The organism is Paractinoplanes hotanensis (assembly GCF_023717965.1).
Classification (GTDB): Bacteria; Actinomycetota; Actinomycetes; order Mycobacteriales; family Micromonosporaceae; genus Actinoplanes; species Actinoplanes polyasparticus.
Map to the genome: position 1 here is coordinate 1 of NZ_JAMQOL010000055.1, position 55,459 is coordinate 55,459.

Here is a 55,459-nt window from a genome sequence, read left to right on the forward strand (position 1 = left end):
GCCCAGGCCCACGTTGACCCGGCCGTCACCCAGGCCGAAGATCCAGCCGTAGCCGGGGAGCAGGCGGTCGCGGTCGGGGGGGGGGGGGGGCGCCCCCCCCGCCCCCCCCCACTTCCGCTCAGCCCAGAATCGAGACCGGGCGCGGCGAGACCACCGGCGGTCTCTGCTTACCCGCCACGGTCGCCGACATGGTCGACGGCAACGGCGTGGTGAACGGCTGCGCCGCATCGGTGCAGACCTTGCCGTCCTTCGGCGCCTTACCGGTCAGCAGATAGGTGTCGATCGCCGTGGTGGCGCAGACCCCGGAGCCGTACGCCGTGTGGCCCCAGTTGTTGCTGGAGAGCAGGCTGGCGTTCGGGGCCAGCCGCCGCGACGACACGGCGCCCTGATAGTTGGTCGCCGGATCCCAGTAGTTGCCGACGATCAGGAACTTGTTCGTCGTGCGCTTGGTGAACGGCCCGGTGTACGCGTTCGGGTCGCGCACCGTCCAGGTCTGGCCGGCGCACTGACTGTCGACCCAGCCCCACGAGCGGCCGAAGTACGGCGCTTGGTGTTCGCGGCGGTCGACGGCGGCCGGCCACGACTCGGCGCGGGCCGGGTGCCTGCCGTCGGTGCAGATCACCGTGCTGCCGGCCTCGAAGCCGTTGTCGTACGGGAAGTCGTAGGCCCGAGCCGCCTTCGTCGCGTTGACCCGCTTGAGCAGAGCAGCCGGCGAGCCGCCCGCCTGCACCGCGGCCACCTCGGCGGCGAGCTGCGTGACCCCGGCGCCCGCATCGGTGCTGTAGAGCGTGCCGAGCACGGCGCCGATGAAGATCGCGTACGTGACCTTGATCGTGCCGCCCGCGCCGTCCGGGAACTCGACCGGCTTGGTCTTGAGCCGGTCGGCCACCTGGGCGAAACGCTTGACCGGGTCGCCCGCCGCGAAGACGCACTTCTTCTCGCCGGCCTTGTCGCAGCGCTTCAAAATCTCGATCAACGCCTTGTACGCGCCATCGCCCGACCGCAGCCGCTGGTCGAGGATCTGCCCCGGGTTGCCGACCCACGCGTCGGGATTGAGGACGCCGTCGACCACCAGCGCCCGGAAACGGTCGGGGAACATGTTCGCGTAGTACTGGCCCAGCGCGCTGCCGTAGCTGAAGCCGAGGTAGGTGAGCTTCTTGTCCCCCACGGCGCGGCGCACGACCTCCATGTCGCGGGCCACCTCAGCGGTGGACGAGAACGCGGTGAGCGGCTTGCCGGTGGTCGAGCAGGCCCGGCCCAGCATCTTCGACCCGGCGACGTAGTTCCGCTCCTCGGCCGCGGTGACCGGGAACGGAACGTTCATCAGACCGAGCACCTCGGTCTGGGCGCGCACGGAGGGGAAGCACTTGACCTGCTCGCTGGCGCCGATGCCGCGAGGGTCGACACCCACGACGTCGAAGCGCTCGAGCAGGGAGTCGCTGAGGAACTCGGGGGCGGCCAGCGCGAACGAGGTCGACGACCCGCCCGGGCCGCCGGGGTTCACGAACAGGCTGCCGACGCGCTTGGCCTGGTTCCTGGCCTTGACCCGCAACACGGCGATCTCGGTCGTCGGGCCCTTGGGCTTGCGATAGTCGAGCGGCAGCCGGACGGTGGCGCACTCGGCGATCTCGTAACACTTGTACCAGCCGAGCTTCGGCGTGGGCACCGCGTCGGTGAGAACGCGCAACCCGCCGGCGGTGGCGGGGGCAACGGCCACGCCGGTCAGGACGATTCCGGCCAGCGCCGCGGTCAGTAGTCGGTGCTTCTTCAACGGCATACGGGCGACCCTTCTGCAGTTGGGATCGCGGCCTCGTCGCCGCGACCCCAGGCATTCTAGGAAGTCGATGCACGAAGGAAGGTCTGTCAGACGCCGGCCATCGCCGGGGTGCGAGTGGTGACGGAGTCGCGCCAGACCGGACGGATGATCCGGGTGACCGGCACGACCGTGCGCTCGCGGCGCCGGTGGAGCACGGTGCAGACGATGGCGGCGCTGATCAGGCCCACGCCCGACGAGGCGAAGAGCGCCGGCTGGGCGGTCACGATCCCGTACGTCATCCAGGACGCGCACGCCCCGGCCGCCATCCGCCAGCGCAGCGGCGAGAGGCCCGACAGATCGAGGTGGCGGTCGCGCAGCAGGGCGAGCGGCTGCGGAATCGCCGAGACGAAGGAGATACCGGCCAGCAGCGTGCCCAGCACGGAGGCCGCCCCGTGCCCGCTCACGCCGGGCAGAGCGGCCGCACCGAGGCTGATCAGCGCGGCTGCCAGCACCGCGCCGGCGCTGGTGGCGGCGACCCGCAACGCTGCCCGGGAACGCAGCCGGGGCTGCGTGATCAGCAGGGCGGCCATGATCGCCAGCCCGGTCAGGCCGGTCGCCGCGTTCGTCATCACCTGGAGCCACTGACCGGCCAGCAGGCCGTAGCTGATCCACCCGATCGGCATCGCCACCCCGAGCGCGCAGGCCGTGGCGGACAGGCCGCTCGTGCGCCGCTGAACGCACGACCTGTAGACCTGGGGCCAGGAGAGAGACACGGACAGCACGGCGGCGACGAGGCCGAGGGCGTAGGTAAGCATGATCCATTTCTCGGGTCGGGAGCTGGGCAACAGGTGTCACTTCGCCGGGAAACCGGAGCTCCTGACCGGCTGCCACCGGCCCGCAACCAGGTGCTCCCCGACGGCAACCGCCCGGTCCGGGAGTTTTCGCGGAGGTAAGGCGCAAAAGCCGCCAGGGGGGTGACACCCGGCGGTGGCCGTTTGGCACAGTGGACGGATGCTCACCGACGTTGATCTGCCGGCGCCCGGACTGCTCTGGACGCGCTGGGCGACGCTCTCCGCGGCGCTGACCGGCATCGGCTACGCCGACGTGTGGTTCGTCGACGAGCGCGGCGCGCACCACGACGACCACGGCGGCAGCTGGGCCCGGCTGGCGCTGGTCGACGGCGCGCGGGCGGTGCTGTTCGGCTACGACCGCGACCACAGCGCCACGGTCGACGCCGACCCGCCGATCGACGTGCTCACCGGCGCGCCCGAATGGCTGCCCTGGGACGACCTGACCGCGCTGGCCGAGGCCGACCGCCTCGGCTTCGTCGTGTGGCACGCCGAGGGCCGCTGGTCACGCACCCGCTACCGGGACGGTTTGAGCGACGGGCTGACCCACACCGTGGCGCCGGTGCTCAGCACCGAGGCCACCCTGCAGGAGCTGGCCGAGGTCGTCCACGAGTGGGGCCGGCACGAGCTGCGCACCCCGGCCGCCCGCGACGAGGTGCGCAGCGCCGGCGAGGACCTGCTGACCGCCGCCGTGCGCGGCGAGATCACCGGGTCGTCCTTCGAGCGGTTGCTCGGCCGGCTCACCGATCCCGCGCTCGACCTGCGGGCCGCGCTGTTCGCCGCCGGCCGGGGTGGCCTCACGGCCGGCACCCGGCCGCCACGCATCCCGCCGGGCGAGCGCCCGCCGATGCGCCGGGTGCGGCGACTCAGCCAGGGCGAGCACGACCGCCTGGTCTGGGCGGCCATGCAGGACGCAGCCGAGCTGAACCGCCCCGAGCCGCCCGGCACGGCCGAGCTCGAGGCGCTGGCCGCGTGGATGCGCGAGCGCTCACCCCAGCAGGACGGCCGGTGCACGGTGCTCGCCTACGCCGACGCGACCAGCCTGAGCGTGCAGGGCGGCAAGCACCCGCCCGCCGACTCCCCCGGCGGGCCCCGCTTCGGCACCTTCCAGCAGATCAGCGGGCTGGTACGCAATCTGCGCCGGGCCGAGTCCGACCCCCGGTACGGGCGGTGGTTGTTCCTGCGCGTGCAGACCACCCCGACCGCGATCCTGGTCGAGCGCCGCTACGACTCGTGGCCCAAGTGGTGGGCCGACGACGGCGTCTCCGGCCCGTGGCGCACCAACCTGTACGAGGAGATGACGGGCCGGGCCCCCCAGTGGCGCCCGGCCTGGATCCGCCTGCTCGACCCGGAGGTCGCCTACCGCCCGGCGGGTTAGCGGCGCCACAGCGCGTGCCGCACATCTACTCCGGAAACCGTCCGCGATCCGAGCAGCGGCGTCGTCGGGGGTAGCCCAGAAGCCGTTCGGCCAGTAGCTGGACGCTTCGCTGGGGGGGTTTGGCGTACTTGATGAACTGCACGTCCACGGTCCGCAGTGGCGCCGATGACGCATGCTTGGCGGCGTGGGAACGATTCAGGACCCGGATCCCGACCGCGACTGGTTGAAACGCAGCTACGACAACACCGGTGGCAGCCCGTTCACCTTCGAGGCGCAGCAGGAAATGATGGGGCGGCTGGCCGAAGGCACCGGGAACAGCAAGATGGCCCGGATCGGCCGGGTCGTCATCAGGGTCACCGTCTGGATCGCACTGGTCTCGATCTTTCTAGTTGTCCTGGCGAACATCCTGAACCAGCCGGGGTGAGTCGGCATCGAGCTCATGTACCCCATCAGCGCAGTGAGCGCGCGAAGGAGCGAGGCTGTGACCTCATGAGGCCGATCGACGAGGCCTATGAGCGCGGCAAGATCGGCCGCGAACGCTGACGGCTCGCAACCGTCGAAACAGACCCTAGCGAACCTTGCCCGCGCTGAGCAGCGCGATCGACTTGGCCAGGCGCCGGGCCCGGGTCTCAGCCGTCTTCGCCCCGGTGAGCTGGTCGACGTGATAGCGCTGGTTCGAGAACGAGAGCGTCGCCCAGAAGTCGCGCGCGGCCGGTTCGGCCGCCAGCGCGGCGCGCAGATCGTCGGGCGCCTCGATCTCGCGCGGGGCCGCGTCGAGCTCGACCTCGACGTCGTACGTCTCGCCGCCGCTCACCCCGGCCGCCTCGCGACGCTCGGCGCTCACGCCGAGCCAGTAGCTGCCGCCCATCTTGGCGATCGACGAGCGGAAGGTGAAGCCGTTCAGCACGACCACGACCCGGGGGCGGCCACCGCCGCCGAGCTTGCCGACGAACTCGTCGGGCACTGGAAAACCGGTGGTCGTGGCGCCCGTGCGCTGCAGCTCCGCACGAAGTCTCATGGCCTCAGCCTAATGGCTCCTCGATCAACGCGGACCAGTCCGTGACGAGCGGAATCAGCTCGCCGGCGGCCCACAGTGGCAGCTGGTCGAGGAAGTGTGGCGAGTCCGGGTCGCCCGCGGCGCCGAACGGCACGACCCAGCGGCTGCGCTGCCGATCGGCGATGTCCCAGACGTAGCGGGCGACGGGGCCACGCGAGCACAGGTCGGTCATACCCGGGATGCTGCTGAGGCAGAGCACCGAGTCGCGTTCCCCCGAGAGTTCGGTGCGCGGAATGACGGTCCGCGACCCCGGCAGCCGGACGGGATCAAGCAGGTGCCGTTCGCCCCAGGGCCCCGATTCGACGGTCGCCGGATCGACCACCTCGGCCGCCGTGAGCCCCAGCCCGGCCAGCACGCCGTCGAGCACCGAGCCGATGCGGACGCGCGGGTTCGTCCAGCTGTCGAAGAGCGGGTCGAAGCCGGGCGGCTCCATCAGGGGCTTCAGGGCCGGATGCTCGTACAGGCGTCGCGCGACCGCGGAGCGCCAGGCCGCCCGCCGGCCGGCCTCGACGCTCTCCGCGCGCATCGGAGTGTCCATGTGGATGCGCTGCGAAGGCACGCCCTCATCGATCAGCTCACGGATCCGGTCGGCGCGCGCCTTCGAGGAGAAGGCGTTCCCGTACGCCTCGGTGTCCGGCCGCCGGTCGTTGGCGTTCACGGCGATGCCCGTGACCTCGACCCGGGTCATCGGCACGTAGCCCGGTTGCCACGCGTAGGTCTGGTCCCAGGCCGGCACCGGGACACGACCGTTACGGTCGTCGCGCACCGGAACGCGCCCCACCGTGAGCTGCAGGACCCGCCCGGTGGTGTCGGCCGTGAGGATGCTGTTGACCGGCTCGACCCAGCGTTCGAGGGCGGCCGCGACATCGTCCACCGTGGACGCGTGCAGCAGCGGCAGCAGCGCGCCGAAGCCGAGGTCGAACCCGGCCCGGGTGGGCGTGCGCAGGCTCAGGCTGCCGTCGACGATCGGCCCCCGGGCGGTTTCGACGACCTCGACCAGCTCGCTGCCCCCACCGCGTACGGGAATGGTCTCGGTATGCGCCTCAGCCGGCTCCCAACCCTGGGGACCGCGGGCCTCGACCCCCGAGGCCGTGCGCCGGAGCTCCTCGACGAACAGGTCCTGATAGTCGGCCATCGCGTTGGTGACCGCCCACGCCACCCCGCCGGCGTGCCCGAAATGCTGCACGCCCGGCACCCCCGCGAAGGTCAGCCCGGCCACGTCGAACTCCGGGCACGACAGCCGGATCTGCTGATAGACGCCGGGCAGTTCGATCAGCCGGTGCGGATCGCCGGCGACGATGCCCGGCACGGCCCAGGCGTTGCTGCCCGAACTGGCCGCCGCCTCGGCCGAGAACCACGCGACGGCCTCCGGCCCGAGGGTGCGCTCGACGTGCGAGTTCCACATCTTGCTGGGAAAGCTGGCGAACATGATGTGCCGCGCGAGGAACACCCCGAGCGACGACCACGGATGCCAGACCAGCCCCTCGGCCCGCACCCCTTCGGCGTACGCCCGGAGCCACTGCCGTGTACGCGGATCGAGGTTGGCGAAGCACCGTCGCGCCGTATCGTCGATCCGGGCCCGCCGGGCGAACCTGTCCCACCCCAGCCCGTCCGGCCCGATCAACTCGGAGAGCAGTCCCTCGGACCTCCGCCGCTCGACATCGATCTGCTCGCGCCGGTCGCGCGCCGTCACCCGCCCCTGCAGGAACGCCAGCTCGTCAACCGTGTCCGCCCGAAGATGGGGAACGCCGTACCCGTCCCGGAAAACCCGCATCCCCCATCCTTACCCTGCCCTCGCCGACCGGGCGACCCCGTTCCCTCAACCCAGCTCGGCGATCGCCGCCCGGACCATGCGACGGCCGTGCTCGGCCATCCGCGGAAACGTGTGCCGGTAGTAGTCGATGCCGTTCAGCGACGCCAGAGCCCAGCCGCAGGCCCGCCGCCAGGTCGCGTCGTCGCAGCCGGCGGCCTGCCGAAATTCCTGCCGGGCGCCCCCGGTGAACGTCCACAGCGCCGCGGCCACATCCACCGCCGGATCACCCACACCGAGCGTGCCGAAGTCGACCACCGCGGTCAGCCGCCCGTCCTCGGTGATCAGGTTGCCGGGCTGCAGATCGCCGTGGACCCACACCGGATCCCCATGCCACTCGGGCGCCGCCAGCGCCTTCTCCCACGCGGCCTCAACCGCCGGCCGGTCGAGTCCGTCCTCTTCGGACAACAGGCTCATCCCCCGCCGCACGCTCGCGTCGATGTCGCGCAGCGGAGCCCCACGCCCCCCGGCCTTGGCGACCGGCCCACCGACCGGATCCACGGCGTGCAGCGCGTGGACAAAACTCGCGAGGTCGCGCGCCAGCACGGCGTCGTCGCTACCGAGTCGCGGCGGCGTGCTCCCCGGCAGCCAGGGCACGACGCTCCAACGCCACGGATAACCAAAGCCGGGCTCACCGACAAAGACCGGAACGGGTATCCGTACGGGAAGAAGGGGCGCAAGCAGAGGCAGCCACCGCGCGTCCGACTCGGCCTGGCCCACCGCCCACCCGATCTTCGGCATCCGCGCGACCAGCTCGTCACCCAGGCGGAACAACACGTGATCGGTGCCCTCGACCTCACCCGGCAGCTCGGCGACGGGCAGCCCGGCCCACTGCGGGCATTGGGCCGCCACCAGCCGCCGCACCAGCTCACGGCTGGCCCGAACCTCATCCGCATGCATCGCCACGGCGCACGCTAACCCGTCCCAGCCGAGCCGCACCAACGGTTTAGCGCGAACGCCGTGGCCCGCAGCTGCATGGGCGTCTATCGCCTCGGCTCCGGGCACAAGAAAGGGCGTCCACTTGGAAGTGGGACGCCCTTTCCGCATTGCCTGCCAAGTAACGCTAGAACCAGACTTTTCGGCCACCGACCGGACGCCCGACGGCGCCGAGGATCCAAAGCACAGCACCGATCACCAGGAGAATGATTCCGATCGTGTAGAGAATCGACACCTTCAGGAAGATGCCCAACAGCAGGAGGATGAGCCCTACGATCAACATGACTTGTGCTCCGTTTCGCCGGCGGGCATCTCCCGCCGAGGATCCTGTACCCCACACGTCACGAAGCTAATCTCATCGATGGGCACCGTACGGCTGGCAGTGCCCGCACACGCTGTCGACAGAGGCGGACAGCTGTACGTCAGTTGTCGAGCAGGGCTCGTAGTCGGAGGGTGTCGCCGACTGTCCAGCCGGGTGGGGGTGCCAGGGCGGCCCAGCCGTCGACGGCTCCGGACTTGTAGACGTGGCCGTGGCCGATGGGGGCCTTGTTGGCGAAGAGCAGGTCGACGGTGGTCTGCCAGAACGTGATGACCGGGTACCAGTGCATGTCGGGGGTGACGTCGGGGCCGCGCTGGTTGTGCAGCCACTCGGGCTTGTGCCAGAGGAGGCTGGGGCTCCACCAGACGACCGGGTCCGAGGAGTTCTGCATGTAGACGACCTTGCGGGGCAGGCCGGCCAGGTATCGGAGCTCGTGGGACTCGGAGGAGAACTCGACCGGCAGCTGGGGGTAGGTGGGATCCCAGACCGGGGAACCGGGGGCGCGGGCGGCGGTCAGCTCGCGGTGGATGGGGTTGGCGAACATGGGGCCCTCGAGCAGGATGCCGTCGGCTCCGTTGACCATGGCGTCGGCGGTGCCGAAGGTCTTCTCGGTGCCGTACGTGCCCAGGCTCTCGCCGAAGATGAGGAGCTTGGGGCGGTCGGTGGCCGGCATCGCGGCCCAGCGCTGGCGGACGGCGCCGATCAGGGCCGAGGCCGCGTCGACGACCTTGGTGCGGTCGACCGCGAACGAGATCCAGCTCGGCAGGTAGCTGTACTGCATCGACACCAGGGCCGTGTTGCCGCCGTACATGTATTCGAGGGAGCTCGGCACGTCGTTGTCCACCCAGCCGGTGCCGGTGGGGGTGAAGACGGCGACGACCGCGCGGTCCCAGGCGTGGGCGCGGTCCATTTCCCGGACGACGAGGGCCGCTCTTTCCTCGACCGTGTCGGCCGAGGAGAGGCCGGCGTAGATGCGCACCGGGTCGAGCGCGGTGCGGCCGCTGAACGCGCTGAGCTGGTCGATCGCGGGCGCCTTGGTCACGAAGTTGCGGCCCTGGCGGCCCAGCGAGTCCCAGCTGATCAGCGAGCTCCGGCTGCCCGAGCGCAGGGCGGAGGCCGGTTGCACGACCCCGTTCCCGGTGCCGCTGTCGGTGAGCGCGGCCGAGCGGTCGGCGCTGGTGAACAGGTTGCTGACCAGGATGCCGTCGAACGCGGTGTAGCTGAGCAGGGTCACCACCACGAAGCCGGCGCAGTACGCCGCTGATTCGGGGACGAGGCGGCCGAAGAGCCGGGCGAAACCGTGCGCGGCCAGCCGCAGGCAGCGGGCCAGCAACAGCAGCGCGCCGAAGGTGATCAGGCTGATTCCCACCGTACGGATGAGGTCGTACTCCTGCTGCGGCGGCATGCCGAGGCGGATGCGCAGGTCGCGCTGCCACCGCACGCCGAGCCACAAGAACAGCAGGATCAGGGGCGGGACCAGCACGAACAGCACCCGCCAGGCGATCCGCTCGACCCGGCGCGACGGCCACCAGCGCAGGCGGACCATCGCCCCGACGGCCGTTCCCCCGGCGTACCCGAAGGAAGCAGTGAGCCCGGCCACGACCCCTTGCAGGAACCAGGGCCTGGGCAGCAGGGACGGCGTGTAGGTGAGGCAGTAGAAGATCGCGCAGAGGCCCATGCCGGTGATGCTCAGCCCGCAGCGGACGAGCCGGCGGCGGGGAACGACGGTCGGCGCCGTCGCCGACGAGATGACCCTGCGCGGCACGGGAATGAGGGGCGCCGGTATCACCATTTTGCGCATCGGCTCCCCCGCCCCTTGCCCCCGCCGTCGATATGCGTGACCCGCGCGCCACCGAAGGTTACGTTGACCCGATGGCAGGATCTTCCGTTCGCACCCGGGCCGCAAGCGCGTTCGAGGCCCTGCTTCCATCTTTGACCCCCGGCGCCACCGATCGGCTGGGCCGCTCGGAGGCGCTTGCGTTCCTTGCCCGATTGGCCACCTCGCTCCTCGACATCTACGAGCCGCTGGAGGTTGTCTACGGCAAGGTCGAGCTGAACGACCTGGTTGAGGTGCTCTTGGACGCGGCGGGCGATCGTCCGGTCGCTCTGCGTGAGCTCGATCGGCGGCGGGAGATCGACCCGCGCTGGTATCAACGGGCGCGGCAGGTCGGGTACGTCTGTTACGCCGACCGGTTCGCCGGGTCGCTTCGTGCGGTGGCCGACAACTTGGACTATCTGGACGAGTTGGGTGTTACCTATCTGCACCTGATGCCGCTGCTGGAACCCCGGCCCGGCGAGAACGACGGCGGCTACGCGGTGCGCGACTACCGGGCGGTCGATCCGCGGCTGGGCACGATGGACGACCTGAGCGAACTGGCCGGCCGGTTGCGCGAGCGCAGCATGAGCCTCTGCGTCGATCTGGTACTCAACCACACGGCCAAGGAGCACCCGTGGGCCGAGTCCTGGCGGGCGGGCGACCCGGCGTACGCGGACTTCTACATGTCCTTTCCCGACCGCGAGATGCCCGACGCGTACGAGCGCACGATCGTCCCGGTCTTCCCGGACCGCGCTCCCGGCTCGTTCACGGAATTCGACGGCAAGTGGGTCTGGACCACGTTCTGGAGCTACCAGTGGGACCTCAACTGGGCCAGTCCGAACGTGTTCCGGGCGATGCTCGAGACGATCCTGTGGCTGGCCAACCGGGGCGTCGACGTCTTCCGCCTCGACGCCGTGCCGTTCCTCTGGAAGCGGCTCGGCACGACGTGCCTCAACGAGCCCGAGGTGCACCGGATCGTGCAGGCGCTGCACGCGCTGGTCCGGGTGGCCGCCCCCGGCGTGATCTTCAAGGCTGAGGCGATTGTGGCGCCCGACGACCTGGTGCCCTATCTCGGCGGGCACGACCGCTACCGGCCGGAGTGCGAGCTGGCCTACCACAACCAGCTCATGGTCATGCTCTGGAGCAGCCTGGCCACCAGGGACGCGCGCCTGATGGCCCAGTCGCTGGCCCGGATGAAGCCGATCCCGGCCGAGGCGAGCTGGGTGAGCTACGTGCGCGGGCACGACGACATCGGCTGGGCGGTCAGCGCGGAGGATGCGGCGGCGGTCGGCTGGGACTGGTGGAACCACCGCAATTTTCTCAACGCGTTCTTCTCGGGCCGCTTCGACGGCTCGTACGCCCAAGGGGGCCTTTTTCAGGAAAATCCGGTCACCGGGGACGCGCGGATCTCGGGCTCGGCCGCCTCGCTGTGCGGGATCACGGCCGACCCGGCGAGCTGGCCCGACGGCGTGCGGCGTCTGCTCCTGCTGCATGCCGTCGCTTTCGCGTACGGCGGGATCCCGCTGATCTACATGGGCGACGAACTCGCGATGCGCAACGACCTGTCGTACCGCGACGACCCCGCGCTCGCCGGCGACAACCGCTGGATGCACCGGCCTTACATGGACTGGGCGGTCGCCGGTCGCCGGCACGATCCGGCGACGCTGGAGGGCCGGGTCTTCGCCGGGCTGCGGGAACTGGTCGCCGCCCGCAAGGATCTGCTGGCCCTGCGCGGCGGCGGCGAGACGGCCGTCGTCGGCGTCGACAACGGGCACGTCTTCGCCTGGCGCCGGCGGCACCCGCGGAGTGGGACGTTCATCGGGCTGGCCAACTTCAGCGAACAGGAGCAGACGGTCGAGGCGGCCGCGATCGGGCACTACGGCTGGCTGGAGACCGCCCTGAGCAGCGACGGTCCTCTCGTCGTACGCGAAGGACGGGCCCACCTGCCCGGGCTCGGGTTCGTCTGGCTGATCGAGCGGTGATTTCCGTTCAGTAGCGTGCCGCGCTGCCGATCAAGAGGTCATGCGGCTGCGCAACTGGATCGCCGTAGTGGTCGGCGTGGTGCTGCTGGCTGCTGCGGGCACCATCGGCTTCCTGGTCAACCGGTCGGCCCTCAAGGCGGCCGACGACGTTCACCTGGCCGACTCCCGGGCTCTGGCCGTGAACAACAGCACCCTCGTGGGCCGGTTGCAGCTGCTGTCGGCCGGCGAGATCGGCGACTTCCTCGGCGACAACTCCCTGCACCTCGGCCGGGGCAACGCCCTCGACCGCGAGCTGCTGCGTGCCTTCGCCGCCAAGAGCAACACCTTCAAGTACGGGGCCCTGCTGGTCGACCTGGACGGCAACGTCCTCAACAGCTCGCGGGCCACGGGCGTGCCCGCAGCCGGCCACACCGGCTGGAAACCGCTGTTCGCGATGCTCAGAAGCGGCGCCAAGGCCGGCTTCTCGTCCATCATGGGGGTCGACGGCACGTACCTCGAGGCGGTCGGCGTCCCGGTGGTGGTCGGCGGCGCCCCGGCGGCCGTGCTGGTCGGCCTCAACAACGTGGCCACGACCGACCTCCAGCAGTACACCGTGACGCTCAGCTCGGACGTGCACCAGACCGCGGTCGTCGACAGCACCGGCACCATCGCCGCCACCAACCGGGCGAAGCAGCTGGGCGCCCAGATCGACCCGGCCATCCGCAACGCCCTGGCCGCCCGGCCCGAGGGCGGGTTCGTCGAGTACACCACCGTCGCCGGCACCGAGATGATCGCCATCACGGTCGGCGGACTGCCCGGTGGCTGGTCCTACGTCCGCGCCCAGACCAAGAAGTCGTTCGACGGCGCCGTGCACGCCAAGAGCCAGACGCTCAACATGACCTTGGGCGCGATGCTGCTGATCGGCGTGCTCGCCATGTTCCTGCTCGGTTACCGCACCCAGACCCAGCGCCGCCGGGCCGACGAGCGTTTCCAGGCCCTGTTCCAGCACGCCCCCGACCTGGTGTCGGTGCTCAGCGCCAACGGCACCATCGCGTACTCGAGCCCCAGCGCCGCTGCCGTCCTCGGCTACGGCGAGGGCGTGCTGGTCGGCACCAGCGTCTTCGACCTCGTGCACCCGGAGGACCAGCCGTACATGCGCGACCAGTTCGGCCGGCTGCTGGCCAACCGGGACGAGGTGCTGCGGCTGCAGTGCCGGGTGCGCTCGGCGGCCGGCGACTTCCGCTGGTTCGAGTTCACCGCGTCCAACCAGATGCACAACCCGTCGCTGCACGGCATCGTCATCAACGCCCGCGACATCTCCGAGAACCGAGCCTTCCAGGAGCGGCTGGCCCACGAGGCGCAGCACGACGCGCTCACCGGCCTGCCCAACCGCCGCCGCATGCAGGACGCGCTCGGCGCCTCCCTGCGGGAGCAGCCGGTGGCCGTCCTCTTCGTCGACCTCGACGGGTTCAAGCCGGTCAACGACGCGCACGGGCACGAGGCCGGCGACGACCTGCTGCGGCAGGTCGCGGCGCGGCTGACGGCCTGCGTCCGCGAGCAGGACGTGCTGGCCCGGGTGGGTGGCGACGAGTTCGTCATCCTCATGCCGGGAGTGATCGGGCCGTCCGACAGCGAGGCGATGAGCGCCCGCATCCGGGAGGCCGTCTCGGCGCCGTTCGTCGTGGGCGGGACCGAGGTGCGGATCGGGGCCAGCGTCGGCGCGCACCTGGCGGCCGGCTCCACCGATCCGGACGAGGCGTTGCGGGCCGCGGACCACGCGATGTACGCGGTCAAGCACTCGCGAGGTTATCCACAGGCACGAGCGGGAAGGCACCGTGCGGCAGACTGAAGACCCCTCGCCCGATGAGAAGAACGGCGGTGCCGGCGGTGTCCTCCAAGATCCTTTCGCGACGTGATCTCGACTTCCTGCTGTACGAGTGGCTCGACGTCGAGGCGCTCACGGCCCGGGAGAGGTTCGCCGAGCACTCCCGCGAGACGTTCGACGCCTTCCTCGACGTCTCGGCCCAGATCGCCGAGCGTGACTTCGCACCCCACAACCGTCGCTCCGACCTCGAGGAGCCGACCTTCGACGGCGTACGGGTCTCGCTGATCCCCGAGGTGGCGGCGGCGCTCAAGGTCTTCAACGAGACCGGGCTGCTCAGCGCCACGATGGACTCGTCCGTGGGCGGGCTGCAGATGCCCCACGTGGTCGCGCGTGCCTGCTTCGCCTGGTTCCAGGCGGCGAACATCGCGACCTCGTCCTACTCCCTGCTCACGGCCGGCAACGCGAACCTCCTGCTGACGCACGGGACGGCCGACCAGATCGACCGCTTCGTGCGGCCGATGCTCGACGGCCGCTTCACCGGCACGATGTGCCTGTCCGAGCCTCAGGCCGGCTCCTCGCTGAGCGATGTCACGACGCGCGCTGTCGTCTCTCCTGATGGGACATATCGGCTGACCGGCTCCAAGATGTGGATTTCGGGCGGCGACCACGAGCTCGGCGAGACGATCGTGCACCTTGTGCTCGCTCGGGCCGCCGGCGCGCCGGCCGGGGTCAAGGGGCTGTCGCTGTTCATCGTGCCCAAGCACCACGTCGAGGCCGACGGCACGGTCGGCGAACGCAACGGGGTGTCGCTGTCCGGGCTCAACCACAAAATGGGCTACCGCGGCACGACCAACGCCGTGCTCTCGTTCGACGACGCCACCGCCTACCTGGTCGGCGAGGAGGGCAAGGGCCTGGCCTACATGTTCCAGATGATGAACGAGGCCCGGATCGGGGTCGGCGCGGGCGCGGTGGCTCTGGGCTACACCGGGTATCTGCACGCGCTCGACTACGCGCGCGAGCGCACCCAAGGCCGCCCGGTGGCCGACAAAGATCCGCTGGCCCCGCCCGTGCCGATCGTGCGGCACCCCGACGTGCGGCGCATGCTGCTCGCCTCCAAGTCGTACGTCGAGGGCGGCCTGGCGCTGATCCTGTTCGCGGCCAAGCTGCTCGACGAGCCCTCCGACGAGAACGACCTGCTGCTCGACGTGCTGACGCCGATCGTCAAGGCGTGGCCGTCCCAGTGGTGCCGCCTGGCCAACGACCACGCCATCCAGGTGCACGGCGGCTACGGCTACACGCGCGAATACCCGGTCGAGCAGTTCTACCGCGACAACCGGCTCAACTCGATCCACGAGGGCACCGACGGCATCCAGGGCCTCGACCTGCTGGGCCGCAAGGTGGTCATGCGCGGCGGGGCCGGGCTCCAGCTGCTGATCGGGCGCATCGTGACCACGGCCGTGGCGGCGCCGGCCGAGCTGGGCCGGCCGGTCGTCGCGCTGTGCGACCGGCTGGCCGCGACCACCCGCAAACTGTGGGCCGGCGGCGACCCGACCGCCGCCCTGGCCAACTCCACGGCGTACCTGGAAGCGACCGGCCACCTGGTGATCGCCTGGCTCTGGTTGTCGCAGCTGGCGGCGGCCGAGGGCAAGGAAGGCCCCTTCTACGACGGCAAGCGCCTGGCCGCCCGCTACTTCCTCACCCACGAGCTGCCCCGCATCGTCCCGCTGCTCGACCTGCTCGACTCGGGCGACACCCTGCTGGCCGACATGGACGACACCTGCCTGGGCTGACGCCGGGTTCGTGGCCGGGGACCGCCCCGGCCACGAATCAGCGGCTATGTTGATCGCATGGCCTCTTCGAGCAAGAGCCCCGCGATCGAGGTGGAGGTCGGCGACCTCACCGTGCGTGTGTCGAACCCCGACCGCGTCTACTTCCCGGACCTCGGCCTGACCAAGCTCGACCTGGTCCACTACTACCTGTCGGTCGGTGACGGCATCGTGCGCGCGCTGCGTGAGCGCCCGTGCATGCTGCACCGCTTCCCCGACGGCCTGGCCGGCGAAAAGGTGCACCAGAAGCGGGTTCCGCACGGCGCCCCGCCCTGGCTCGAGACAGTGCGGGTGACGTTCCCGCGCTACAACCGCCACGCCGACGAACTGTGCGTGACCAAGGCGGCCGACGTCATCTGGGCCGTCCAGATGTCGACCGTCGAATTCCACCCGTGGAACTCCCGCCGCGCCGACACCGAGAAACCCGACGAGTGGCGCATCGACCTCGACCCGATGCCCGACTGCCCCTACGACCGGGTCCGCCGGGTGGCCGCGGCCGCCCACGAGGTGCTCGAGGACCTGGGCATCACCGGCTACCCCAAGACCTCGGGCGGCCGCGGCCTGCACATCTACGTGCGCATCGAGCCGTCCTGGGGCTTCTCCGACGTACGCCGGGCCGCGCTGGCCTTCGCCCGCGAGGTCGAGCGCCGGGCCCCCGAGGACGTGACCACCACGTGGTGGCGCAAGGACCGCGACCCCGAAAAGCTGTTCGTCGACTACAACCAGAACGCCCGGGACCACACGATCGCCAGCGCCTACTCGGTACGAGGCGTCCCCACCGCGACCGTCTCCACCCCCGTCACGTGGGCCGAGATCCCCGACGCCGACCCCCGCGACTTCACCATCCGGACGGTCCCGGCCCGCTTCGCCGAGCTGGGCGACCTGCACGCCACCATCGACAACCATCACCACTCCCTCGCCACCCTGCTCGAGTGGGCCGACCGAGACGAGAAATCCGGCCTCGAGGGCCCCGCCGACGCCTGACCTCACCCTTGCCGGGGTCAGTCACGATCGGCGCCGTGTCGTCCTGCACCGGATAGCACCGTTCCTCTGGTTCGTCGTGGCCATCTGCGTAATCGGGCCGGCCGCCGAAGTGGTGCGATCCGACCCTGACCGTCACGCCGAGAGACAGAAATGGTCTCCCGGTCTATCGTGTAACTAGTTACATCCCCCCAGGGAGGCGGAGCAGCATGATGGATCGGATAGTGGTCATCGGTGCCGGCGTCTACGGCGCGGCGGTAACGGCCTCGCTGGCCCGACGCGGCGCTCGCGTCACCGTGGTGGACGCCGGGATGCCGGCCGCCGGCACCTCCGGCGCGACGTTCTCGTGGACCAACTCGTGCGGCAAGCAGCCACGCGCCTACCACGACCTGAACGTCGCCGGCATGCGGGCACACCGGGAGCTGGCGGCCGCAGTGACCGGCAGCGACTGGTATCACGAGAGCGGCAACCTGGAATGGGCGGCCGACGACGCCGGCCACGCCAAGCTGCGCAAGAAGGTCGCCGGGGTGCTCGACTACGGATACGAAGCGCGGTGGCTCAGCCGGGCCGAGGCGGCGCGCCTCGAGCCGGACCTCGATCCCGCCCAGTTGCCGCCGCACGAGATCGCCTTCTTCCCGCGCGAGGGCTGGGTCGAGCCGACCCGGCTGATCGGCCACCTGCTCAGCACCGCGGTCGCCCGGGGCGCTGAGGTGGTGCACGCCGACGCCGTCATCGCGATCGAGTTGCGCGGCGGCCTGGTTCGCGCGGTGTGGCTCGCCTCGGGGCGCCGAATCCCCGCGGGTGCCGTGGTGAATTGCGCGGGGCCGCGCGCCGCCGAGGTGGCCGAGCTCGCCGGGCTGATCCTGCCGATGCGCAACACCCGTGGCGTGCTGGTCTACAGCACGCCGGTCCCGGTCTCGATCTCTCGGGTGATCCACGCTCCCGAGGTCCATCTGCGTCCGGACGGCGCCGGGCGGATCCTGGTGCACTCCCAGGAGAGCGACAGTGCGGCACACGTGTCCGAAAGCGGGGAGATCAGCGTCGACCGGTCGGCGGTCGAGAAGGTGGTCCGGGCGGCCTGCACGCTCTACCCGGGGCTGCGGGGAGCGATGGTGGAGAGCGTACGGGTGGGTGAGCGGCCCATCCCCGTCGACGGGCTGCCGGTCCTGGGCCGGGTGGCCACGCTGCCCAACTTCCACTTCGCCGTGTCGCACAGCGGGGCGACCCTGAGCCTGCACGCCGGCGACCTGGTCGCGGCCGAAGCGCTCGGCGAGGACCGCAACGACGCGCTGGCCGCGTTCCGGTGGGAACGGCTGGCCGGCGAACGGCCGCGGGACGGCCAACGGTGAGGACGACCGTCCTGCACGGTGGCGCCCTGATCGACGGCCAGGGCACCGATCCGCGGCACGGCGTCGACATCGTCATCGAGGGAGACTCCGTCCGCGAGATCGTCCCCTCGCGGCCCGCCGAAACCTACGGCGCGGTCGACGAGATCGTCGACGCGGCCGGCACCCTGGTGATGCCCGGCCTGATCAACAACCACACCCACGGCACCGCGTACGGGCCGCTGTTTCCGAGCGGCCATGCGGGACTGTCACACCGGCAGGTGCTGGCCAACCTCGACCGGCACCTGCTGGAGGGTACGACGACGGTGCTCTGCGTGGATGGCTTCGTCACCGCCGAGGCACTGGCCGACACGGACGGCGCGCACCCGGTCAACGTCAAGCTTGCCTCGTGCAACACCCCGGCCTGCCTCCGGGCGGCGACCATCGCCGACGGCGGCGGCCTCGCCCCGGCCAACCGGGCCTTCACCGCCCGGCACGCGGTCGCATCCGGCGCGGTCGCGCTCGGCGAGATCGGTGCGGGGCACACCCTCGGCGGTGGCGGTGCGAGCTACATGTACATCCCGGCCGAGGTCCAGCGGCGTACGGGCCGGACCATCACACCCCGGCAGGCGAACGCGCTGAAGGTCGCGGTGCTGGGCCGGCACATCGCGGTGCCGGCGTTCGATCCGGCCGCGGTCGAGGTGGCGTTGGCGGACGCGGGGCTGCTCGGCAGGCTGACGGTCGAGGATGCTCGGGCGGTCGTCTCGGACATCGTGCTGCCCGCCTTCGACATCGCCCTGCGCGGCCTCGCTGAGGCGGCCGATCAGGCCCGTGCGGCGGGTGTCCCGGTGCTGGTGCACAACGCCGCGGCGTCGATGACCCAGGTCGCCGCCATCGCGAAGACCGGCGTGACACTGATCGCCGGGCACTCCAACCATTCGAGCTTCGAGCTGCGCGAGGCCGTCGAGCACGCCGAACGGCTCAAGGAGCTGGGTGCGGTCGTGGACGTGTCGACTCTGGACACCTTCGGCGCGCAGCGGCTCACCACGGGTCCCGAGTTGCTCTACGCGATGTTCGCCGCGGGGGTGGTCGACACGATCTCGACCGACTATGCGGGCGGCCACCACGACCCGATCCTGCTGGCGATCGACCGGTCCACCAAGGCCGGCGTGGTGCGCCTCCCGGCGGCGATCGCCATGGCGACCGCCAACGTCGCCGACGCCATCCCGGGAGTGGCGCCCCGGCGCGGCCGCGTGGTCCCGGGCGCAATCGCAGACCTGGTGCTGACGGACCCCGCGCAGCTCCACCGGGTCGGGACCGTCATGATCGGTGGTGACATCGTGGTCCGGGACGGGAGGCGCGTCGGTGAAGAGAGCCACTATCGGTGACGTCGCCGCGCACGCCGGTGTGTCAACGGCGACTGTCTCCCGGGTGCTCAACGGCGGCGCCGTCACCGCGACGACCGCCGCCAAGGTGTGGTCGGCGGTTGCCGCGCTGGAATATTCCCCCAACGCGCTCACCAAGAGCATCTTCGCCGGGCGCTCCCGCACGATCGGCGTCGTCATCCGGGACCTGAGCAGCCCCTTCTATCTCGATCTGATCCGCGGCATCGACGAGGTGGCCACCGCCGACGACAGTCTGGTCATGTTCGCCAACACCTTCCGGGACGCCGACCGCGAGGTCGCGCACGTGCGGACGATGGACGAGCACCGGGTACGCGGGCTGATCATGACGACCGGCGAGTCGGCCGACGGCCGTACCCGCCGGATGGCCGAGAGCGGCGTGCCGTGCGTGATCGTCGCGCGCACCGTGCCGGACGCGCCGCCCGGCCTGCACTCGATCAGCCTGAACAACATCGAGGCCGGCCGCCTGATGGCCGCGCACCTGGCGGCGTGCGGGCGATCGGCGGTCGGCGTCGTCACCTCGGGGCGCCGGCCCTCGCAGGTCGAGCGGACGCTGGGGTTGCGGCTGGCGCTCGCCGAGCGGGGCCTGCCGCTGCCACCGGAAGCGGTGGCCGTCGCGGAAAGCGAGACGGGGGTGGGTGCCGCAATCGACGCGCTGTTCGCCCGCGCCCACGAGCGGCAGGCGCCGGTGGACGCGATCGTCTGTGCCACCGGCCGGCTGACCGTCGCCGTCCATTCCGCGTTGACCGCCCGCGGTCTGACCGTCCCCGACGACATCGCCTTCCTCACGATGGACGACTTTCCGTGGGCGACCGCGCTCGGCATCACCGTCGTCGCCCAGCCCTCGTACGAGATGGGGCGGGAGGCGGCGAAACTCGTCGTCGAACAGCCGGACGAGTCGGTCGCGCTCGTCTTCGAACCCACGCTGGTCCCCCGCACCTCGTGCGGCGAGCGGTAGGGCTCCAGCGCCAGGCGATGCACATCGGCGGGCGACGACTGCTGAAGATCTCGACGTGCTGGCCGGCCCCGCCGACCGGGTGCGGCGCCAGGCCCATCAGGTGGTGGCCGACGGGCCGGCGCCGGCGGGCAGGACGAGGTGACGAGGCGCACCGACCCTGCCCTGCCAGATCTGTCAGAGCTGGGACTTGCGGCCGACGGCACAGTATTGGGCGATCTCCGGAGCTGCGGCCGCCTCCGCGTCAGGCTTCCATCGGGTCACTGACACAACGCCCGGCTCGATCAGCTCCAGCCCCTTGAACAGGCCGGCGATCCGCTCGGGGCTGCGCAGGTGGTATCGGGGGTTGGCCGAGAGGTTCCAGATCCGGGTGGCCTCGACCACGTCGGGGTTGGTGTCGGCGCCGTCGTACATCGCCAGGTAGCTGCCCGGGGCGAGGGCCACCATGATCTGATCGATGATCGATTTTGCCTCGTCGTCGCTCTCGATGTGCCCGAGGGTGCCCATCAGCATGAGAGCGACCGGCCGGTCGAGGTCGAGCGTATTGGCTGCCGCGGCCAGGATCGGGGCGGGGTCGCGCAGGTCGGCGTCGATGTAGTCGGTGGCCCCTTCCGGGCTGCTGGTGAGCAGTGCCCGGGCGTAGGTGAGGACCAGGGGGTCGTTGTCGACGTAGACGACGCGCGACTGCGGGGCAACCGCTTGGGCCACTTCGTGGGTGTTGTCGGCAGTGGGCAGGCCGGTGCCAATGTCCAGGAACTGCCGGATCCCGCCGTCGGCCGCGAGGTAGCGCACGGCCCGGGCCAGGTACTTGCGGGAGAGCCGGGCATGCTCGGCCAGATGCGGGAGGGTAGCGATGATCTGATCGCCCACGGCCCGGTCGGCGGCGAAGTTGTCCTTGCCGCCGAGCAGGTAGTTCCAAATTCGGGCCGTCTGGGGAACGTTGGTGTCCAACACGTGTCCGCCGTTTTCGACGACCGGCTCCTCAGCCACGCGACCACCCTTCACAGACACGAAGTCCGCAATGGACTCCGGGATCAACGACGCCAGCATACCTATCACCGTTCCGGATACCACCGGCCGCAGGTTCCGTATCTCATCGACGGTTGAGGGACGGCGGTGGAAGGGTGGATTTTTCACTCGACACCGTGGCCCGGGACCCCTCCGATTCGGCCGCGCCCTGCCGATAGGCCAGTTATGGCTGAACAGGAAAAGGCGCCACCGGCGGAGCGGGATGCGGCGTTGGCCACTGCGCTGGCCGAGCATCGCAGCGGTTTCGTGGCCGCCGCGGCCTCGAACGGCTTGTTCGTGCCGCTGCCCGAAGAGCTGATCGCAACCGGGCTACGCCCGGTTCACCGTGCGAGTTCGGCGCTCGTCCTGGTCGTCCCCGAGGACCACGCGGTGGTGGCGGACGCCTGGGTCGAGTGCCGGACCGCCGGCTGGTCCAGTTGCCGGGTGCGCCCGGTCGCCGCGCCGGAGCATCACGTCGAACTGCGGTTCATCGACACCACTCACCGCTGGGACGTGACCACGGTGCTGTTCAGCGGCATCGCTGAAATGAGCGGTTCCGGCCCGGAGCATGAGCAGCCACGGCCGCGGCACATCACGATGGTCAAGGACGACGTCGCGAAGGTGCTGGAGGCCGACCCGGCGGTCAGGCTGCTGCTGGGGTGGGACGCCGAGGAACTGATCGGGCGCACCACGCTGGAGCTGGTGCATCCGGACGACCGCGGGCGGGCGGTCACCAGCTACATGGACGTGATCGGCTCGCCGGTGGGCTCGGCCCGGCGGGTACGGCTACGCCACCTGCACCGCGACGGCGAGGTCATCTGGTTCGAGATCACCAACCACAACCGGCTCGAGGGTGAGCGGCCGCACGTGCTCGCCGAGATGCTCGACATCTCCGACGAGATGGCCGCCCAGGAAGCGCTGCACGCGAGCGAGCAACTGCTGCGACGGCTCGCCGAGACGCTGCCGATGGGCGTGGCGCAGATCGATCCCGAGGGCCGGATCGTCTACCGGAACACGGGCTACGCCCTGGCAGTCGGGTCGGCCGACGGTGATCACCTCACCGCCATGCTGAGCGGCGTGGTGCCCGGCGACCGCCCGCTGATCGAGAAGTCGCTGGCGACGGTCCTGACCACCGGCGCGGATGCCGACGTCGAATACGGCTACCGCGACGAGGCGCGCGGCTTGCGCAGAATCAGCGCCAACCTGCGGGCGCTGACCGACGAGGCAGGGGGCGTGACCGGCGCCATCCTCTGCTTCACCGACGTGACCGATGAGGTGCGGCTGCGCGAGCAGCTGCGGCAGCAGGCCACGTACGACACACTGACCGGCTGCCACAACCGCGCGGCGACCCTCGAGGCGCTGGCGGAGAGCCGGCCGGCGGGCCGCGGGGTCGCGGTCATCTACCTCGACCTCAACGATTTCAAGCAGGTCAACGACCGCTTCGGGCACTCGGCGGGCGACCGGATGCTGGTCTACGTAGCCGACCGGCTGCGCATGGCGGTGCGCCATGGCGACGTGGTCGGCCGGCTCGGCGGCGACGAGTTCGTGGTGATCTGCCGGGACGTCGCGGACGCCGCGCACGCCCGCAGGATCGGCGAGTCGCTGGTCGACGCCCTGGACTCCGGAGGTGTGGAGGTGGCCGGCGAGTGGCTGCGGCCCGCAGCGAGCATCGGCGTGGCCTGGTCGCGCGTTCTTCCGGACGCCGAAGCCTTGGTCGCCCGAGCGGACGCCGCGATGTATGCGGCGAAGAAGGGCCGCACCGGCCGGCTGGCCCTGGTCATGGCCGACTCGCACGAACGGCCCGAACCGTCGCAAACCTAGGTCACGCAGGTAACGCGTCCCCGGTCTGCGGCCGCCCGCCGCTCAGCGGCGCAGCCAGGGCTGGAGCATCCGCGTGACCTGGGGCAGCACCAGGTAGGTCATGATCGGGGTCAGGCAGAGGGTGCTGACCAGGGTGCGCAGCACCGCGTCGAGGTCGGCGATCAGATGGTTGAGGGTGAACGCGGCCAGCAGGCTGACCGGGAAGAAGCCGAGCCAGATGGTCACGGCCTGCTTCCAGCGCGGTGGGGCCTTCGGAGCGGCGGCCTCGCTGACCTCGTGCGCCCGCGGCGGGTCGAACCAGCCCTCGATCCCGGTGCGTTTTTCCGTACGGGTGTGCTCGACGAAGCCCTCGGCCGACGAGAGCCACCACCGGCGCTGGGGTGATTCCTCCCAGTTGCGCAGGGCGTGCTCGTCGGCGAAGCGGTAAAGCATGTGCCACTCGTGCGAGCCCTTGTCCGGCCGCACCCAGCCGGTGCCCAGGAAGCCCGGGAAGTCCTCGGCCAGCGTCGTGCCGGCGTTCACCCAGGCGGTCATCTCGGCCTGCCGGGACGGGTCGGCTCGCCGGGTGATGGCGACGGTGACAGCGGGAGACTCCATGTCTCACATTGTGGTATGTCGAGGTTTCCGGCGCTGCTCGGTGAAGGTTTCGGTGCCGTAGCCCACACGGTATGTTCCGCCTCATGACCTTGCAGCGAAAGTTGTCGATGGCCGCGGCGGGTGTCGTCGCGGCCCTGCTCCTGCCCGCAGTCCCGGCTCAGGCCGGCGGCGGCTCCCTGGCCTGGCAGCTCACCCCGACCGGCGCCGAGGCCCGGTTCCGCGGCCTGGCGCCGGTCAGCGCGAAGGTGGCCTGGGTGGCCGGTTCGGCCGGCACGATCCTGCGGACGGTCGACGGCGGCCGCCACTGGTCGCCGGTCGGTCCGCCCGCCGCGGCCGGGCTCGAGTTCCGCGACATCGAGGCGTTCGACGCCCGCAACGCCGTCGCCCTGACGATCGGCACCGGCGCCGACTCCCGGGTGTACACCACCTCGGACGGCGGCCGCACCTGGAGCGAGTCGTTCCGCAACGAGGATCCCGTCGCCTTCTACGACTGTCTGACGTTTCTCGACCGCCGGCACGGCCTGGCCCTCTCCGACCCGGTCGACGGCAAGTTCCGCATCCTCGCCACCCGCGACGGCGGCCGCTCCTGGCAGGTTCAGCCCACCGCCGGCATGCCCGCCGCGCTGACCGGCGAGTTCGCCTTCGCGGCCAGCGGCACCTGCCTCGTCTCGGCCGGCGGCAAGGCGATGTTCGCAGCCGGCGGCGGCGCCGAGTCCCGCGTCTTCACCTCCCACGACGGCGGCCATTCCTGGTCGGTGACGGCCACCCCGGTCCCGAGCGGTCCGAGCGCCGGCATCTACAGCCTGGCCGTACGCCGTGACGGCGCATCCATCGCCGTCGGTGGCGACTACGCGGCCCCGACCGCCGCCCCCGACGGCGCGGCCTACCTGCGCGGCCGCACCTGGACCGTCGCCCGCACCGTCCCCGGCGAATACCGCTCCGGCTCAGCCTGGCTCGGTCACGGCAACACGGCCCTGGCCGTCGGCCCCACCGGCAGCAACATCTCGTACGACGCCGGCCGCACCTGGAAGCGTTTCGACACCGGCAGCTTCGACGCCGTCGAATGCGTCCCCGGCGCCTGCTGGTCCTCCGGCGAAAAGGGCCGCGTGGCCAAGCTGACCCACAAACACTGAGTAACCCGCGCGTTCGGGGCTGACCGGCCCGTGTTCCAGATCGGTGCCGGTGAAGAGCGGTGCCGCCGCTGGTCAGGCGGTGGTGCCGCGCACCCACGGGAGGGCGAGGCGTTCGATCAGCACCAGGACGTAGTACAGGATGATGCTGACGATGGCCATCAGGGTGAGGGCTGCGAAGGCCGTTGCGGTGTCGCCCTGGCCGGCGGTCTGGACGATGATCGTGCCCAGGCCCTCGTCGACGCCGCCGGACTGCATCTCGCCGACGGCCACGCCGATCACGGCCAGCGGCATGGCCAGTTTGAGCCCCACGAAGATCTGGGGCAACGCGGCCGGCACGCGGACGCGCAGGAACGTCTGGGTGCGGGTGGCGGAAAGCGATCGGGCCAGTTCGGCCAGGTCGGCCGGGGTGCTGGCCAGGCCGGTCGCGGTGGAGAGCACGATCGGGAAGAAGCAGAGCAGGAACGCCATGGCCAGGACGGGCTTGGTGCCGAAGCCGAACCACGCGATCATCAGCGGTGCGATGGCTACCTTGGGTACGGCGTTGAGCGCCACCAGCAGGGGGCCGAAGGCACGCTCGAACGGCTTCCAGGCGGCGATGGCCGTGCCCAGCGCGACGCCGATGATCACCGACAGGCCGAAGCCGATCAGGGTCACCCGGACCGTGTCCCACGTCGTCTGCAGCAGCAGTTCGGGGTACGTACGGAAGCCCTCGTAGACGTCGACCGGGGACGGCAGGATGATCGGCTGGATGTCGAAGATCTCGACGACCGCCCACCACACCACGACGGTGAGGACGATGCCGAGCACCGGCCAGGCCACCACGGCGGGTGACCATCGCCGCTCGGGGCGGGTGGGACGGGCCACGGCAGCCTCCGTCGGGGACGTCAGCGTGTCTTGCACCGGGGGTGCTCCTCAAGCATGTGGGGTGCGCCGGAAGCCCGGCACACCCCGTGCAGACAAAGGTCAGGCCTTGGGCGTCAGGTCGAAGTTGATGACCTGCTCCGGCTTGAGGCCGGGCTCGATCTGACCGGAACCCTGCAGGATCGCGATGCTCCGCGCGACGCGCTCGGCGTCGAGGGCGCCGACCGGGATGCCGGCGGCGGCCGACTTGACGTACGGGCCCATCAGCGTGAGCTCGGCCGCGACGCCCTCGGGCTTGGCCGTCTTGACGTACTTCAGCGTGATCTGGCCGGCCTCCTCCGGGTTCGCGATGGAGTCGGCGAGACCCTTGAGCAGCGCCTCGGAGAACTTCTTGACCTTCTCGGGGTTGTCCGTCGCGTACTTGGTCGACGTGATCAGCACGTTGCCGTAGAGGTCCTGCAGGTAGTCGCTGTAGGGCAGCACGACGGCCTTCTTGCCCTTGGCCACCGTCTCGACGGTGGGCTTGCCGACCACGAACTGGCCGATGCCCTGCGTGCGGCCGGAGGCGAGCAGACCGATCAGCTCCTGCGCCTGGCCGTTCTGGAACTTGACCTTGTTGGGGTCGATGTTGGCCAGCTTGGCGTAGGTCGGGAACAGCGTGCGCACGACCGAGCCGGGGGCGTCGGTCAGCGTCTTGTTCTCGAGGTCCTTGGGCGAGTTGATGCCGTTGCCCTCGAGCGCGATGATCGCGGCCATGGTGCGCTGCTGGATGGCCGCCACGGCGGTGAAGCCGGTCGTCTTGTCCTTGCCGCCGGCGGCGAGGAGGCCACCGGTGAGGTCGATCGGCGTGAACTGGGCCTGACCGGACACGATGGACTTGATGTTCTCGCCCGAGCCCTTGCCCGGGTTGATCGTGACGTCGAAGCCCGCGTCCTTGAAGTAACCCTTGTCGAGGGCGACGTACGCGTACGAGTCGCGGCCGAAGGTGCCGAACGAGGTCAGGTAAGTGATCTTTTCGAGCGAGGCGCCGCTGCCACCGTCGCCGTCAGCCGAGTCGTCGCTGCACCCGGCGGCTGCGCTCATGGAGAGGGCGAGCACGCCGGCGACAACGGAACGTACGAGGGTCCTTCTGTGCACCGTAGATCCTTCCCGACCTGGTGCGGTCGAATGGGGAACCGGCAACCCGGCAATTGGCCCACCGGGGCCGTGAGTGGTCGAACGTGGGGCAGTGGTGTCCCGACGGGGATCGTAGGGCAAACTGGCACATGCATCGATGACAGGTTCGTCTCAAAAACCGAAGTAGACGGATCACACACGATCGATCAGGATGAGCCGGGTATGCGCCCAGGCTCGGCTTATGAGGGACGATGATGCGCGTTTGTCTGTTCGTCGAACCGCACCGGGGTGCGACGTACGACACTCAATTGAACTTCGCCCGTCACACTGAGAACGCCGGTTTCGAGGGTCTGCTCCGAGCCGACCACTACCGTGCGTTGACTCCCGAGCCGGGGCTGCCCGGGCCCACCGACGCGTGGATCACGCTGGCCGGACTAGCCCGCGAGACCCGTACTCTGCGGATCGGCACCCTGGTCAATTCGGCTACGTTCCGTATGCCCGGGCCACTGTCGATCATGGTTGCGCAGGTCGACCAGATGAGCGGTGGCCGGGTCGAGCTGGGCATGGGCGCCGGCTGGGTCGAGCGCGAGCACACGGCGTACGGCATCCCCTTCCCCGCGGTCGGCGAGCGCTTCGACCGTCTCGAGGAACAGCTCGAGATCCTGACGGGACTTTGGGGCACGCCCGAGGGCCAGAGTTACTCGTTCGACGGCAAGCACTACCACCTGGTGGACGCTCCGGCGCTGCCCCGCCCGGTGCAGCGTCCGCATCCGCCGATCATCGTCGGGGGCAAGGGCCCGCGGCGTACGCCGGATCTGGCGGCCCGCTACGCCGACGAATACAACATGCCGTTCAAGACCGTGGCCGAGACCGCCGCCGCCTTCGATCGCGTCCGGGCCGCCGCCGCGGCGATCGGCCGGTCGAAGCCGCTCACCCTGTCGGCCGGCATCGTGGTCGCGATCGGCCGTACCGGCGCCGAGGCCGCGCGCCGCGCCGCTCCCCTGCACGTCAAGAGCGTGCTGCCGCCGGAGGACCCGGTGGAGGGCTCCCCCGCCCAACTGGTGCAGCGCATCGGCGAGATGCAGGCGATCGGCGCGACCCGCGTGCACCTGCGCCTGATCGACATGGACGACGTCGACCACCTCGAGCTGATCGCGAGCGAAGTGCTGCCTCAGCTGTCCAGGTAGGCCAGCACCGCGAGCACGCGGCGGTTGTCGTCCTCGGACACCGGCAGGCCGAGCTTGGTGAAGATGTTGTTGATGTGCTTGCTGACGGCCTTCTCGGTGATGAAGAGCTTGGCCGCGATGGCCGCGTTGGAACGGCCCGCGGCCATCTCGCCGAGCACCTCGCGCTCGCGGGGCGTGAGCACGTCGAGCGGCCGGCTGCGGTCGAGCAGCCGGGCCACCACCTCGGGGTCCATCATCGTGCCGCCGCCGGCCACCTGCCGCACCGCGTCGACGAACTGCGCGACGTCGCTGACCCTGTCCTTCAGCAGGTAGCCGACCCCGCCGCGGCGGTCGGAGAGCAGCTCGCGGGCGTACAGCGGCTCGACGTGCTGGCTGAGCACCAGAATCGGCAGGCCCGGCATCTGCCGGCGGGCCGCGATGGCCGCCTGCAGACCCTCGTCGGTGAAGGTGGGTGGCAGGCGCACGTCGAGGACGGCCACGTCGGGCTTGCAGTCGAGCAGGGTCGGCAGCACGTCGGGCCCGCGGCCGACGACCGCCACCACCTCGAACTCGAACGCCTCGAGGATCCGGGTCAGTCCGTCCCGGAGGAGAGCATGGTCCTCGGCGATGACGACGCGCACGGCAGCTCCATGGTCACGATGGTCGGCCCGGCCGGTGGGCTGGACACGGACATCGTGCCATCGAAGGCGGCGAGGCGGCGTTCCATTCCCGCCAGGCCGGTGCCGCGCATCGGATCGGCCCCGCCGTGGCCGTCGTCCCCGACCTCCAGGCGCAACAGGTCACCGGTGCGGCGCATGCTGACGTAAGCAACGTTGGCGCCGCTGTGCCGCTGGACATTCGTCAGAGCTTCGGCGACCGCGAAATAGGCGGCCGACTCGACCGGGGTCTCGAGGCGGCCGGTCACGTCGGAATCCACAGTGGTGGGAATGACCATGGTCAGCGCGAGCGCCCGCACGGCGCCGTCGAGGCCGCGCTCGGCCAGCACGGGCGGGTGGATCCCGCGTACGAGATGACGCAGTTCGACGAGGGCGGTCGAACTGTTCTCGCGCGCCTCGGCGAGCAGTTTGCGGGCGGTCTCGGGGTCACGCTCGACCAGTTCCTCGGCCAGGCCGATGGCCATGCCGAGCGACACCAGCCGGGCCTGGGCCCCGTCGTGCAGGTCGCGTTCGATGCGGCGCAGCTCGGCGGCCTGGGCGTCGACCGCGTCGGACCGGGTGACGGTGAGCTGAGTGACCCGCAGCCGCAGCTCGGCCGCCCGGGTGGGCGCCAGGAAGAGCCGGGCGAACAGCGCGTCGAAACGGCGCAGGTGCGGCGCGACGACGAGGCCGAGGAGCAGGAACACCGCGCCCTGAGGCAGCGAGAGGAAGCCCTCGCTGACGCTCTCGATCGGCCAGTTGACCCCGTAGCCGGACCACTCGCCGCCCAGATATATCCAGAGCGGCAGGAGCACGATGCCCTCGACCCCGTACGCCGGCAGCCCCAGCGTGAGGATGCCGAGCACCAGGCCGCCGACCGCTCCCGGCAGCAGCCATGCGAAGTCCCGCCAGGTCGCCGGGTCGCTGACGATCCACTTGTAGCGGGCCCAGCCGATCGGGGCCACGCCGGGCGGTTTCGGGCGGTAGGGACGCACGATGCGCACGCCGTGCCAGCCGGCCACCCGGCGAGCCAGATCGGCCCGCAGCCGGATCAGCGCGGTCACCGCGGGCAACAGGAACAGGCCGATCCCGAGCACCGGGGTGAGCACCAGCGACACCACGAACAGCACGAAGAGCGGGAAGTTCAGCACGGCCAGGACGATCCCGAGCAATCCGGCCGCCACCGCCCGGAGCCCGTCACGCAGCCAGTCTCTTGTCTCCACGCTTCTCATCGTGGCCCACCGGAGCCGGCAACTCAGTAGTGCTAGCCCTACCAAAGGCTGGGGGCCCTGCACTCCTGACCTTGAGGGTTCCCGCAGTGTCTGCTGGAGGGCATGACGACAATGGCAGAGCGGCCGCGGGCGACGGCCGGAAGCGACTTCGCGGAACTGGGCCGGCGGATCAACGCGGCCGGGCTGCTACGCCGCCGGCCGGCGTACTACGTGGCCCGATTGAGTCTGGTGGGCGGGGCGCTGATCCTGGGCTGGGCCGCGTTCTTCGCCATCGGCGCCTCCTGGTGGACGCTGGCCGTGGCCGCCTTTTTGGCGGTGGTGTTCGCGCAGACCGCGCTGGTAGCCCACGACCTCGCGCACCGGCAGGTGTTCCGCACCAACAAGCCGAGCGCGCGGGCCGGGTTGATCGCGGGCAACCTGGCCATCGGCATGTCCTACGGCTACTGGATGGACAAGCACACCAAGCACCACGCCAACCCCAACCACGACGACCTCGACCCGGACGTCGGGCCCGGGATGCTGGTGTGGTCGCGCGAGGCGGCAGCCGGCAAGGGTTTCCTCACGCGTCATCAGGCGTACTTCTTCTTCCCGCTGCTCACTCTGCTCGGGCTCTCGCTCAAGCGCGACAGCATCCGGTGGATCTCGCAGAAGCAGAAGCCGCTGGAGGCCGCGCTGCTCGGGCTGCACCTCATCGCGTACCTCGCGGCCCTGGTCACGGTGCTGAGCCCGCTGCAGGCGATCGCCTTCCTCGTCGTCCACCAGGCGATCTTCGGGGTGTACCTGGGCCTGACGTTCGCACCCAACCACAAGGGCATGCCGCACCCCACCGGCGACGAGGACTTCCTGCGCAAGCAGGTGCTGACCTCGCGCAACGTCCGGGGCGGCCGCTTCGTCGACGCGGCCCTGGGCGGCCTCAACTACCAGATCGAGCACCACCTGTTCCCGGCCATGCCGACGCCCAACCTGCGCAAGGCGCAGCCGATCGTGCAGCGGTACTGCGCGGAGATCGGCGTCTCGTACGAGATGACCAGCCTGACCGATTCGTACCGTCAGGCCCTGAGCCACCTGCACGACGTGGGCGCCGAGCTCCGCAAGACCGCCTAGCGGGGCAGGTTACGCAGGTTCGTGCGGGCCAGGTGCAACATCTGGCCGACGCCGCCGGAGAGCACCGACTTTCCGGCGGCGAGCGCGAATCCGGCCGCCTCCTCCTTGGTGATGTGGGGCGGGATCTCCAGGGCGTCCGGGTCGGTCACCACGTCGAGCAGGGCCGGACCGTCGTGGTCGAGCACCGACCGGAGCGCGCCGCGGACCTCGTCCGGCTTCTCCACCCGTACCGAGAAAAGCCCGGCCGCCCGGGCGATGGCCGCGAAATCGACGTGGTCGTGGTCGGTCTCGTACGGCGGGTCGCCGGCCACCAGCATCTCGAGGCGCACCATGCCGAGGCTGGAGTTGTTGAAGACCACCACCTTCACCGGCAGGTTGTGCAGCTTGGCGGTGAGCAACTCGCCCAGCAGCATGGCCAGCCCGCCGTCGCCCGACATCGAGATCGCCTGCCGGCCCGGGTCCAGCTTCGCGGCGCCGAGCGCGTGCGGCAGGGCGTTGGCCATCGTGCCGTGGACGAACGAGCCGAGCAGCCGGCGCCGCCCGTTGGGTGTGATGTAGCGGGCCGCCCAGCTGGTGCACATGCCGGTGTCGGCGGTGAAGACGGCGTCGTCCGCCGCCTCCTCGTCGAGGATCGAGGCCACGTACTCCGGGTGGATCGGCACCAGGTGCTCGACGTCCCGGGTGTACGCGTCGACGACCCGGTCCAGCTCGCGGACGTGCTTGGTGAGCATGCGGTCGAGGAACTTGTGGTCCTTGCGCTCGAGCTTCGGCATCAGCCTGGTGATGGTGGCGCCGACGTCGCCGGCCACACCCAGGTCGAGCGCCGTGCGGCGGCCCAGGCGCGACGGGTCGATGTCGATCTGGATCGTGTTCTTCTGGGGCAGGAACTGCCGGTACGGGAAGTCGGTGCCGAGCAGCAGAAGCAGGTCGGCCTCGTGGGTCGCCTCGTAACAGGCGCCGTAGCCGAGCAGGCCCGACATGCCCACGTCGTACGGGTTGTCGTACTGCAGCACGTCCTTGCCCCGCAGCGTGTGCCCGACCGGCGCGCCCAGCCACTCGGCCAGTTGCAGCACCTGCTCGCGGGCGTCGGCGCAGCCGATCCCACCGAAGATCGCCACGGTCTTCGCCGCGTTGATCCGTTCGGCCAGGTCCTCGAGCACGTAGTCGGACGGCGCGCCCAGCACCGGCCCGGCCACCGCGTGCCCGGCGCCGGTCTCGTTGGTGGCCTCGGCCGCGAGCACGTCGCCCGGCATCACCAGCACGGCCGCGCCCCGCTTGCCGACCGCCTGCTGAATGCCCATCCGCGCCATCCGCGGCATCTGCTCGGCCGACGAGACCATCTCGGTCCAGTGGCTGGCCTGCCCGAACAACTGCTTGGGATCGGTCTCCTGGAAGAAGCCGGAGCCGATCTCGGTCGAGACGATGTGCGAGGCGATCGCCAGCACCGGCGCGGCCGACCGGTGCGCGTCGAACACGCCCTGGATCAGGTGGGTGTTGCCCGGCCCGCAACTGCCCGCGCAGACCGCCAGCTTGCCGGTGAGCTGGGCTTCCGCGGCGGCCGCGAACGCCGCGGCCTCCTCGTTGTGCACGTGGACCCATTCGATGGCGTCGTTGCGCCGGATCGCGTCGGTCAGCGCGTTGAGGCTGTCCCCGACCAGGCCGTAGATCCTCTCCACGCCGGCCTGAATCAGCACTTCGACCAACTGGTCAGCGACTGTCTTTCCCTTACCGAACACCCCGGCCTCCCGCCTTCGTGCGAATGTGCGTGCAGTACCCGAGCTCGAGAGCGCGCGAACGGAGAAAAAATGGATCTGCGTCTCACTGACAGGGTGGCAGTGGTCACAGGTGGTAACGCCGGAATCGGTGAGGCGATCGCCCGCGGGCTGGCCGCCGAGGGCGTCCACCTGGCCCTCGTGGCCCGTTCGGCCGACCGGTTGCGGGCCGTGGCGGAGTCGATTTCCGGCGTACGGGTTCTCACCGTTCCCGCCGACCTCGCGCAGCCCGAGGGTGCGGCCGTCGTGGCGGCCGCCGTTCACCAGGAGTTCGGCGGTGCCGACATTCTCGTCAACAACGCCGGCACCGGCAGCGACGAGAAGATCCTGACCGCCCCTGATGCCCGGTGGCAGTTCTACTGGGAGTTGCACGTCATGGCGGCCGTGCGCCTCGCGCGCGAGATCGCGCCGCAGATGAAGGCCCGCGGCGGCGGCGTGATCCTGCACAACGCCTCGATCTGCGCCACCCAGCCGCTGGGCTACGAGCCGATCTACAACACCACCAAGGCGGCGCTCGTCATGTTCTCCAAGTGCCTGGCCAACGAGTTGATCGGGGACAACATCCGGGTCAACGCGGTGAACCCCGGCCTGGTCATGACCGGGGACTGGATCAAAACCGCGAAGGCGCTGACCGCGGGCACCGAACAGACGTGGGAGCAGTACCTGGCCAGGATCGCCGAGGACAACGCGCCGATCGGACGGTTCGCCACCCCGGCCGAGGTGGCCGATTTCTTCGTCTTCCTCTGTTCCGAGCGCGCCGCCTACTCGGTGGGATCGACCTATTACGTGGACGGGGGCTGGCTCAAAGTGACGACCTGAGCCAGGGGATCAGGATGGGCAGGACGGTGGCGGCCTGCATGGCGACCATGTGGTCGGCCTTCGGGATCGTTCGCACCTCCCAACCCTCCTTCCGCAGGGCTTCGCGGTTCTCGAGCAGCGGCTCGGCCAGGGCGACATACGCGTTGTCCCAGGCCGGGCCGTACTGGATGTTGTCCTCCGCGCCGGCGAAGGCGAGCCGGGGGATGTCGAGGTCGACCGCCCGCTCGTCGAAGTCCTGGAGCGACTCGTAGAGCGTCACGAACTGCCGGGTCTGGTCGGGCGTCTGGGTGAAGGCCACCGAGTCCCAATCGCCGGCCACGGGCTCGCCGGTGGGCGGGGGCGGCGGGTCGAGCGCCATGCGATGGGCCGAGCGGGTGACGGCGAGCATCGCCTCGTAGGGGCCACCGAGCGGCGGGTAGCCGCCCATGGCCAGGGCGGTGAGGCGGTCGGTGCGGATGGCCAGCTGCAGCCCGGCTAGGGCGAGCCAGGAATAGCCGTAGTAGGCGAAACGGTCGGCGCCGGCCAGAGCCTGCAGGTCGGCGGCGACCACGTCGGCGGTCAGGGTCAGCGGCGCCGGGTGCTGGTTGCGGTGGCCCTCGTAGTCGGCGGTGATCACTCGGAAGCCGGCGTCGGCCAGGCCGGTGGCCAGGGCGTGGCCGTTGTCGGGGTCGGCGCCCCAGGCCCGCATCGCGTCGGCCTGTTCGCCCTCGATGATCGCCGTGCTGACGGGGAGGAAGATGGCGGGACCACTGCCCTCGACCCGGACGTCGAGGGTGGATCCGTCGTGCAAAGTCACGGTCGGCATGCAAAACACTATACACTGTCAGGAGTTATGGACGACCACCTGAAGCGGCTCTGGCGGCACCGCGGGGCAACCCTGCCCACGCCCCGCCGCGGCCCGAAACAGCAACTGGACCTCGACGAGATCCTCGCCGCGGCGATCACCCTGGCCGACGCGTCCGGACTCGAGGCGGTGTCGACGCGGGCCGTGGCCGGGCGCTTCGGCAGGACGGCGATGGCTCTCTATCCGTACGTGGGAACCAAGGAGAACCTGCTCGCGCTGATGCAGGACCAGGCCTCGGCCATGCCCGCTCTGCCCGCACCGCGGGATCATCTGGCGGGCGCGCTGACGGGCTGGGCGACGGCGCTGTACGAGGTTTACCTGGCCCATCCGTGGCTGACCGAGCGGCCGTGGTCCCAGGCCAGTCAGGGCCCGAACGAGCAGGACTGGATGGAAGCGCTGCTGGCGATCTTCGAGCGCTTCACGGTGCCGCCCGGCTCCCGCCCGCCGGCCGTGACGATGCTGTACGCGACGGTCCGCGCGACCGCCCAGACGGCGGCCGCCTACTCCCGCCTGACCGCGGCCGACCTCGAAACCTGGCGCGCCCAGGCGGCGGCGATGCCCGATGCGTATCCGCTGTCGGCCGCCCTCATGCCGATCACGCCGCACTGGCGGGATGCTCCGCGCGCGGGACTGCTCGCCGCCGTCGCCCTGCTCACCGCCGGCCTGGAGGCCGCCCCCGGTTAGCGGGCGCTCTTCGCCTCGGCAACGTCAGAGACCGGCGGTGTCCAGGTCGAGCAGCTCGTGCAGCGCCCTCCCACCGTCCGGTGTGAGCCGCACGGCCCGGCCGGAACCGATGCGGGTGACCCACCGCCGGGCCAGAAACGTCTCACACAGCCGCGCGCCGGCCACCCCGGCCAGATGCTGCCGCCGCTCGGTCCAGTCGAGGCAGCCCCGGGCCAGCGGACGCCGCCCCGGCGCCGGCTGAGCACCGGTCGTCGAGGTCAAGAACGTTTTCCCGTACGGGGTGAGAGCGAACCCACCACCCACGTCGAGCATCCCCGCCCCGGCCATCGCCTCTGTGACCGCGACGCCGAGCCGGCCCGCCAAATGGTCGTAACAGGTGCGCCCCCGGCGCAGCGCCGCACTGGCCGCAGCCGTCCGCAGCCCGGTGACCGGCGCCGGCGACGGTTCGAGCCGGGCGGCCAGATCCTCGACGAGCTGCGCCGCCGACTCGTCGGCCAGCTGCACATACCGATGATCGCCGGTCGGCTACGCATTCGGGTTCTCGCGCCTGAGGAAGGCCTCGATGCGGGCGAAGGCGCCCTGCCAGACCTCGTTGACGAAGAAGTCGCGGACCTCCGGCACCGGGAAGCCGCTCTGCACGACGGTCACGAGGGTGCCGTCGCCATTCTCCTCGAAGGTGATCTCGACGCGCGTGGTCATCTCGAGGCCGTCGGGGCCCGAGCCGGTCGACTCGGTGACCAGGCGGCGCGGCCGGTCGATCTCGAGGAACGTCTGCGTCTCGTGGAACAGCGTGTCGCGATTCGGGCCCCAGACTGCGGTCTGCTTGCCGCCCACCCGCAGGTCGACCTCGATCTCGACGATGCCGGGCTCCTCGTCGAGGATGCTGAACCAGATCTTCTGTTTCTCGGCGTCGGTGTAGGCGTCGAACACCTCCTCCGGCGTGGCCGGCAGTTCCCGCGTGATCCGCATGTCGAGCGTCATGGCCCCTGCTCTTTCTCTCGTCGATCGGTGGGGGCTGCGCCGCGGCGCAGAGTGAAGTAGGCGTCGAGGCCGTCGAGGCGGCGGGCCCAGAGCCGTTGGTAGAAGCTGATCCACGCCATGGCGTCGTCGAGCGGCGCCGGCGCGAGGCGGCACTGCCGGCTGCGGCCGACCTTCTCGGTGACCACCAGGCCGGCGTCCTCGAGAACTTGGACGTGTTTCTTCATCCCGGTCAGGGTCATGCCGGTCGGCTCGGCGAGCTCGCCGATGGTCGCCGGCCCCTCGCCCAGCCGCACCAGGACGCCGCGCCTGGTCGCGTCCGACAGTGATGCGAACACCCGATCCAATTCCTGTTGCTGAACCACGTGGCTCACTGTACGAAACTGAACCGGAAAGTTCAACGTCGGTGCCCCCGGGGAGAGTCGAACTCCCGGCCTCCGGATTCGTAATCCGGCGCGCTGTCCAGCTGCGCCACGGGGGCGTCGTGTCGTCGAGTGGTCTCGAACCACCGGCCTCCGCCTTATGAGGGCGGCGCTCTACCGCTGAGCTACGACGACGGGATCAGGAAAGTTCTACAGTGCTCGAATGCAGACGCGGACCAGCAACATGTGGTGGGGCATGGCCGTCGAGGCGCCGGACCCGGCGAAGCTGGCCCGGTTCTACTCCGACCTGATCGGCTGGCCCGTGGTGCACGAGGAACCGGGCACCACCGTCCTCGCCACCACCCCCGACGGGTCGAACTACGTCGTGTTCCAGCAGGCAACCGACTATGTGCGGCCGGTCTGGCCGCCGGCCGAGGGCAGTCAGCGCCCGATGATGCATTTCGACTTCCAGGTCGGTGATCTGGATTCCGCCGTGGCCGAGGCGAAGGGGCTGGGCGCCGAACTGGCCGCCGACCAACCACAGGCCCACGTCCGGGTCCTGCTCGACCCGGCCGGTCACCCTTTCTGCCTCGTACGCGATGACGGCTGACCGGTCAGGCCGAGGAGCACGACGACGGATCGACCGGAGCGGCGGCCACGCGTTGTCGGGGTAGCGCAAATATGCCCCGGCAGCCAGCCCGGCGGTCGCCTCACCCGCCGCGGCCGGCCCGCGACGCGCCGCCGCTCCGGTCTCGGAAATGACAATTGACAAGCACACGGGCGGCAGGATTCGAACCCGCACCTGACGGCTTTGGAGGCCGGCGCTCTCCCGGTTTGAGCTACGCCCATACGTTGATGCTCACGCCCCGGCGAGCAGGCGTTCACAGAGCTACCGGCGGCCGGATCGGCGCATTCGCCGGCGCGTTTCCGCGGCGCTCACACAGAGGTCGGCGCACATGGCTTCGGGCCATCGCATCTTCGATCTCCTTTCGTGTGGCGCTCTCGCGGACACCCCGAACATTAGGGCGCGCCATTGCTTGCAGCAATCCATTTAACGGCGCGCTGATCTTCCTGCTCGCCCCGCCTGAGCCGGCCCGGCCACGAGGGCCGGGCCGGCAAACGGCGCTACGCCGGTGTCACCGACCAGCCGTCGGCGTATTCGATGTGGACGGGGCGGATCTCCTCGTGCCAGGCGTGGGGCACCGGTTCGGTCCGCAGGATCACCGGGCGGTCGACGAGCACACATCGGTGTTCGCCGGGCCACCACCAACCGGCCGACCGCGTGAGCGCCGACCACTCGGCGAACTCGCGCTCGTGTCGCAGGTGAGGCTGGACCGTCCGCCGGATGGCGTCGACGTGGGCGACCCACGAAGCGTCCTGCTGGCCGTACCAGCCGACCGGCACCGCTCCGACCGACTGACCCAGAGCGGCCCGTACGGGAAGGTAGATCCCGGCCAGGCTTCGGAACAGCGCATTCCGTACGCCCTGGGTGAGCATCTCGTGGAACGGCAACCCGGAGTCGAGGGCCTGGCCGGGCGGCAGTACGGGCCACGCCTCACCCTTGCGGCGCTTCATCGGCGTACGGTCCGGGGGTGGCTCGGTGAAGTCGGCCTCCAGGGCCGACCGCAGGCGGGAGAGCCCGGCCGCGACATCTCCGGCCAGCGGAAATCTTCCGGGTGGCCGCCGATCGCCCAGCCACGATCGCAGAGCGTCGTGGGTGGGCAGGCCTTCGAGGTACGGGATGGCCGCGCGTGGCGACGCGACCCGGACGAACTGCGGCCGCGGACGGCCATGCCGGGCGTACAGCGAGGCGATTATTTCTTCCGAGGTGGTGTGGTCGGCGGGCTTGGTGGAGATCCCCACGTCAAGCCATTCGCGGCGAGTCTCCGCCGCCCGATCCCACAGCTCTTGACGGAGCGCGGCCTGTCGCCGCGCGGGCGCGATCAAAGCGCGAGGGCGCACGCGCCCTTCCGAGAGAAGGTCATCATGAGATCAGCTTCTCTCGGAAGCAACGACATGTCCAGCGGTTATTTCGGTGCGCCGAGGTCGTCGAGAGCCTTGGCCGAGCCGCGGTGCAGCGGCACCGGGTCGGTCTTGCGGGCCTGGTCGAGCGAGATCTCCTTGGCCGCGGCGTTGGCCTGTTCGAGCTGCGGCTTGCGGTCGAACAGCGTCTTGGTCAGCACGCAGGCGACGTTGGCGTCCAGGTCGTCCTTCACCAGCAGCAGATTCGGCACGACGATGGTCGGGATGTCGCCGGCCAGCTCGTAGGCCGCGGCCGGGATGGTGCCGGCCTCGTAGACCGGGTTGATCTTCTGGAGTTCCGGCAGCAGCGGCGTGATGTCGAGGAACTCGACCTGGCCCCCCGAGGTGGTCAGCAGGTCGGTGACGCCCGGCGTGGGCAGGCCGCCGGACCAGAAGAAGGCGTCGATCGAGCCCTCCTTCATACCGTCGACGGTCTTGGTGAGGTCGAGCTTCTGGGCGCTGATGTCCTTCGCGGGGTCGAGGCCGGCCGCCGTGAGCAGGCGGTTGGCGATGACCTCGGTGCCGGACCGGGGGGAACCGGTCGAGACGCGCTTGCCCTTCATGCCCGCGACGCCCTTGATGCCGGCGTCCTTGCGCACGATGACCTGGGTGTAGTTCGTGTGGATGCGGGACACCGCGGCGATCGGCTGCTTGCTGTCGAAGCTGCCGGTGCCGTTGATCGCGTCGGCCGCGGTGTCGGCCAGCGAGAACGCGACGCCGTAGCTGCCGGCCACCAGCTGCTGGATGTTCTGCACGGAGGCGCCGGTCTCGGAGGCGGTCGCCTTGACGTTGCCCCCGGCGGCGCCGATCTGTTCGGCGTACGCGTTGCCGAGCGCGAAGTAGACGCCCGTGGCGTTGCCGGTGGCGATGCCGATCCGGGTCTCGTTGGCGACGGTGCAGGTCACCTCCCCGCCGGCGTCGGTCGAGGCGGCGTCCTGCCGTCCGCCGCAGGCCGTCAGCGCCCCGGTGAGGGCGAGAGCGAGTCCGGCGGCCATTGCCATGCGTCTCATATCAACCCCGTTCTTCGGTGTGCGTGGTGTCGCTGCCGGTCTCGCTCCGGACTGAAGCAGACGGCGTCTTTGCGGTAGACGTGCTGTCATGGTCAGCTGGACTCCCATGTGGAGAGCCCGGCGACTGGATGCCGACGCTGGTCTTGCCTCGCTCATCCGACGGCGCGGGGCGGACGACGCCGGAGCAGGGGAGGCCGGCAGCGGCGGTGCGGGCGGCTGGTCCGCGGGGGCGGGTCGATGGCGGCGGGCGTCGACGGCCGTCCAGCCGATGGCCACGGTGAGCAGGGCGAGGCCGATGCCGATGGTCAGCGGTTCCAGGTAGAGCAGGAGCAGGCCGGCCACCCCGGCCAGCACGCGGCTCGGGGTGCCGGCGCGGCCGATGCCGAGAACCCAGCCGCCGGTGGCGACGGCCAGTGCGGCCACCCCGACGATCGCGGCCGCGGTGGCCCAGACGATGTCGAGGAACGGGCCGCGAGCCAGCAGGTAGGAACCGGCCGGGGTGAGCACGAACGCGATGGGGGCCAGGAACGCCGGCAGCGCGTACTTGAGGGCCTGCCACATCGTCGGGATCGTGCGCCCGCCGGTGATCGCGCTCGCTCCGACGGCGGCCAGGGCCGTGGGCGGGGTGACCTCGGAGAGCACCGAGTAGTAGAAGACGAACATGGCTGCGGCGGGCGCCGGGACGCCGAGGGTCAGCAGCGCCGGGCCGATGATGACCCAGCCGATGATGAAGCTGGCCGTGACCGGCACCGCGAGCCCGAGGATGGCCAGTGCCACCGCGGCCAGAACGACGGTCAGCGCCAGCACCGCGGTCGGGTTCGAGGTGACGGCCTCGGCGCGGCGCACCAGCTCCGACGCCAGCTGGGCGCCCAGCCCGGTCTTGGTGGTGGTGGCCGTGATGATGCCGGCGGCGGCGCAGACCGCGACCACCGGCAGCACGCTGCGGACGCCGGCGCTGAGCGCGCTGAACACGCGTTGCGGGGTGAGCCACGAGCGCCGGTCGAGGAACGAGAGCGCGAAGGCCAGCAGCGTGGCGTAGACGACGGCCCGGGTGGCGCTCTGGCCCAGCGCCAGCAGCACGACGATCAGGATCAGCGACGAGAAGTGGTAGCCGAACCGGCCCAGCAGCCGCAGCGTGCTCACCGGCGGCGCGTCGAGCCACGGGCAGTACTAGGTCGCGTCGCGCTTCGTAACCGCACGACTCTGTAACGAGCCGGACGCCTCCGCAACCGGCCCGCACCAGCCGGATCACCCGGTCCGCACCCGACGGGCGGCGTAATGGACCCCTGACCGTCGTCGGAGGGGGCCGTATGACCGTGCAGGTGGAAGTGCCGCAGCAGCAGCGCGTCGAGGGGCTCGCCCGCGACTTCGCGCTGATGCGCCGGCGGCGCATGATGAGCCTCGACCACGGGGTCACCGTGGCCGCCCTGGCCGAGGGGCAGAAAGACGCGCTCTCCCGCTCGGGAATCGTGCGCCGGGACCTGCGCCGCAGCTTCGGCAAGGCCACCGGGGTGGCCCGCGGCGTCCCGCTGACCGTGCGCCTGCGCCTGGTCAGCGTGAACTCCGGCCGCCCGCTGGCCGGGCGCGCGCTCTACCTCTGGCACGCCGACCGTGACGGCGCGTACTCGCTGCACTCCCCCGGCCTGGCCGAGCGGAATTACCTGCGCGGCATCCAGGTCACCGACGAGGGCGGCTGGGTCACCTTCTCGACGATCTTCCCCGGCGCGCACGACGGCCGGTGGCCTCACCTGCACGTCGAGGACCTCGCCGGGCCGGCCGTCCAGGTGGCGCTGCCGGGCGACGCCTGCGCGACGGCATACGGCGCGCCCGGATACGAGCAGAGCGCGACCCACCTCGCGCTGGCCACGCCGGTGACCGAGGACGGCGGCGAGCTGACCATGGCCACCGTCACGGGCGATCTTTCCCGCGGCCTCGTGGCGACCAGGACCATTAGCATCTGAGCCAGGAGGCTCAGATGACCGAGGGCACAGAGGCATTCCGGGCGGCGCGCGACTTCCTGCTGGCGCACAGCGACGATTACGACGAAGCCGTCCGCCAGTTCCGATGGCCCGCGCTGACGGAGTTCAACTGGGCCCTCGACTGGTTCGACGTGATCGCCGCGGACAACGACGCGCCCGCGCTCTGGATCGTCGAGGAGGACGGTTCCGAGCACCGGTTCTCGTTCGCCGAGATGTCCCGGCGGTCCGGCCAGGTCGCGACCTGGTTGCGCGCCCGCGGCGTACGCCGGGGTGACCGCGTCGTGGTCATGCTGGGCAACCAGGCGGAGCTGTGGGACACGATCCTCGCCGCCATGAAGCTCGGTGCCGTGCTGATCCCGGCGACACCGCTGCTCGGCCCGGCTGACTCCGCCGAGCGGGTCGCCCGCGGTGGCGCCCGGCACGTGATCGCCACGTCCGACGCCGCCGGCAAGTTCGCCTCGGTCGCCGCGGAGGTCACCCGGATCACGGTCGGCGACCCCGTCGCCGGTTGGCATTCCCTGTCGGACGCCTATTCCGAGGATGCCGGGTTCGAGCCGGACGAGCCGACGCGGGCCGACGACACGCTGCTGCTCTACTTCACCTCGGGCACCACAGCGCGCCCGAAGCTGGTCGAGCACACCCACACCTCGTACCCGGTCGGGCATCTCTCGACCATGTACTGGATCGGGCTGCGACCCGGGGACGTGCACCTCAACATCTCGTCGCCGGGGTGGGCCAAGCACGCCTGGAGCAACGTCTTCGCCCCCTGGAACGCGCAGGCCTGCGTGTTCATCTACAACTACACGCGCTTCGACCCGGCCCGTCTGATGGCCGAGATGCAGCGCTGCGGGGTGACCAGCTTCTGCGCGCCGCCGACCGTATGGCGGATGCTCATCCAGTCCGACCTCTCCGCCCTGGCCACGCCGCCGCGGATCGTGGTGGGCGCCGGCGAGCCGCTCAACCCCGAGGTCATCGATCGGGTGAACAAGGCCTGGGGCGTGACGATCCGCGACGGTTTCGGCCAGACCGAGACGACCGTGCAGATCGCCAACACGCCGGGTCAGCCGGTCAAACCGGGTTCGATGGGCCGGCCGGTGCCGGGCTACCGGATCGCGCTGATCGACCCGAACACCGGCGACCAGGCCGCGGAGGGCGAGATCTGCGTGGCGCTCGATCCGCGGCCGACCGGCCTGATGGCCGGCTACCACGGCGACGACGAGCTGACCGCCGAGCGGATGGCCGGTGGTTACTACCACACCGGTGACGTCGCTTCCCGCGACGAGGACGGCTACATCACGTACGTGGGCCGCACCGACGACGTGTTCAAGGCCTCCGACTACCGGATCTCCCCGTTCGAGCTCGAGAGCGTGCTGATCGAGCACGAGGCGGTGGTCGAGGCCGCGGTGGTGCCCTCCCCCGACCCGCTGCGCCTGGCGGTGCCGAAGGCCTACGTCGTGCTCGCCGAGGGTTGGCCGGCCGACGCCGCCACCGCCGGAACCCTCTTCGCGTACGCCCGGGAACACATGCCGCCGTACGCGAGGATCCGCCGCCTCGAGTTCGCCGAGCTGCCCAAGACGATCTCCGGCAAGATCCGCCGGGTCGAGCTGCGCGCGGCCGAGGTCGAGAAGCACGGGGACCCGTCCGCCGCGCCGCCGGGAGAATTCGCCGGATAGATTGGCGCGATGCTCCGACGGCGTCTGCTCTACCCGCTCGCTGTGGTGCTGCTGCTGGGACAGATGGCGTTCGCCATGGTCACCACGGCCGTGCAGCAGTCGCCGACCATCGACGAGCCGGTCTACGTAGCGACCGCCGAGGTCTACCGCCAGCAGCACAGCCTGGTCTACAACCCGGAGCACCCGCCGCTGGCCAAGTTGGCGATGGCGGCCGGGCTGGCCTTCGTCGACCCGAAGCTGGACGCCCCCTTCCGGGTGAATCAGAGCTACCTCGGGCGGCACGTCCTCTACGAAGCGGGCAACAACCCGTTCGAGCTGATGCTGGCCGCGCGCCTGCCGATCGTCCTGCTGACTTTGTTGTTCGGCCTGGTCGTGCTGTTCTTCGCCCGCGACCTGGCCGGCCCGTGGGCCGGTCTGCTGGCCCTGGCCCTGTACGCCTTCTCGCCCGACCTCATCGCGCACGGCGCCCTGGCCACGCTGGATGTGCCCGCGGCCGGCTTCGTGCTGGTGACCATCTGGATGCTGTGGCGGGCCCGTTCCCGGCCCGGTCTCTATCTGCCGCTCGCGGGGGTGGCGCTGGGCGCGGCCCTGGCGACCCGGATGAACACCCTGGCCGTCGTGCCGGTGGCGCTGCTGCTCGCCCTGCTGGCGCCGGCCGTAGTCAAGCGGGCGCCGCTGGCGGGCCTCCGCTCCCGCGAGACGTGGCGACAGCTCGGGCTGCGCGTGCTCGGCGCGATCGGTGTCGGCTTGATCGCCGTGGCCGTGGTCTGGCTGGTCTACCTGGCCGTCGACCCGCGGTTGCGCTGGACCACCCCGGCCACCCTGCCGCATCCCGGCGGGCTCAAGGGCCTGGCCGTCGACCTTTTGCCGTTCCCACAGGCCTACCGCGACGGCGTGCTGATCCAGTTCGTGTTCGAGTCGCGCACGTTCAACGGCTTCCTGCTGGGCGAGGCGTACCGCGGGGCGCTCTGGTACTACCTGCCGGTCGCGTTGGTGATCAAAACGCCGCTCGGCATGATGCTGCTCTGGCTGGCCGGCGTCGTCACGCTGCTGATCAAGAAGTGGATCGCCGCGCTCTATCTGCTGCTGCCGGCCGGCGTGCTGATGCTGGTGGCGATGACCGGCTCCCGCGACTACGGCACCCGCTACGTCATCTTCATGCCGATGCTGCTGGCCGTCGCGGCCGGCGCGGTCGTCCTGATCCGCTGGCGCTGGACCTGGATCCCGGCGACGGCGCTGGCCGCCTTCGTCGGGGTGAGCTCGCTGCTGACCTTCCCGTACTACCTGCCCTACTCGAACGAGGCCTTCGGCGGCACCTCGAACACGCACAACAACCTGCACGACTCCAACGTCGACTGGGGGCAGGACCTCCCCCGGCTGGCCGAGCGCCTGCGGACGAAATACCCGGGCGAGCCGGTCTGGCTGGTCTACAAGGGGTCGGGCGTGCCCAACTACTACGGCATCCAGAGCCGCAACCCGCTGACCGTGCCGGTCGACCAGGTGCGCGGCCTGCTGGTGGTCTCCGACTCGCGGGTGGCCCTGGCCCGCAACCAGCTGAAGCGGCTGCTCGACTCCAGCACCCCCATCGACCAGGTCGGCTACTCGATCACCATCTATCGCCGCTGACGGGCCACCAGACGCCGGAGGCCGCCAGTCACCGCCGGGCCGGCGACCCAGATCGCGACTCGTGCGTGCGGTAGGCCGGGTTGACGTTGACCGGGATCGCGCCGACCGTGCGTTCCAGGTTGGGCGCCGATCGTCTCAACGAGCAGCGGCTGCTCGGACACACCCGAGGCACAGGACAGCATTCCCGCAGCGTGAACCCTGCCACGGCGTGGGGTCTAGGGTCGGGGCGTGACCATGCAGCGGGTGATCGTTTCGGATGGCGGGGTTTCGGTGGTCGCGGCGGAAGTGCCGCAGCCGGGGCCGGGTGAAGTGCTGGTGCGGACGGCGGTGGCGGGTGTGTGCGGCTCGGACACGCACGCGCTGGCCGGGTCGCATCCGTTCATCGAGCTGCCGTACGCGCCGGGGCACGAGGTGTGCGGCACGGTCGAGGCGGTCGGGCCGGCGGTGACCGCGGCCGTGGTCGGGCAGCGCGTGACGCTCGAGCCCTTCCTGCCCTGCTGGGAGTGCAAGCAGTGCCTCGCCGGGCGGCAGAACATCTGTGAGCGGCTGCGGTTCTTCGGCTGCGCCCACGACCAGGGCGGCATGGCCGAGCTGTTCACGGTCGACCAACGGCGGCTGCACGTCATCCCGGACGCGCTCGACTGGGCGACGGCCGCCTTCATCGAGCCGTTGGGGACGCCGGTGCACGCCATCGGGCTGGCTGAGGGCGTACGGGACAAGGCCGTGGCCATTCTGGGCGCCGGCACCATCGGGATTCTGATGGCACAGGTGGCGCGGGCCTACGGCGCCAAGCGCATCGTCATGACCGCCCGGTCGGCCGCCTCCCGCGAACGGGCGCTGGCCTTCGGAGCCGACGCCGCCGTCGACGCGACCGCACCCGACGCCGTCGCGCTGGTGCGGGAGGCGCTGGGCGAGAGCGCCGACGTGGTGTTCGACTGCGTGGCCGAGCAGTCGACCACCGACCAGGCCCTCGCCCTGGTGATGAAGGGCGGCACGGTCGTCGTGGTCGGGGTGCCGCCGGCCGACGTGAGCATCCCCCTGCCGTTGATCCAGGACGCCCAGCTCCGGATCCAGGGCAGCGCCACGTATCTGCCCGGCGACTTCACCGAGGCCATGCGGCTGCTCGAGTCGGGCGAGGTGGACGTCTCGGCCATGGTCACCGCCGTGCACCCGCTGGCCGATGCCGCCGCTGCCTTCGCGGATGCCGCCTCCGGTCGCCATCTCAAGGTGCTCCTCTCGGCGTGAGTCGGAGGCGACTCCAGGCCGCTCGGACGGGCGGCCCGGAGTTATCCACAATTCCGCGTTGTCCACAGGCAGCCCTGTCGGTTACCGACCGGTAATGCGATGGTGGAGCCATGGCGGATTACGACGTGGTGATCGTGGGCAGTGGCTTCGGCGGCAGCGTCAGCGCACTGCGTCTGGCCGAGAAGGGCTACCGCGTCGGCGTGCTCGAGGCGGGCCGGCGCTTCACCCGAGACAGCCTGCCCAAGACGTCGTGGGACCTGCGCAACTTCCTGTGGGCGCCGCGGCTGGGCCTGCGTGGCATCCAGCGCATCACTCTGCTCAAAGACCTGGTGGTGCTGTCGGCAGCCGGGGTCGGCGGCGGCTCCCTCGTCTATGCGAACACGCTCTATCGCCCGCCCGCGACGTTCTTCGCCGACCGTCATTGGGCCGGCATCACCGACTGGGCCGACGAGCTGACGCCGTTCTACGACCAGGCGTCGCGCATGCTGGGCGTGACCGAGCAGCCCACGATGACCCCGTCCGACCTGGTGATCCGCCAGGTCGCCGACGAGATGGGGGCGGGCGCGAGCTTCCGGCGTACGCCGGTGGGGGTGTTCTTCGGCGAGGCCGGCCGCACGGTGCCCGATCCGTTCTTCGGTGGCGCCGGCCCGGCCCGGACGGGCTGCACCGAGTGCGGCAACTGCATGATCGGCTGCAAGGTCGGCGCCAAGAACACTCTCGACGTCAACTACCTGCACCTGGCCGAGCGGGCCGGGGCGGTCGTGCACCCGTCCACCGAGGTCTCGTCGTTGCGGCCCGGTCCGTCGGGCTGGGTCGTCTCGTCGTCGGGCGGCGACTTCACGGCGCGCGAGGTGGTTCTGGCGGCGGGGGCACTCGGCACCCAGCGGCTGCTGCACACGATGCGGGACACCGGCGTGCTGCCCGCCCTGTCGCCGCGGCTGGGCGCGCTGACTCGCACGAACTCGGAGGCGCTGCTCGGCGCGCAGACCACGTCGGTGCCGGAACAGCCGTATTCGCAGGGTGTGGCGATCACGTCGTCCTTCCACCCCGACGAGACCACACACATCGAGCCGGTGCGGTACGGCCCGGGCAGCAACGCGATGGGTCTGCTCTCGACGGTGCTGGTCGACGGCGGCGGGCGGGTGCCGCGGCCGGTGCGCTTCCTCGGGTCGGCCCTGCGTCATCCGTACGTGCTGGCCCGCTCCTTGTCGGTGCGGCGCTGGAGCGAACGCACCATCATCGTGCTGGTCATGCAGACGGCCGACAACTCGCTGACGGTCAGCCGCACCCGGCGCGGCCGCCTCACCACCAGCCCCGGGCACGGTGCGCCGAACCCGAGCTGGATCCCCGTCGGCCACGACGCCGTCCGGCGCATCGCCACCCACATCGGCGGCTTCCCCGGCGGCACGGTCGGCGACATCTTCAACATCCCCATGACGGCCCACATCCTCGGCGGCGCCACGATCGGCGCGAGCCCGTCGGCCGGCGTGATCGACCCCTACCACCGCGTCTTCGGCTACGCGGGCCTGCACGTGATCGACGGCTCCACCGTGCCCGCCAACCTGGGTGTCAACCCGTCCCTGACCATCACGGCGCTGGCCGAGCGGGCGATGGCGCTGTGGCCCAACAAGGGGGAACCCGACCAACGTCCCGCTTCCGACCAGCCCTATCGCCGCCTCAACCCGACCGCTCCGCACTCCCCTGCCGTTCCGGCCCACGCCCCCGCGGCCTTACGGTTCGGGCCGGCTTGACCCGGCTTCTTCTCGTCGCCGGTGCGCCTCGACCACAGGGTCGCGGGAGTGCCGGCTCGGCCATAGGCTGGCAGGCATGGTGACACCCGACGAGCCGAACCCTGAGCTGATCGGGCACGCACGGGAGCTTCTGACTGCCAACCACTTTCTGACGTTGGCGACGGTGTCGGGTGGTGGGCAGCCCTGGGTCACCCCGGTCTACTTCTCCTGGACCGGGGGGTGGGAGTTTCTCTGGGTGTCCGCGCTCGACGCCGAGCACTCGCGCAATCTCGCGGAACGGCCGGCCGTCGCCCTGACCGTCTACGACTCCACCGTGCCCGCCTACCACGGGCAGGCCGTGTATGCCGTGGGCGAGGGGCGTGCGGTGCCGTCCGACGAACTCGACGACCGGCTGGTGCACTATCCAGGCCCGGCGGAGCGCGGGGGCAGCGTGTTCTCGCGCGAGGAACTGACAGACGATTCGCCCTGGCGGCTCTATCAGGCGGCCGCCACCGAGTTGTGGGTGCTGTGCCCGGGCGAGCCGCGGCGCGCCTGCACCCTCCACAACATCAGCAAGGACCATCGCGCCCGAGTGCTGTAGATCCCGCGACCCGGCGGCTTCGGGATTCGCGCCGTTGACAGTGGGCTCGGAGAACGCGGGGAGGGCAATCATGGAGATCAACTTCTGGAATGGACGAACCGCCCCGGCACCGGAGAATCGGCGACGAGGCGGCTCGGGTTCGGGGTGACTGTGTGCGTCAGGCGGTGGTGCAGGCGGAACCGTTCAGGGTGAAGGCGGTTGGTGCGGCGGAGTTGCCGGTGTGAGTGGCCTGGAAACCGAACGATGTGCTGCCGTTGGGCGGGACTGCGCCGTTCCAGGAGATGTTGCGGGCGGTGACCGCTCCACTCGAACCGGTCAATGCCGCGTTCCAGGAACTCGTGATGGTCTGGCCGGCGGGCAGTGTGAAGCCGAGCGCCCAGCCGTTCAGGGCCGTCGATCCGGTATTCGCCACGGTCACATTGGCGGTGTAGCCGGTATTCCACGTGTTGGTGGCGTAGGTGATGCGGCAACCGCCGGCCGCCGGCGGCGGAGTTGTCGGGGGAGGCGTCGTCGGCGGGGGCGTCGACGGGTTGCCTCCGCCGCCGTTAACCGCTGCCGAGAAATTGGTCACCGCGAGACCGGCGCCGCCGACCCACGGCTCGAATCCGGCCTGAATACTTGTCAAATACCAACTACTGGTGATCGCTCCGCGATTCTGCGTGTCGCGGATGAAGTCGAGGACGCTGAAGCTCCAGCTCGTGATCGGGGACGGCGCGACATACGAAATCACCGCGTTGGCGCCGTTGCTGCCCCGCCACACCTCCCAGGTGCGCCCGCCGATCGTCGCATTGCCGACCACCGAGCCGATCGGCTGGATCGAGCCCTGGCGGTTGAACCAGATCATGATCTCTTGCGCGTTGACGCCGTCGGTGCGCGGCGACGGGTCGAGCCAGATGTCGAACGACGCGTTGTAGGTCGCCCCGGAGACGTACTGATAGCTGACGCTGCTGGTGGCGGACGAGATGTCGCCGACCCGGATGGGCAGGTTGGTGCCGGGCGAGCACCGGGTGTAGTGGCAGCCGAAATAGACCGCCGGGTAGGAGACCGGGGCGCCGCTGGTGTTGCCGACGCCCTGCTGGCTGGTGATCGAGAATCCGGTGCCCGTGACGTCGATGCACTGCTGGGCCGAGGTGCCCCAGCGGTTGTTCATCACGATGTAGCGGCCGCCGATCGTGGTCTGGCCGTACTGCTCACAGATCTCGACGTCGGCCGAGGCCGGGCCGGCGGTGGCCAGAGTGGTGAGGGCGGCGGTCGCCAGCAGTCCGGCGGCCAGTGCGGCGCGGAGAAGACGTCTCATTCGGAGCTCCTTGAGAGGGGATCCCGTGGGGACGGGCACGGTGGGAGCGCTCCCACGTCACGTTACAGGACATTCACGAGCATGAAAAGAGGCGCCGCCGGCCCACCTCCACGGGTGTAACACCGGGCAGAATTGCGACATGCGGAAGGGGGCAATTTGCACTGAGAACTGTCGCGAGACAGAATGCAACGGTATCGACATTCACGGCGAAGCGCGCATGAGCATTGTCGTGGTTCAAATGACATCGCTGTAGGAGCGGGGCACACCATGGCCAAGCAGGTAATAACCCTTCTGACCGACGACCTCGACGGCGGCGAGGCGGACCGCACCGTCGAGTTCGGACTCGACGGTGTGAACTACACGATCGACCTCTCCGAGAAGAACGCCGGCAAGTTGCGCAAGGCGCTCGACCCGTTTCTGAATGCGGCCACGCGGGTGGGCCGCACCCCCGTCGCGTCGCCGACCCGCCGTTCGGCGCCGGCGAGCACCGGCCGCGCCAGCCGCGACCAGAACCAGGCGATTCGCGAGTGGGCGAACAAGAACGGCTACGAGGTCTCGGAGCGCGGCCGCATCCCGAGCCACATCGTGGAGGCGTACCACAGCAAGCGATAGTTCCATCGGCAAGAATGAGCGGCGTCGTCGATCCCGGCGGCGCCGCTTTCGTGGACGGGGAGAAAGCATGCCGGTCGTCATCGTGACAGGCGCGTCGAGCGGAATCGGCCGCAGCACCGCGGAACGGCTCGCCCGCAACGGCACGACGGTGGTGCTCGCCGCCCGCCGCGCCGACAAACTCGAAGCACTCGCCGCGCAATTGCCCGGCGCCGTTGTGGTCCCCACCGACGTACGCGATCCGGCCGCTATCGCCAATCTCGTGGAACGGGCGAAAGCGGTCACCGGCCGCATCGACGGCCTGGTCAACAACGCGGGTATCGGCGGCGCGGCGTCGATCCTGGCCGACGACGACGCGGTCGAGGGCATGGTGCGGGTCAACCTGCTGGCCCCGATCCGCCTGATGCGCGCGGTCGTGCCGATCATGCGGGCCCAGCAGGCGGGCGCCATCGTCAACATCGGCTCGGTGGCCGGCGAGGTCGGCATCAGCGGCACCTATTCGGCGACCAAGTTCGCCCTGCGGGGCATGACCGATTCCGTACGCCGAGAGCTGGCCGGAACCGGAATCGGCGTCACCCTCGTCGAGCCCGGCTACATCGCCACCGCCGGCAACCAGCACCGCAGCAACCTGCCCGGTCCCGAGATCGTCGCCGTCGCAGTCGAGAAGGCACTGCGCCGCCCCCGCCGCCGCATCGTCGTACCGGCGAAGTACCGGGCCGCCATCGTCGCCGCCCACCTGTTCCCCGCTGTCGCCGACCGCATCTACGCCGGCAAGGCAGCGGGCAAGGCCGAGATCAAGGGAAGGCTCTAGGCCCGCGTCCGACCTGTCTGTGCCGACCTGTCTGTGCCGCGGCACGAGCTGACTCGGCGACCCTCCGGACGGCGTCCGATGGGTCGCCGCCCGGGGGTAGTCAGTCGAGGTCGGACAGGTCGAGCACGAAGCGGTAGCGGACGTCGCCCTTTCCCAAGCGGGTCAGCGCCTCGTCGACCCGCGATGAGGGCAGCAGCTCGATGTCGGCGGTGATGCCGCGCTCGGCACAGAAGGTCAGCAGCTCGGCCGTGTGCCTGGTTCCGCCCGTACCGGAGGAACTGAGGCTCTTGCGGCCGAAGGTAAGGTTCATGATGTTCAGCGGGATCTCACGCGGGTAGCCGAGCACGCTCAGCGTGCCGTCCAGCGTGAGCAGGCCCAGCAGCGACGCGATGTCGTGCGGGCTTTAGATCGTGTCGAGGATCAGGTTCAACCGGCCGAACGCCTGCTTCAGCTGCTCGTCGTCGGTGGTGACGATCAGCCCGGACGCCCCGAGCTCTCGCGCGTCGGCCGCCTTCTCCGGCGTACGGCCCCCGCCGACCACGAACGCCGCCGCACCCTGCTGCGCGAGAGCGTCGAACGCGCAGTAGAGCCGTAGCTGTCAGAGGTGCGGGAGGATCTTGTCGAGACGGGCCGGGAGGTCGCGGATGCGCACACCCGTCGCGTGCCGGATCGCGTTCAGGATGGCGGCCGGCGAGCCGACGATGCCGATCTCCCCGATGCCCTTGCTGCCCATCGGGTTGAGCTGGTCGTCCTGCTCGTCGAGCCACTCCGCCTCGATCGACTCGATGTCGGCGTGGACCGGGATGTGATATTCGGCCAGGTCGTGGTTGACCCAGGCGCCCTGGGCCGGGTCGAGCACCGACTCCTCGTGCAGGGCCATGCCCATCCCCATGATCATGCCGCCCAGGAACTGGCTGCGGGCGGTGCGGGGGTTCAGGATGCGGCCGGCCGCGTACATGCCGAACAGGCGTGAGACCCGCACCTCGCCGGTCACGGCGTCGACACGTACCTCGGCGAAGTGGGCGCCGAAGGCGTGCTTGCCGTCCTTCTCCTGCTGCTTGATCAGCTCACGGGAATCGAAGGTCGCTTCCTCGCGGCCGGATTCCCGGAGCGAATGGCAGGCCCCCGTGACGGCCCAGCCCCATGAGGCGCTGCCCGACGAGCCGCCTGCCACGGAAGCACGAGGCAGGGTGCTGTCACCGATTCGTACCCGCACCTGCGAGACGGGCACCTCCAGCGCGTCCGCCGCGATCTGCGTGAGGATCGTGCGGGCGCCCGTCCCCAGATCGGTCGCCGCGATCGACACCTCGTAGGAGTCGCCCGAGAGCCGCCGCACCCGCGCCGTCGACGGCTGGGCCATGGCGGGATAGGTCGCCCCGGCGACACCCGTGCCGATCCACCAGTCGCCCTCGCGCCGCTGCTTGGGGCGGGGGTCGCGGTCGTGCCACCCGAACCGCTCGGCGCCCCGGCGGAGGCATTCGACGTAGTGCCGGCTGCTGAACGGGGTCCCCGACTCCGGCTCGACCGAGGGCTCGTTGCGCACGCGTAGCTCGATCGGGTCGAGATCCAGGGTCACCGCCAGTTCGTCCATCGCGCACTCGAGCGCCACCATTCCCGGCGCCTCACCGGGCGCGCGCATCCACCGCGGCGTCGGCATGTCGAGGCGGACCAGCCGATGACCCGTGCGGCGGTTGGCTGCCGCGTACATGTGCCGGGTCGCCACCGCGGTCTGCTCCGCGAACTCGAACAGCCGCGACGACTGCTCGACCACTTCATGATCAATCGCGGTCAGGTGACCGTCGGCGGTGGCGGCCAGGCGCACCCGCTGGATCGTCGGCGTGCGGTGCCCGACCATGCTGAACAGGGCCTGGCGAGGCAATGCCAGCCGTACCGGACGGCCGGTGACCTTGGCTGCCATCGCCGCCAGCACCGCGTTGGGCCGGGCCGTACCCTTGGACCCGAAACCACCGCCCACGTGCTCGGTGATCACGTGAACGCGATCGGCGGGAAGGCCGAAAAGCCCGCCGATCGAGGCCGCCACCCCCGGCGGGTGCTGGTTGGAGTCGTAAAGCACCAGGTCGTCGTCCGTCCACAGCGCGGTTGTCGCGTGCGGTTCCATCGGGCTGTTGTGCAGGGGCGGGGTGCGATAGGTGACGTCGACCGTGACCGGCGCCCCGGCCAGCGCGGCTTCGACATCGCCGGACGCCGTGTCGCTGGGGAAGTTCGGGTTGACCTTCTCGGGCGTGTAGAGCTCCGGGTGGTCGGCCCGCAGGACGCTATCGTGCGGCTCTTCCTCGATGTCGAGCTGCAGCGTGGCCGCGGCCCGGCGGGCCGCCTCGAGCGTGCGGGCGACCACCAGCGCCAGCGCCTGGCCCCGATAGCTGATCCGGTCGGACTGGAACACCGCGAGTTCGGGGTCGTCGGCCTCAGCCAGGCGGGGCGCGTTGCCGTGCCAGAGCACGGCCAGCACGTCGTCCGTCTCGACCAGCGGGTCGACGGTCATATCGGTCAGGGTGCCGCGGGCGACGGGCGACTGCGCCACCCAGGCGTACGCGAGGTCGTCGCCCACCGGGTACTCGGCCGCATAACGGGCGGCGCCGCGTACCTTGTCCGGCCCCTCGACGCGGCCGATCGGCTGCCCGACGGCCCGTTCGGTGGTGGTCGTCATGACAGACCCTCCAGCACTGAGGCGACGAGGTTGCGGGTGAGGGCGACCTTGAAGGCGTTGTCGCGCAGCGGGCGGGCGGCGGCCAGTTCGGCGTCGGCCGCGGCCAGGAACGACTCGCGGGTGGCGGGCCGGCCGCGCAGGGCTTCTTCGGCCGCGTACGCCCGCCAGGGCTTGTGGGCCACGGCGCCGAACGCGAGGCGGACGTCGGTCACGGCGCCCGCGTCGGCCTGGATCGCGGCGGCGACGGAGCCCACCGCGAAGGCGTACGAGGCCCGGTCGCGCACCTTGCGATAGGCGGACCGGGCGGCGAAGCCCAGCGGCGGCAGATCCACCGCGGTGATCAGCTCGCCGTGCTCGAGGACGGTGTCGCGCTCCGGGGTGTCGCCGGGCAGCCGGTGCAGCTCGGTGACCGGCACGGTCCGTTCCCCGGCCGGGCCGCTGATCCGCACGACGGCGTCCAGCGCGGCCAGCGCGACGGCCATGTCGGACGGGTGGGTGGCGACGCACGCGTCGGAGGCGCCGAGGATGGCGAGGTTGCGGTGGTCGCCCTCGCGGGCCGGGCAGCCGGAGCCGGGCTCGTGCTTGTTGCACGGCATCGTGGCGTCCATGAAGTAGCGGCAGCGGGTGCGCTGCAAGAGGTTGCCGGCGGTGGTGGCCATGTTGCGCAACTGGCCCGACGCGCCGGCCAGCAGGGCCTGGCTGAGCACCGGCCAGTCGCGGCGCACCCGGGAGTCGGCGGCGAGGTCGCTGTTGCGCACCCCGGCGCCGATCCGCAGCCCGCCGCCGGGTAGTTCGGCTACCTCGTCCAGCCCGAGGCGGGTCACGTCGACCAGCACGTCGGGGGTGGCCACGCCGAGCTTCATGAGGTCGACCAGATTGGTTCCGCCGGCCAGGAACGTGGCGCCCGGCTCGAGACCGTGGGCGACGTCGGTGGCCGTACGGTAGCTGAAGGTCTTCACTGGGCCGCCGCCTCACGGATCGCCGGGATCATGTTCGGGTAGGCGCCGCAGCGGCAGAGGTTGCCGCTCATCCGCTCCCGGATCTCGGCATCCGTCAACTCCGCGTCGCCGACCGCGCTGGGCCAGCCCTTCGAGACTTCGTCCAGCATCCCGACCGCCGAACAGATCTGCCCCGGCGTGCAGTAGCCGCACTGGAAGCCGTCGTGTTCGAGGAACTTGTCCTGCACCGGGTGATCGACGCCCTCGATCGTCGTCACGGAGGAGCCCAGCAGGGTGATCGCGAGGATCAGGCAGCTGTTCACCCGGCGCCCGTCGAGCAGCACCGTGCACGCGCCGCACTGCCCGTGGTCGCAACCCTTCTTGGCGCCGGTCAGGCCGAGGTGCTCGCGCAACGCGTCGAGCAGAGTGGTGCGCGGGTCCAGATCGACGCTGCGGCGGGTTCCGTTGACGACGAGGTCCATGGCGGGCTCGTACCCGGCCCGAAGTGATTCAACCGTCCGTCGCCGGGTAGCGGTTACCCATGCGAGTCGTGATCGTGGGAGCCACCGGGAACGCCGGAACCGCCCTGCTGCGCCGTCTGGGCGCCGAGCCGGACGTGTCCCTCGTCGGGGTGGCGCGCCGGCTGCCGTCCCGCACCGGTGTCTACGCCAGGGTGGCCTGGCACTCGGTCGACATCGGCGTCGACGGGGCGCAGGACCAGCTGGCCGGAATCTTCGCCGGGGCCGACGCCGTGGTGCACCTGGCCTGGCAGATCCAGCCCAGCCACGACCAGCGGGTGCTCTACCGCACCAACGTGCTCGGCAGTCGTGCGGTGGCCAAGGCGGTGCTGCGGGCCGGCGTTCCCGCGCTGGTTCACGCCTCGTCGGTCGGCGCCTACTCG

General features: G+C 70.6%; 51 protein-coding genes and 3 tRNA genes (1 of these 54 cut by a window edge). 25 read left to right on the forward strand and 29 right to left on the reverse strand.

The window, feature by feature from the left end:
• Positions 1-118 precede the first annotated feature (118 nt).
• The gene (locus LXN57_RS36945) at positions 119-1,777 is read right to left on the reverse strand and encodes an alpha/beta fold hydrolase (RefSeq protein ID WP_251802868.1); all 1,659 of its coding nucleotides are present in this window, start codon (positions 1,775-1,777) and stop codon (positions 119-121) included.
• A gap of 86 nt (positions 1,778-1,863) precedes the next feature.
• Positions 1,864-2,571 (reverse strand): SemiSWEET transporter, encoded by a 708-nt coding sequence (locus LXN57_RS36950; protein WP_251802869.1) that lies wholly within the window; start codon positions 2,569-2,571, stop codon positions 1,864-1,866.
• 196 nt (positions 2,572-2,767) lie between these two features.
• Between LXN57_RS36950 and LXN57_RS36955 the strand changes: the two genes are divergently transcribed.
• Positions 2,768-3,982, forward strand: a complete 1,215-nt coding sequence (locus tag LXN57_RS36955) for a hypothetical protein (protein ID WP_251802870.1) — start codon at positions 2,768-2,770, stop codon at positions 3,980-3,982.
• Between the two features lie 172 nt (positions 3,983-4,154).
• Complete coding sequence (locus tag LXN57_RS36960; protein WP_251802871.1) at positions 4,155-4,406, forward strand: hypothetical protein; 252 nt, start codon at positions 4,155-4,157, stop codon at positions 4,404-4,406.
• Positions 4,407-4,550: 144 nt separating this feature from the next.
• Here the strand turns inward: LXN57_RS36960 and LXN57_RS36965 are convergent, their stop codons facing one another.
• From LXN57_RS36965 to LXN57_RS36985, 5 genes are all read right to left on the reverse strand, one after another.
• A complete protein-coding gene (locus tag LXN57_RS36965) occupies positions 4,551-5,000 on the reverse strand; it encodes a YdeI/OmpD-associated family protein (protein ID WP_251802872.1) in 450 nt (149 codons plus the stop codon).
• Between the two features lie 4 nt (positions 5,001-5,004).
• Positions 5,005-6,813, reverse strand: a complete 1,809-nt coding sequence (locus tag LXN57_RS36970; protein ID WP_251802873.1) for a penicillin acylase family protein — start codon at positions 6,811-6,813, stop codon at positions 5,005-5,007.
• Between the two features lie 45 nt (positions 6,814-6,858).
• Entirely contained in the window at positions 6,859-7,749 is an 891-nt protein-coding gene (locus LXN57_RS36975; RefSeq protein WP_251802929.1) for an aminoglycoside phosphotransferase family protein, read from the reverse strand.
• A 163-nt stretch (positions 7,750-7,912) separates the two neighbouring features.
• The gene (locus LXN57_RS36980; RefSeq protein WP_250037880.1) at positions 7,913-8,068 is read right to left on the reverse strand and encodes a hypothetical protein; all 156 of its coding nucleotides are present in this window, start codon (positions 8,066-8,068) and stop codon (positions 7,913-7,915) included.
• Positions 8,069-8,207: 139 nt separating this feature from the next.
• A complete protein-coding gene (locus tag LXN57_RS36985) occupies positions 8,208-9,905 on the reverse strand; it encodes an alpha/beta hydrolase (RefSeq protein ID WP_251802874.1) in 1,698 nt (565 codons plus the stop codon).
• A 71-nt stretch (positions 9,906-9,976) separates the two neighbouring features.
• On the opposite strand from LXN57_RS36985, the gene LXN57_RS36990 reads away from it, so the two are divergent.
• The 7 genes from LXN57_RS36990 to LXN57_RS37020 all read left to right on the forward strand — a co-directional run bounded on the left by LXN57_RS36990 (position 9,977) and on the right by LXN57_RS37020 (position 20,199).
• Positions 9,977-11,902: an alpha-amylase family protein gene (locus tag LXN57_RS36990; protein ID WP_251802875.1), complete on the forward strand. Its 1,926-nt coding sequence runs from the start codon at positions 9,977-9,979 to the stop codon at positions 11,900-11,902.
• Between the two features lie 40 nt (positions 11,903-11,942).
• The gene (locus LXN57_RS36995; protein ID WP_251802876.1) at positions 11,943-13,730 is read left to right on the forward strand and encodes a sensor domain-containing diguanylate cyclase; all 1,788 of its coding nucleotides are present in this window, start codon (positions 11,943-11,945) and stop codon (positions 13,728-13,730) included.
• 14 nt (positions 13,731-13,744) lie between these two features.
• Positions 13,745-15,496 (forward strand): acyl-CoA dehydrogenase, encoded by a 1,752-nt coding sequence (locus LXN57_RS37000; protein ID WP_251802877.1) that lies wholly within the window; start codon positions 13,745-13,747, stop codon positions 15,494-15,496.
• A 57-nt stretch (positions 15,497-15,553) separates the two neighbouring features.
• The gene (ligD, locus tag LXN57_RS37005; RefSeq protein WP_251802878.1) at positions 15,554-16,516 is read left to right on the forward strand and encodes a non-homologous end-joining DNA ligase; all 963 of its coding nucleotides are present in this window, start codon (positions 15,554-15,556) and stop codon (positions 16,514-16,516) included.
• Positions 16,517-16,722: 206 nt separating this feature from the next.
• On the forward strand, positions 16,723-17,862 hold the full coding sequence (locus LXN57_RS37010) for an NAD(P)/FAD-dependent oxidoreductase (protein WP_251802879.1): 1,140 nt from the start codon (positions 16,723-16,725) through the stop codon (positions 17,860-17,862).
• Positions 17,859-19,226: an amidohydrolase family protein gene (locus LXN57_RS37015; protein ID WP_251802880.1), complete on the forward strand. Its 1,368-nt coding sequence runs from the start codon at positions 17,859-17,861 to the stop codon at positions 19,224-19,226. Before LXN57_RS37010 ends, LXN57_RS37015 begins: the two co-directional genes overlap by 4 nt.
• A complete protein-coding gene (locus tag LXN57_RS37020) occupies positions 19,204-20,199 on the forward strand; it encodes a LacI family DNA-binding transcriptional regulator (RefSeq protein WP_251802881.1) in 996 nt (331 codons plus the stop codon). The genes LXN57_RS37015 and LXN57_RS37020 overlap by 23 nt, the downstream gene beginning before the upstream one ends.
• Positions 20,200-20,373: 174 nt before the next feature.
• Here LXN57_RS37020 and LXN57_RS37025 read toward each other — a convergent pair whose 3' ends face one another.
• Positions 20,374-21,186, reverse strand: coding sequence for an SAM-dependent methyltransferase (locus tag LXN57_RS37025; RefSeq protein ID WP_251802882.1), 813 nt, complete (start codon positions 21,184-21,186; stop codon positions 20,374-20,376).
• A gap of 204 nt (positions 21,187-21,390) precedes the next feature.
• Here LXN57_RS37025 and LXN57_RS37030 point away from each other — a divergent pair, with 204 nt between their 5' ends.
• Complete coding sequence (locus tag LXN57_RS37030) at positions 21,391-23,025, forward strand: sensor domain-containing diguanylate cyclase (protein ID WP_251802883.1); 1,635 nt, start codon at positions 21,391-21,393, stop codon at positions 23,023-23,025.
• A 42-nt stretch (positions 23,026-23,067) separates the two neighbouring features.
• Here the strand turns inward: LXN57_RS37030 and LXN57_RS37035 are convergent, their stop codons facing one another.
• A complete protein-coding gene (locus LXN57_RS37035) occupies positions 23,068-23,622 on the reverse strand; it encodes an antibiotic biosynthesis monooxygenase (RefSeq protein ID WP_251802884.1) in 555 nt (184 codons plus the stop codon).
• Positions 23,623-23,705: 83 nt separating this feature from the next.
• On the opposite strand from LXN57_RS37035, the gene LXN57_RS37040 reads away from it, so the two are divergent.
• A complete protein-coding gene (locus LXN57_RS37040) occupies positions 23,706-24,755 on the forward strand; it encodes a beta propeller repeat protein (RefSeq protein WP_251802885.1) in 1,050 nt (349 codons plus the stop codon).
• Positions 24,756-24,827: 72 nt separating this feature from the next.
• Here the strand turns inward: LXN57_RS37040 and LXN57_RS37045 are convergent, their stop codons facing one another.
• Together LXN57_RS37045 and LXN57_RS37050 are read right to left on the reverse strand one after the other, a co-directional pair.
• Positions 24,828-25,655 carry an ABC transporter permease gene (locus tag LXN57_RS37045; RefSeq protein ID WP_251802886.1) on the reverse strand — a complete coding sequence of 276 codons (828 nt, stop codon included), beginning with the start codon at positions 25,653-25,655 and terminating at the stop codon, positions 24,828-24,830.
• A 63-nt stretch (positions 25,656-25,718) separates the two neighbouring features.
• On the reverse strand, positions 25,719-26,699 hold the full coding sequence (locus LXN57_RS37050; RefSeq protein ID WP_251802930.1) for an ABC transporter substrate-binding protein: 981 nt from the start codon (positions 26,697-26,699) through the stop codon (positions 25,719-25,721).
• 287 nt (positions 26,700-26,986) lie between these two features.
• Between LXN57_RS37050 and LXN57_RS37055 the strand changes: the two genes are divergently transcribed.
• Complete coding sequence (locus LXN57_RS37055) at positions 26,987-27,919, forward strand: LLM class F420-dependent oxidoreductase (protein ID WP_251802931.1); 933 nt, start codon at positions 26,987-26,989, stop codon at positions 27,917-27,919.
• Here the strand turns inward: LXN57_RS37055 and LXN57_RS37060 are convergent.
• Positions 27,904-28,539: a LuxR C-terminal-related transcriptional regulator gene (locus tag LXN57_RS37060; RefSeq protein WP_251802887.1), complete on the reverse strand. Its 636-nt coding sequence runs from the start codon at positions 28,537-28,539 to the stop codon at positions 27,904-27,906. The genes LXN57_RS37055 and LXN57_RS37060 overlap by 16 nt on opposite strands.
• Positions 28,491-29,786, reverse strand: coding sequence for a sensor histidine kinase (locus LXN57_RS37065; RefSeq protein WP_251802888.1), 1,296 nt, complete (start codon positions 29,784-29,786; stop codon positions 28,491-28,493). The genes LXN57_RS37060 and LXN57_RS37065 overlap by 49 nt, the downstream gene beginning before the upstream one ends.
• 102 nt (positions 29,787-29,888) lie before the next feature.
• On the opposite strand from LXN57_RS37065, the gene LXN57_RS37070 reads away from it, so the two are divergent.
• Positions 29,889-30,890, forward strand: coding sequence for a fatty acid desaturase family protein (locus LXN57_RS37070; RefSeq protein WP_251802889.1), 1,002 nt, complete (start codon positions 29,889-29,891; stop codon positions 30,888-30,890).
• Here the strand turns inward: LXN57_RS37070 and LXN57_RS37075 are convergent.
• Positions 30,887-32,626 carry a pyruvate dehydrogenase gene (locus tag LXN57_RS37075; protein ID WP_251802890.1) on the reverse strand — a complete coding sequence of 580 codons (1,740 nt, stop codon included), beginning with the start codon at positions 32,624-32,626 and terminating at the stop codon, positions 30,887-30,889. The two genes, LXN57_RS37070 and LXN57_RS37075, sit on opposite strands and share 4 nt — an antisense overlap.
• A 69-nt stretch (positions 32,627-32,695) precedes the next feature.
• On the opposite strand from LXN57_RS37075, the gene LXN57_RS37080 reads away from it, so the two are divergent.
• Entirely contained in the window at positions 32,696-33,481 is a 786-nt protein-coding gene (locus LXN57_RS37080; RefSeq protein WP_251802891.1) for an SDR family NAD(P)-dependent oxidoreductase, read from the forward strand.
• On the opposite strand, the gene LXN57_RS37085 is transcribed toward LXN57_RS37080, so the two are convergent.
• Positions 33,465-34,286, reverse strand: coding sequence for an alpha/beta fold hydrolase (locus tag LXN57_RS37085; RefSeq protein ID WP_251802892.1), 822 nt, complete (start codon positions 34,284-34,286; stop codon positions 33,465-33,467). The two genes, LXN57_RS37080 and LXN57_RS37085, sit on opposite strands and share 17 nt — an antisense overlap.
• Before the next feature lie 27 nt (positions 34,287-34,313).
• Here LXN57_RS37085 and LXN57_RS37090 point away from each other — a divergent pair, with 27 nt between their 5' ends.
• Positions 34,314-35,009 carry a TetR/AcrR family transcriptional regulator gene (locus LXN57_RS37090; RefSeq protein ID WP_251802893.1) on the forward strand — a complete coding sequence of 232 codons (696 nt, stop codon included), beginning with the start codon at positions 34,314-34,316 and terminating at the stop codon, positions 35,007-35,009.
• 24 nt (positions 35,010-35,033) lie between these two features.
• On the opposite strand, the gene LXN57_RS37095 is transcribed toward LXN57_RS37090, so the two are convergent.
• From LXN57_RS37095 to LXN57_RS37115, 5 genes are all read right to left on the reverse strand, one after another.
• Positions 35,034-35,513, reverse strand: coding sequence for a hypothetical protein (locus LXN57_RS37095; protein WP_251802894.1), 480 nt, complete (start codon positions 35,511-35,513; stop codon positions 35,034-35,036).
• 21 nt (positions 35,514-35,534) lie between these two features.
• A complete protein-coding gene (locus LXN57_RS37100; RefSeq protein WP_251802895.1) occupies positions 35,535-35,990 on the reverse strand; it encodes an SRPBCC family protein in 456 nt (151 codons plus the stop codon).
• The gene (locus LXN57_RS37105; protein WP_251802896.1) at positions 35,987-36,352 is read right to left on the reverse strand and encodes an ArsR/SmtB family transcription factor; all 366 of its coding nucleotides are present in this window, start codon (positions 36,350-36,352) and stop codon (positions 35,987-35,989) included. Before LXN57_RS37105 ends, LXN57_RS37100 begins: the two co-directional genes overlap by 4 nt.
• A gap of 42 nt (positions 36,353-36,394) precedes the next feature.
• Positions 36,395-36,468 (reverse strand) — tRNA-Arg (locus tag LXN57_RS37110).
• A 4-nt stretch (positions 36,469-36,472) separates the two neighbouring features.
• A tRNA-Met gene (locus LXN57_RS37115) sits at positions 36,473-36,544 on the reverse strand.
• Between the two features lie 28 nt (positions 36,545-36,572).
• Between LXN57_RS37115 and LXN57_RS37120 the strand changes: the two genes are divergently transcribed.
• The gene (locus LXN57_RS37120; RefSeq protein WP_251802897.1) at positions 36,573-36,959 is read left to right on the forward strand and encodes a VOC family protein; all 387 of its coding nucleotides are present in this window, start codon (positions 36,573-36,575) and stop codon (positions 36,957-36,959) included.
• A 165-nt stretch (positions 36,960-37,124) separates the two neighbouring features.
• Here the strand turns inward: LXN57_RS37120 and LXN57_RS37125 are convergent.
• The 3 genes from LXN57_RS37125 to LXN57_RS37135 all read right to left on the reverse strand — a co-directional run bounded on the left by LXN57_RS37125 (position 37,125) and on the right by LXN57_RS37135 (position 40,524).
• Positions 37,125-37,198 (reverse strand) — tRNA-Trp (locus LXN57_RS37125).
• 276 nt (positions 37,199-37,474) lie between these two features.
• Complete coding sequence (locus LXN57_RS37130) at positions 37,475-38,212, reverse strand: DUF6745 domain-containing protein (RefSeq protein ID WP_251802898.1); 738 nt, start codon at positions 38,210-38,212, stop codon at positions 37,475-37,477.
• Between the two features lie 164 nt (positions 38,213-38,376).
• Positions 38,377-40,524: a TAXI family TRAP transporter solute-binding subunit gene (locus tag LXN57_RS37135; protein WP_251802899.1), complete on the reverse strand. Its 2,148-nt coding sequence runs from the start codon at positions 40,522-40,524 to the stop codon at positions 38,377-38,379.
• 167 nt (positions 40,525-40,691) lie between these two features.
• Between LXN57_RS37135 and LXN57_RS37140 the strand changes: the two genes are divergently transcribed.
• The 6 genes from LXN57_RS37140 (at position 40,692) to LXN57_RS37165 (ending at position 48,235) form a co-directional block, all read left to right on the forward strand.
• The gene (locus LXN57_RS37140; protein ID WP_251802900.1) at positions 40,692-41,342 is read left to right on the forward strand and encodes a dioxygenase family protein; all 651 of its coding nucleotides are present in this window, start codon (positions 40,692-40,694) and stop codon (positions 41,340-41,342) included.
• Between the two features lie 14 nt (positions 41,343-41,356).
• Positions 41,357-43,033, forward strand: coding sequence for an AMP-binding protein (locus tag LXN57_RS37145; RefSeq protein ID WP_251802901.1), 1,677 nt, complete (start codon positions 41,357-41,359; stop codon positions 43,031-43,033).
• Positions 43,034-43,042: 9 nt separating this feature from the next.
• The gene (locus tag LXN57_RS37150) at positions 43,043-44,659 is read left to right on the forward strand and encodes a glycosyltransferase family 39 protein (RefSeq protein ID WP_251802902.1); all 1,617 of its coding nucleotides are present in this window, start codon (positions 43,043-43,045) and stop codon (positions 44,657-44,659) included.
• A gap of 234 nt (positions 44,660-44,893) precedes the next feature.
• Positions 44,894-45,904: a zinc-dependent alcohol dehydrogenase gene (locus tag LXN57_RS37155; protein ID WP_251802932.1), complete on the forward strand. Its 1,011-nt coding sequence runs from the start codon at positions 44,894-44,896 to the stop codon at positions 45,902-45,904.
• Positions 45,905-46,014: 110 nt separating this feature from the next.
• Entirely contained in the window at positions 46,015-47,655 is a 1,641-nt protein-coding gene (locus tag LXN57_RS37160; RefSeq protein WP_251802903.1) for a GMC oxidoreductase, read from the forward strand.
• Positions 47,656-47,731: 76 nt separating this feature from the next.
• A complete protein-coding gene (locus LXN57_RS37165; protein ID WP_251802904.1) occupies positions 47,732-48,235 on the forward strand; it encodes a pyridoxamine 5'-phosphate oxidase family protein in 504 nt (167 codons plus the stop codon).
• Positions 48,236-48,392: 157 nt separating this feature from the next.
• On the opposite strand, the gene LXN57_RS37170 is transcribed toward LXN57_RS37165, so the two are convergent.
• Positions 48,393-49,532 (reverse strand): glycoside hydrolase family 12 protein, encoded by a 1,140-nt coding sequence (locus LXN57_RS37170; RefSeq protein ID WP_251802905.1) that lies wholly within the window; start codon positions 49,530-49,532, stop codon positions 48,393-48,395.
• Positions 49,533-49,799: 267 nt separating this feature from the next.
• Here LXN57_RS37170 and LXN57_RS37175 point away from each other — a divergent pair, with 267 nt between their 5' ends.
• Both LXN57_RS37175 and LXN57_RS37180 read left to right on the forward strand, forming a co-directional pair.
• Entirely contained in the window at positions 49,800-50,144 is a 345-nt protein-coding gene (locus LXN57_RS37175) for a histone-like nucleoid-structuring protein Lsr2 (RefSeq protein WP_251802906.1), read from the forward strand.
• 67 nt (positions 50,145-50,211) lie between these two features.
• Entirely contained in the window at positions 50,212-50,952 is a 741-nt protein-coding gene (locus tag LXN57_RS37180; RefSeq protein WP_251802907.1) for an SDR family NAD(P)-dependent oxidoreductase, read from the forward strand.
• A gap of 100 nt (positions 50,953-51,052) precedes the next feature.
• Here the strand turns inward: LXN57_RS37180 and LXN57_RS37185 are convergent, their stop codons facing one another.
• The 5 genes from LXN57_RS37185 to LXN57_RS37205 all read right to left on the reverse strand — a co-directional run bounded on the left by LXN57_RS37185 (position 51,053) and on the right by LXN57_RS37205 (position 55,040).
• Positions 51,053-51,262, reverse strand: coding sequence for a hypothetical protein (locus LXN57_RS37185; protein WP_251802908.1), 210 nt, complete (start codon positions 51,260-51,262; stop codon positions 51,053-51,055).
• Positions 51,263-51,355: 93 nt separating this feature from the next.
• A complete protein-coding gene (locus LXN57_RS37190; RefSeq protein WP_251802909.1) occupies positions 51,356-51,493 on the reverse strand; it encodes a hypothetical protein in 138 nt (45 codons plus the stop codon).
• Positions 51,494-51,550: 57 nt separating this feature from the next.
• A complete protein-coding gene (locus LXN57_RS37195; RefSeq protein WP_251802910.1) occupies positions 51,551-53,620 on the reverse strand; it encodes a xanthine dehydrogenase family protein molybdopterin-binding subunit in 2,070 nt (689 codons plus the stop codon).
• Positions 53,617-54,579 carry an FAD binding domain-containing protein gene (locus tag LXN57_RS37200; RefSeq protein ID WP_251802911.1) on the reverse strand — a complete coding sequence of 321 codons (963 nt, stop codon included), beginning with the start codon at positions 54,577-54,579 and terminating at the stop codon, positions 53,617-53,619. The genes LXN57_RS37195 and LXN57_RS37200 overlap by 4 nt, the downstream gene beginning before the upstream one ends.
• Complete coding sequence (locus LXN57_RS37205) at positions 54,576-55,040, reverse strand: 2Fe-2S iron-sulfur cluster-binding protein (protein WP_251802912.1); 465 nt, start codon at positions 55,038-55,040, stop codon at positions 54,576-54,578. The genes LXN57_RS37200 and LXN57_RS37205 overlap by 4 nt, the downstream gene beginning before the upstream one ends.
• Positions 55,041-55,099: 59 nt before the next feature.
• Between LXN57_RS37205 and LXN57_RS37210 the strand changes: the two genes are divergently transcribed.
• Positions 55,100-55,459, forward strand: the 5' portion of a protein-coding gene (locus LXN57_RS37210; protein ID WP_251802913.1) for an NAD-dependent epimerase/dehydratase family protein. Its footprint extends 720 nt past the window's final position; 360 of the gene's 1,080 nt are visible here — the first part of the coding sequence; the start codon lies at positions 55,100-55,102; the stop codon falls past the right edge of the window.

What these genes read in the sequence shown, in the direction of transcription:
- LXN57_RS37070 (WP_251802889.1), top strand. Translation starts at nt 29,889, where the DNA reads ATGACGACAATGGCAGAGCGGCCGCGGGCGACGGCCGGAAGCGACTTC.
- LXN57_RS36980 (WP_250037880.1), bottom strand. Translation starts at nt 8,068, where the DNA reads ATGTTGATCGTAGGGCTCATCCTCCTGCTGTTGGGCATCTTCCTGAAG.
- LXN57_RS37090 (WP_251802893.1), top strand. Translation starts at nt 34,314, where the DNA reads ATGGACGACCACCTGAAGCGGCTCTGGCGGCACCGCGGGGCAACCCTG.
- LXN57_RS36955 (WP_251802870.1), top strand. Translation starts at nt 2,768, where the DNA reads ATGCTCACCGACGTTGATCTGCCGGCGCCCGGACTGCTCTGGACGCGC.
- LXN57_RS37155 (WP_251802932.1), top strand. Translation starts at nt 44,894, where the DNA reads ATGCAGCGGGTGATCGTTTCGGATGGCGGGGTTTCGGTGGTCGCGGCG.
- LXN57_RS37055 (WP_251802931.1), top strand. Translation starts at nt 26,987, where the DNA reads ATGCGCGTTTGTCTGTTCGTCGAACCGCACCGGGGTGCGACGTACGAC.
- LXN57_RS37000 (WP_251802877.1), top strand. Translation starts at nt 13,745, where the DNA reads ATGAGAAGAACGGCGGTGCCGGCGGTGTCCTCCAAGATCCTTTCGCGA.
- LXN57_RS36950 (WP_251802869.1), bottom strand. Translation starts at nt 2,571, where the DNA reads ATGCTTACCTACGCCCTCGGCCTCGTCGCCGCCGTGCTGTCCGTGTCT.
- LXN57_RS37195 (WP_251802910.1), bottom strand. Translation starts at nt 53,620, where the DNA reads ATGACGACCACCACCGAACGGGCCGTCGGGCAGCCGATCGGCCGCGTC.
- LXN57_RS36990 (WP_251802875.1), top strand. Translation starts at nt 9,977, where the DNA reads ATGGCAGGATCTTCCGTTCGCACCCGGGCCGCAAGCGCGTTCGAGGCC.
- LXN57_RS37205 (WP_251802912.1), bottom strand. Translation starts at nt 55,040, where the DNA reads ATGGACCTCGTCGTCAACGGAACCCGCCGCAGCGTCGATCTGGACCCG.
- ligD (WP_251802878.1), top strand. Translation starts at nt 15,554, where the DNA reads ATGGCCTCTTCGAGCAAGAGCCCCGCGATCGAGGTGGAGGTCGGCGAC.
- LXN57_RS36985 (WP_251802874.1), bottom strand. Translation starts at nt 9,905, where the DNA reads ATGCGCAAAATGGTGATACCGGCGCCCCTCATTCCCGTGCCGCGCAGG.
- LXN57_RS37035 (WP_251802884.1), bottom strand. Translation starts at nt 23,622, where the DNA reads ATGGAGTCTCCCGCTGTCACCGTCGCCATCACCCGGCGAGCCGACCCG.
- LXN57_RS37065 (WP_251802888.1), bottom strand. Translation starts at nt 29,786, where the DNA reads ATGAGAAGCGTGGAGACAAGAGACTGGCTGCGTGACGGGCTCCGGGCG.
- LXN57_RS37175 (WP_251802906.1), top strand. Translation starts at nt 49,800, where the DNA reads ATGGCCAAGCAGGTAATAACCCTTCTGACCGACGACCTCGACGGCGGC.
- LXN57_RS37170 (WP_251802905.1), bottom strand. Translation starts at nt 49,532, where the DNA reads ATGAGACGTCTTCTCCGCGCCGCACTGGCCGCCGGACTGCTGGCGACC.
- LXN57_RS37145 (WP_251802901.1), top strand. Translation starts at nt 41,357, where the DNA reads ATGACCGAGGGCACAGAGGCATTCCGGGCGGCGCGCGACTTCCTGCTG.
- LXN57_RS37050 (WP_251802930.1), bottom strand. Translation starts at nt 26,699, where the DNA reads ATGAGCGCAGCCGCCGGGTGCAGCGACGACTCGGCTGACGGCGACGGT.
- LXN57_RS36975 (WP_251802929.1), bottom strand. Translation starts at nt 7,749, where the DNA reads ATGCATGCGGATGAGGTTCGGGCCAGCCGTGAGCTGGTGCGGCGGCTG.
- LXN57_RS37080 (WP_251802891.1), top strand. Translation starts at nt 32,696, where the DNA reads ATGGATCTGCGTCTCACTGACAGGGTGGCAGTGGTCACAGGTGGTAAC.
- LXN57_RS37165 (WP_251802904.1), top strand. Translation starts at nt 47,732, where the DNA reads ATGGTGACACCCGACGAGCCGAACCCTGAGCTGATCGGGCACGCACGG.
- LXN57_RS36960 (WP_251802871.1), top strand. Translation starts at nt 4,155, where the DNA reads ATGCTTGGCGGCGTGGGAACGATTCAGGACCCGGATCCCGACCGCGAC.
- LXN57_RS36945 (WP_251802868.1), bottom strand. Translation starts at nt 1,777, where the DNA reads ATGCCGTTGAAGAAGCACCGACTACTGACCGCGGCGCTGGCCGGAATC.
- LXN57_RS37185 (WP_251802908.1), bottom strand. Translation starts at nt 51,262, where the DNA reads ATGAACCTTACCTTCGGCCGCAAGAGCCTCAGTTCCTCCGGTACGGGC.
- LXN57_RS37120 (WP_251802897.1), top strand. Translation starts at nt 36,573, where the DNA reads ATGCAGACGCGGACCAGCAACATGTGGTGGGGCATGGCCGTCGAGGCG.
- LXN57_RS37160 (WP_251802903.1), top strand. Translation starts at nt 46,015, where the DNA reads ATGGCGGATTACGACGTGGTGATCGTGGGCAGTGGCTTCGGCGGCAGC.
- LXN57_RS37010 (WP_251802879.1), top strand. Translation starts at nt 16,723, where the DNA reads ATGATGGATCGGATAGTGGTCATCGGTGCCGGCGTCTACGGCGCGGCG.
- LXN57_RS37085 (WP_251802892.1), bottom strand. Translation starts at nt 34,286, where the DNA reads ATGCCGACCGTGACTTTGCACGACGGATCCACCCTCGACGTCCGGGTC.
- LXN57_RS37180 (WP_251802907.1), top strand. Translation starts at nt 50,212, where the DNA reads ATGCCGGTCGTCATCGTGACAGGCGCGTCGAGCGGAATCGGCCGCAGC.
- LXN57_RS37100 (WP_251802895.1), bottom strand. Translation starts at nt 35,990, where the DNA reads ATGACGCTCGACATGCGGATCACGCGGGAACTGCCGGCCACGCCGGAG.
- LXN57_RS37030 (WP_251802883.1), top strand. Translation starts at nt 21,391, where the DNA reads ATGGCTGAACAGGAAAAGGCGCCACCGGCGGAGCGGGATGCGGCGTTG.
- LXN57_RS37040 (WP_251802885.1), top strand. Translation starts at nt 23,706, where the DNA reads ATGACCTTGCAGCGAAAGTTGTCGATGGCCGCGGCGGGTGTCGTCGCG.
- LXN57_RS37150 (WP_251802902.1), top strand. Translation starts at nt 43,043, where the DNA reads ATGCTCCGACGGCGTCTGCTCTACCCGCTCGCTGTGGTGCTGCTGCTG.
- LXN57_RS36995 (WP_251802876.1), top strand. Translation starts at nt 11,943, where the DNA reads ATGCGGCTGCGCAACTGGATCGCCGTAGTGGTCGGCGTGGTGCTGCTG.
- LXN57_RS36970 (WP_251802873.1), bottom strand. Translation starts at nt 6,813, where the DNA reads ATGCGGGTTTTCCGGGACGGGTACGGCGTTCCCCATCTTCGGGCGGAC.
- LXN57_RS37140 (WP_251802900.1), top strand. Translation starts at nt 40,692, where the DNA reads ATGACCGTGCAGGTGGAAGTGCCGCAGCAGCAGCGCGTCGAGGGGCTC.
- LXN57_RS36965 (WP_251802872.1), bottom strand. Translation starts at nt 5,000, where the DNA reads ATGAGACTTCGTGCGGAGCTGCAGCGCACGGGCGCCACGACCACCGGT.